Source organism: Yersinia artesiana (genome assembly GCF_902726545.1).
Taxonomy (GTDB): domain Bacteria; phylum Pseudomonadota; class Gammaproteobacteria; order Enterobacterales; family Enterobacteriaceae; genus Yersinia; species Yersinia artesiana.
The window spans coordinates 1-57,671 of the sequence record NZ_CACVAD010000027.1; the positions used below are offsets into that span (position 1 = coordinate 1).

The following is a 57,671-nucleotide window of genomic DNA, read 5'->3' on the forward strand; positions in this document are numbered from 1 at the left end:
GCTAAAAACATTGACTATACAGAAACCATTAATTCAATAATAAACGACTCAACTACAATTGATATTCCGATGAGCGATATATTCCTGAAAAGTTTTTGTCTAAAAAATTCTGAAGCACATTCTTTAGTGCTAAATGATACTAATGATAGTTTGAGTGATATAGAGGTATTTGAGCCAATCGGGGATACATTAATAAGCGCTGGGATATTAACTGGTAATAAATTACTGAGAGAATCAGACAGTACAAATAATAATAAACTAATGGTTATTTTATCTGATGGTAAGGATAGTGTTTCTCAATATGACGTAACAAAAACACTTATAGTAAAAGGAATGTGCAATAAAATAAAACTAAATAATATCAGAATGACATTTATTGCTATTGGATACTCAGCAGATGATTCAGGTAGCATTGATTGGAAAAAGTGTGTTGGAGAAGGCAATTATTATGAGGCATACAATGCCCATGAGTTAGAAGCCGACCTTCGTCAGGCATTAGGTGCAACAGAAGTTCGTGAAGTCGGCCGTAATACGCCAAAAGATTAATGTCAGACGCGGCGACATTCACCGCGCCTGTTTTGATTATTTCGCGCCGCCCGCTTCCATGCCAACTAACCCAACCTTGAGATAACCTGATTTACGCAGTGCATCCATCACACTCATCAGCGTTTCGTAATCCACCACTTTATCCGCTTGGAAGAAGATGGTGGTTTCTTTGTTTGATTGGGTCACTTTATCCAGCGCAGCCGCCAGTGTATCGCGGTCTACCTGTTGATCGCCGACATAAAGCTGATTATCAGCCTTAACAGTCAGAAATACCGGTTTCTCTGGCCGCGGCTGTGGTACCGCTGAAGATGCTGGCAAATCAACTTTGATATCAACTGTTGCCAATGGCGCTGCCACCATAAAGATAATCAGCAATACCAGCATGACATCGATGAAAGGTGTCACGTTAATTTCGTGCAGTTCACCGCTTTCATCAAGGTTATCGTTCATCCGCATGGCCATAAATCACCCCGCACGCAATTGATGAGGTTGCTTAGGAGACTTTGCTTCAGCGCTGCTGCTCAAATCAAGATCACGGCTCAGTAGTAATAATACCTGTGCAGCGACATCCCCAACCTGAGCACGGTAAGACCCAATCAAGCGAGCGAAAATATTATAGATAACCACCGCTGGAATTGCGGCAACCAGGCCGAGTGCTGTCGCCAACAATGCTTCTGCAATACCTGGAGCAACAACTGCCAGATTGGTTGTTTGTGAGTGGGCAATACCGATAAAGCTGTTCATGATGCCCCAAACCGTACCAAACAAGCCGACAAACGGAGAAATAGCACCGATGGTTGCCAGGAAACCGTTGCCTTTACCCATTTGGCGGCTGATGGCAGCCACACGGCGCTCCAAACGGAAAGCGGTACGTTCTTTAATACCGTTGTTATCGTTCGATTCTGCCGATAGCAGACGCTCATTTTGCGCCTCACGCAGCAATAGGCCGCTGATGCTATCAGGAGAAAAAGCCTCTGCCCGCTCTGACGCAGTATCAAGGTCAGTGACCGCGCCGATAACCTCATGCTCTTGCTGCAAACGGCGACGTGCACGGAATAACTCGGTGCCTTTGGAGAACAAAATAGTCCAGGTCACGATGGACGCCAGTACCAGACCGATCATTACGCCTTTAACCACCACGTCGGCATGTTGATACATGCCCCAGACTGAGAGGTCCATTGCCAGCCCTTGTGGTGCAGGTGCCGTTAGTGGCTGAACCACTGGTGCTGATGCGGCAGGGGCAACAGCATCTGCATTAGCAGGAGTTGCCGCGACTGGGGTGATTTCTGGCGCAGGTAATGGCGTCGATGTTGCCGTTGTTGATGTTGTAACAGATGCAGCAACTGCACCACTGTTGCCTGGCGCGGCGAATGCATGACTGGTTAAACCTGCCACCAGCAATAATGCCATCGCGCCTTTCATCATTCGGCCTTGCACGAATGATTTATCTTTAATCTTTTTGCCAGCTGTTTTCACGCTGTGCCTCCACCCAATATACAGATCAATTTAAGGACGAAATCAGCTGCCGATCATATCAAACAAATGGGGGATTGATAGTAATTATCATTAGTATTTGCGCCTATTTTTTGAGAAAAAATAAGAATTGCCCTGATATCAGGAGCTACGCAGTAGGATAAACGGGTAACTGTTCCTGGCTGTAAAGACTGAATGACACGCGATGTAAAGATAAAAAAGGATTAATTGCATAAAGTACACTCACATCAATAAGGCATCACTTCGCAACAACACCTTAATAAATCCCCTATTTCGCCACTTACACAACATTTTTCCATCGCAAACCACCAGAAAACAGCGAGTCGCCCTATTGAGTTTTTTTCATGGTAAAAGCTGCTCTCACACCACAATCATCATGCTAACGTAAGGAATAAATACATCCATATAATGAATGCTGACCATAGAATAATGGACACGCTGATAAGAAGGTGGCAACGCAACATGTCTGCAAATAAACCTACGACAGAAAAACTGGAAACAACCTTAGTGAGCGCGGGCAGGAGTAAGAGATTCACCCAAGGCTCGGTCAATACCGTTATTCAGCGCGCCTCTTCTCTGGTATTCGACTCGGTGAAAGCGAAAAAGCATGCCACGATTAATCGCGGCAATGGCGAGTTATTCTATGGCCGCAGAGGCACGTTAACCCACTTCTCCTTGCAAGAAGCGATGACCGAACTCGAAGGTGGCGCAGGTTGTGTGCTTTATCCTTGTGGTGCCGCGGCTATCAGCAATGCCATTTTGTCCTTTGTTTCCAGCGGCGATCACGTGTTGATGACTGGTTCGGCCTATGAACCGGCGCAAAGTTTTTGCGATAAAATCTTATCGCGCATGAATATCACCACCACTTATTTTGATCCTATGATAGGCGCAGAGATAGCCTCATTAATCACACCGGAAACCAAAGTAGTTTTCCTTGAATCACCTGGCTCCATCACCATGGAAGTACAAGATATCCCCGCCATTGTGAAAGCTATCCGTGCGGTTGCTCCTGAGATGATTATCATGATGGACAATACATGGGCGGCTGGGGTGCTGTTTAAAGCATTGGATTTTGATATTGATATCTCCATCCAATCAGGTACTAAATACATTATTGGTCATTCCGATGCCATGCTGGGGATTGCGGTTGCCAATGAGCGTTGTTGGGAGCAACTGCGGGAAGACTCATACCTGATGGGGCAAATGGTGGATGCCGATACCGCTTATCTTGCCAGCCGAGGCCTACGTACGCTGGGTGTGCGCTTAAAACAGCACGAAAAAAACAGTATCGAAATCGCCAACTGGCTGGCACAGCGACCGGAAGTTGCGGCGGTTTATCACCCTGCACTGCCTGGCTGTAAAGGACATGAATTCTATAAACGCGATTTCACCGGCTGTAATGGTTTGTTTTCTTTTGAATTAAAAGAAGAGTTAACTCAGCAGCAGTTAGAGGCCTATCTCGACCACTTTACCCATTTCAGTATGGCTTTCTCATGGGGTGGATTTGAATCCTTGATTCTGGGTTATCAGCCCAAAGATATCCGGGCAATCCGCAGATACGAATGTGAGGGAATCAAAGGTACACTGTTCCGTCTGCACATTGGACTGGAAAATGTGCAGGATTTGCAGGACGATTTAACCGCTGGGTTTGAACGCATCAAAGCTACGCAGTAATCATTTCTGAACAATATGGTTTGTTAATGCGCGGTGACAATACCCGCGCATTAATCCTCTCTTACACAAATAGTATCAACAGCACGTATATATACCCGCAAAAATTTGGTTATTGAGGATAAGATCAATGTGGTTCAGCGCCATTACGGATACACTAGACAACAATATCCTCACACGATAGGCAAACAGGAACAGAAATGGATGTATTACGCGAAATCCTTCATGCCTTATGGCAGCAGGATTTTAGTAAACTTGCCGACCCGAATGTGATTTGGGTTATTTACGGCATACTCTTTACCACCCTCTTTTTAGAAAATGGTTTGCTACCGGCTTCTTTCCTCCCCGGTGATAGCTTGTTGCTATTGGCGGGTGCATTAATTGCCAAGGGTGTCATGGGGTTCTTACCCACCATGATAATTCTCACCGCCGCGGCCAGCCTGGGTTGTTGGCTCAGTTACTTGCAAGGGTTGTGGTTGGGAGATACCAAAGTGGTGAAAAGGTGGCTGTTACAACTGCCGGTTCACTATCGCCAGCGTGCCCATAACCTGTTTGTGCGCCACGGTTTGGCGGCGCTGATTATTGGCCGATTCCTGGCTTTTGTGCGGACTTTATTACCGACTCTGGCAGGCATTTCCGGCTTAAACAGCACACGTTTTCAGTTCTTTAACTGGCTCAGCGGGCTGCTATGGGTGGGGAGTGTTGTGGGGCTGGGTTTTGCACTTAGCCATATTCCGCTGGTTAAGCACTATGAAAATCAAGTCATGACCGCATTGATGATTTTGCCGATTGTCTTGTTACTGGTAGGGCTGGTTGGCACGCTGGTGTTGGTTTGGTGTAAACGTAAAAGTGTGACTGAGTAATCTTTTCCGCTCGAACAGCTAAACGGCGCTCAGTGCGCCGTTTTGTGTAGATATCACCTCAGTTAGTACGCAGTTTGGCAACTTCCTCACTCGGCGTAAGGCCAAAATAGCGTTTAAACTCACGGCTAAACTGTGAAGCGCTCTCATATCCCACCTTATTTGCAGCGGTGCTGGCCTTCAGTCCATCGTGCAATATCATCATGCGCGCGCGGTGCAAGCGGTAAGATTTCAAGTATTGCAGCGGAGAGGTATTGGTCACCGCTTTGAAATTATGATGAAACGCCGAGATGCTCATATTCACATCAGCAGCCAATTGCTCGACATTCAGGTTATCTGCAAACTGATTTTCAATACGCCGTAATGTCTTGGTAATTTGATTGAAATGTCCGTGGCGATGAACTAATGCCTGCAATGCCCCACCACACTGACCACATAGCACGTAGTAGATAATTTCTCGCACAATTTGCGGGCCAAGCACCCTGGCATCACGGGGATTAGACATCACATCCAGCAGCCGCTCGGTGGCGCATAGCATCTCTTCAGTCAGCATCGATGAGTTAACGCCAGAGGCATTGCCGAAAGGTTTGTCTAACTCGTCATCCCCAATATCTATAATCAAATCCTGTAACATCTGACTGTCTATATGAATAGAGATACCGGCTAGTGGTACTTCCGGACTGGCGAAAGTCTCACATTCAAACGGCAACGGTACTGTCAAAATCAGGTAGTTCTTCGGATCGTACTGAAACACCTTGCTACCCAGATAACCCACTTTATGGCCCTGAAAAATAATAACCACACTCGGGGTATACATCACTGGCGTGCGCGGTTGATGCACGGTGGAGTACAGAATTTTTACTTTTGGCACCGCACTGGGGGTTAAACCATTGCCTTGAGCCAGACCTGCAATCATCCCTGCCATCTGTGCCTGGATATCAGTAACCTCAACCATTGCGCCCTCGCCTGCTTCTGCCATCTGAAACGATCCGACATAAATTGTGCAGTATTTTGCGTGTTTTCTACAGCGGTTTGTAGAAATAGGCAAGAGCAAGGCAGGAATGTGCATTGAGGTATGGCACTAAGTTGCCGACAATGGCTATCACTGACACGGCGGCAAATAACGCTTGCGCCATAAGCTAATCTTTTAGTTCTTATTGTTCATTACCCAACGCTGGAAGACAAATCATGCAAAATTTCACCCTTCATACCCCAACTAAAGTGCTGTTCGGAACTGGTCAAATCGCGCAACTGAATAAAGAAATTCCTGCTAATGCACGTATTTTGATTACCTATGGCGGCGGTAGCATTAAGCAAAATGGTGTGCTCGATCAGGTTCACCAAGCGCTGAAAGGCTTTGATTTCCTGGAGTTTGGTGGCATTGAGCCGAACCCTACCTATGAAACCCTGATGAAAGCGGTTGAGGTTTGCCGGAAAGAAAAAATTACTTTCCTGCTGGCCGTTGGTGGCGGTTCTGTATTAGATGGCACTAAATTTATCGCTGCAGCCGTCAATTATCCACAATACCCGTGGCATATTCTGGAAACTACTGGCAGCGATATCAAAGAAGCTCTGCCGATGGGGTCAGTGTTGACCTTACCTGCTACCGGCTCTGAAGCTAACAATGGCGCGGTTATCAGCCGCCGTAGCACCGGTGATAAACAGCATTTCTTCTCTGCTCATGTACAGCCGCTATTTGCCGTGCTGGACCCAGAGGTGACTTATACTTTACCACCGCGTCAGGTCGCCAATGGCGTGGTCGATGCTTTTGTTCACACTATCGAACAATATCTGACTTACCCAGTTGATGCCAAAGTACAAGATCGCTTTGCTGAGGGCTTGTTGCTAACCCTGATTGAAGACGGCCCGAAAGCCTTAAGCGACCCTAAAAATTACAATGTACGTGCCAACATTATGTGGAGCGCGACCATGGCATTAAACGGTCTGATTGGTGCAGGTGTCCCACAGGACTGGGCGACACATATGCTGGGCCATGAACTGACCGCACGTCACGGGCTGGATCATGCACAAACATTAGCGGTGGTATTACCGGCTTTGTTGGTGGCGAAGAAGCAGCAAAAACGCGCCAAATTACTGCAATACGCAGAACGTGTTTGGGGGCTGCACGGCGGTAGTGAAGAACAACGCATTAATGCTGCCATTGACGCGACCCGTGATTTCTTTGAAAGCATGGGTGTCGCCACTCGTTTGTCCGCTTACAAGCTGGATGGTAGCACCATTCCTGATCTCATTAAAAAGCTAGAAGAGCACGGTATGACTGCGCTTGGTGAGCACGGTGATATCACTTTAGCCGATAGCAAACGTATCTACGAAGCTGCGGTCTAAAAGATAGCTTGGTGAAATGTGGCGAGGCAAAGCATATCGTTATTTACAGTTTGGCTTTGAGCGATTTCTGCTGAAACTAATAAGCAGAGCAATCACGACTAAACTTACATCATCGGCTTCAGGCTGATACAGCCCAATCACTACCCTAAGACATCACAGTTGCAGACCTCCCTGCAACTGTGAATCCGAAGGGTATGCATGCTAAGGAGATAAATATGGCGACGCAACCCATTATCAAATTGCACGATGGAAATCTGATGCCACAACTCGGCCTTGGCGTTTGGCAAGCAAGTATTGAAGAAACACAACTTGCTGTCAGCAAGGCGCTGGAAGTCGGCTATCGATCAATCGATACTGCGGCTATTTATAAAAATGAAGAGGGTGTTGGTGAGGCACTGAAAGCAGCACATGTCGCCCGTGATGAGCTATTTATCACCACTAAGCTGTGGAATAGCGACCAGGATAATCCGCAACAAGCACTGGAAGAGAGTCTGAAAAAACTTCAGCTCGATTATGTGGATCTCTATCTGATCCACTGGCCAGATCCAACACAAGATCGTTATGTCAGTGCCTGGCGCGAGCTGATCGCATTGAAAGAGCAAGGGTTGATCCGCAGCATCGGCGTTTGTAACTTTAATATCCCCCATCTACAGCGCTTAATTGATGAAACTGGCGTTGCGCCTACCGTCAATCAGATTGAGCTTCACCCCTTACTACAGCAACGGCAAATCCATGCCTGGAATGCCACACATCATATTGCGACAGAATCCTGGAGTCCGCTGGCCCAAGGCGGCGATGGTGTTTTTGATCAGGCAGTTATCCGTCAATTAGCGCAGAAATACAGCAAAACGCCAGCACAGATAGTGATCCGTTGGCATCTGGACAGCGGGTTAATTGTGATTCCAAAATCGGTGACACCGGCGCGTATCAGAGAGAACTTTGAAGTGTTTGATTTTAAATTGCACAAAGATGAACTGACGGCAATTTCGAAATTGGATAGCGGCAAACGGCTGGGGCCAGACCCGGATGTCTTCGGATCTGACCGCTAGTTTAATGCCTGGCTTTCCCTCTGCCTGCACCACCGGAAGGTTTATTCACCGGCGCTCTGTTTGCGCCGGTTTTGTTGCCTGTCGTCTTCGGCGCTGAACTGCCTGTCGTTGTCTGCGCCGCTTTGCCCGAAGGTGCTTTACTCGCAGGAGCCTTACCTGCTGGAGCACCATTTGTTCGGTTACCCGGCTGTCGCTGACGCGTGATCGAGGTGTGCTTGGTCAGCGCTGGCGTATGCTGACGATACGCCCGACGTGCTTCGCGTTGTTCTTCCAGCGTCGGAGCCGGAACCAAACATTCACGGCGGCTACCAATCAAATGTTGTAACCCCATATCTTCTAATGCTGTGCGGATCATCGGCCAGTTGGCAGGATCATGATAACGCAGCAATGCCTTATGCAACCGACGCTGACGATCCCCTTTCGGTACCACCACATCCTCACTCTTGTAGTCCACTTTGCTCAACGGGTTCTTGCCGGTGTAATACATGGTGGTGGAGTTAGCCAACGGTGATGGATAGAAGTTCTGCACTTGATCCAAACGGAAGCGGTTTTTCTTCAACCAAAGCGCCAAATTGACCATATCTTTATCTTCGGTTCCCGGATGAGCCGAGATGAAATACGGAATCAAATATTGCTCTTTACCCGCCTGCCTGGAATAGGTATCAAACAGCTCTTTAAAGCGCTGATAGCTGCCCATTCCCGGTTTCATCATTTTTGAAAGAGGCCCTTCTTCAGTGTGCTCTGGGGCTATTTTCAAGTAACCGCCCACATGGTGGCTGGCTAATTCTTTGATATAACGAGGATCTTCTACTGCCAAGTCATAGCGGACACCGGAGGCAATCAGGATTTTTTTAATCCCTTTCAAATCACGCGCTCGCCGATACAGCGAAATGGTCGGCTCATGGTTTGTGTCCATGTGCTGGCAGATTTCAGGATAAACACAAGATGCGCGGCGGCAAGTTTGTTCGGCGCGCGGCGACTGGCAACGCAGCATATACATGTTGGCTGTCGGGCCACCCAGATCAGAGATAATGCCGGTAAAACCAGGAACTTTATCGCGAATTTCTTCTATTTCACGAATGATGGAATCTTCAGAACGGCTCTGGATAATGCGCCCTTCATGTTCGGTAATTGAACAGAACGAGCAACCGCCATAGCAACCGCGCATGATATTAATCGAGAAACGAATCATATCGTAAGCCGGGATCGGCGATTTCCCATAAGAGGGATGCGGCACACGTTGATAAGGCAGGGCAAAAACGCTGTCCATTTCTTCGGTGCTGAGCGGGATTGCCGGCGGGTTAATCCAGATATAGCGGTCGCCGTGTTTTTGCATCAAAGCCCGCGCACAACCGGGGTTGGTTTCATGATGTAAAATCCGCGAGGTGTGGGCATACAGCACTTTGTCTGCTTTCACTTTTTCATAAGAGGGCAGCAAGACATAGGTCTTTTCCCAAGGCTTAGGTTTGGCAGCCCGCACAGTAATAGGTTTGGCTTCCGGCTCTGGAATACTGTCTGTCGCACAGGGTAAATCATCGCCATAAGGGTTAGGAATCGCTTCGATACGGCCCGGTTTATCCAGCCGGGTAGAATCCACACCACTCCAGCCCGGCAGTGCGGTTTTGCGCATCACAACAGTGTTACGAACGTCCTGAATATCCGCAATCTTCTCACCCGCCGCCAAGCGGTGTGCGACTTCAACCAGAGGCCGTTCACCATTGCCGTACACCAGCATATCGGCTTTGGCATCGACGATAACCGAGCGGCGCACAGTATCCGACCAATAATCATAATGAGCAATACGGCGCAAGCTGGCTTCAATACCACCAAGCAAAACCGGCACATGGCTGTAGGCTTCTTTACAGCGCTGGCTATACACCAACGTGGCACGGTCTGGCCGCTTACCACTTTGATTATCCGGCGTATAAGCATCGTCATGGCGTAACTTGCGATCAGCGGTATAGCGGTTGATCATCGAATCCATATTGCCCGCAGTAACCCCGAAGAACAGATTCGGCTCTCCCAATCGCATGAAATCGTTTTTATTGGTCCAATCAGGCTGAGCAATGATTCCCACCCGGAAGCCCTGAGCTTCCAGCATGCGGCCAATAATAGCCATACCAAAGCTGGGGTGGTCAACGTAAGCATCACCGGTGATAACAATAATGTCGCAGCTATCCCAACCTAATATGTCCATTTCTGCGCGAGACATCGGTAAAAATGGCGCAGTGCCATAGCATTCAGCCCAATATGGCTGATAAGAAAACAGGTCACGCTCTGGCTGGATCAGGCTGGTACTCATGGCAACACTCTTTGAATTGGGGAAAGTTGAGGTGGTTCGGGTTAAGAAATCATCACCGGGCGGCGATTATACGCATTTATCCATGAAAAGAGGAAGGATATATCTTTTGATCATGTGATTAACACTATCAGTTAAAACAGGATCACCGGACGATTATTCACCGAAACAATGATCCCATTCTTATTAACCGAGCGTCGGTGCCGCTTGAGTCACCAATTGCCCCGCAGAGCCACGATCGGCCATCTCAAGGCTCTGGCTGTAGAACAGGAATGGGAAATGCTCGGAAGAAACCTGATTGAGGTACACCAGCAACTCCACACTCCCATCAACCCAGACAGTGTCTTTCCAGCCGCGATCTTCAGCCATCGCCGGTGCGCCATTCACATTTTTCACCAGGAACGAGACGCCCTGTATATGGAATGCTTGCGGCATATCTGCGTGTATGGTCCAGCGCTCCCAAGTCCCTTGCTGTGCTTGAGCATCGACCCGACTCATATCCCAGATAGCACCATTGATTCCCGGCAGGTCATCCCCCAGGCGGAACTCACGGCTACGCACCACACTGCCATCCAGAATCTGATCAGAGAGCAAACGCATTGGCAGATTATCAGTGACCAACGGCAGCAAACCGGTCGGTTTTAATGTCAGCACCAAAGTGGAAATTAAAATACTCGATGGCTCAAATAGCCCACGCAGCCGGTCCATAATCCCGGCTGACTCACCCGCCGTAATTGATACTTCGCTACCCTGCGACATATCGATAACCACTTCACGCCGCTCACCGGGAGCCAGTGAAAGCTGTTGTACCGCGACTGGCGCAGGCAGGAAACCTTGATCACTGGCCACCACATGCAGTGGGCGGCCGTCACTCAACTGCAAGGTATAGCGGCGGGCATTGGACGCATTGAGTAAACGTAAGCGCACCCAACCACGGGAAACTTCGACAAACGGGCTTTGTACCCCGTTAACCAGCAAGGTATCGCCGATAAAGCCACCTTTGGCTGGCGGGTCATATTCCGGCACACCAAAGTTATCAAGCCGCTTGTCCTGAATAATAATTGGAAAATCATCAACGCCGTAATGACTTGGCAATGGCAGCGCTTTGCTGACTTCATCTTCCACCAGCCACATACCCGCCAGCCCATTATAAACATGGGGTGCCATGCGGTTAGGCGTATTGGCATGATACCAGCAGGTTGCAGCAGGCTGACGTACAGGCAAAACCGGTGACCAATCGACGCCAGGGGAAATCATGCGAGCAGCCCCCCCCATTAACGTGCCCGGCACCTGTAACCCACTGATCGTCATGGATACCGGCTCAGTCAGGCGGTTGCTGTAAATGAGCTTAACATCATCACCGCTGTACACCCGAACGGTCGGCCCCAAATACATCCCGTTGATACCCCATACCGCAGCTTTCTGCCTGCCACTGAATGCCCAATGCGCCCGCTGTAGCGTCAAAAACAGCGGTTGGCCACGACGAGATTCCAGTAAAGGTGGAATAGGTAACGAGGGTTGCTGAGTACTATTAGCCTGTGCCCTCAATGGCAACGAACCCGCGCCTAGCGCTAAGCCCGTAGCCTGAATGAACTGGCGACGACTGAGTGACATATCTTCTCCGTGAAAACCACAATCAAACCTACTGCAAAATTTTGCCTGACTGCGAATAACGCTGAAGGACGGCAAAACGCTCACGACCAGAGTCGTTTAAATAAAAATAAAAAATAGATTCAGGCAAAATAATCAATGCAGAATCAACCTACGGCAAACAACGAATAGATTATTTTTCAGTTGCTGCCTGTTGGGCAATTTCTGCATCGAGTTGCTCAATTTTAGCCAGCATTAAATTGCGGCAATGCTCTGACAACTCGCGCACACGTTCTTTGCCATAACCAGTGGTGTCAACGGGTGGCATTATTTCTACAATAACTTTGCCATTTGACCAACGGTTTAACTTGATATTATTGGTGCTGGATACGCAGATTGGCACAATGGGCACCCCAGCGGCGATAGCGGCATGGAAGGCTCCGGTCTTAAACGGCAGCAAGCCACGGCCACGGCTACGCGTCCCTTCAGGGAACATCCAGATAGAAACGTTCTTTTTTTTCACTTGCTCAACCACTTGAGCAATAGTGCCATGTGCTTTGGCGCGATTATCGCGGTCAATAAGCAGGTTGCCCGTCAGCCAATACAATGGGCCAAATAACGGTATCCACAACAAGCTCTTTTTACCCACGGTAACGGTGCCGGATTGAACCACATTAGACATCGTGACCATATCGTAGTTATTTTGATGGTTAGCGATGTAAATGCAGGTCCCGTAGTTCGCTGCTTCCGCCGGAATCCGCTGTTCAACGGTAATCCCAAATAACACTGACATCCGGCCAAAGAGATGGGCGAACGTGGCGAGATTACGCGGGTTTCGTGGGCGAAACAGGCAATAAATCGAACCAAACACACACACCAGAACACAATATAAAACTGCCAGCACCGTGCGTAAAATTAATAACATAACAACCTCTTAAACACTTATTTTTATGAAACACTCACTTCTATTAAACACCGGCTCTTAGATTTGTAATCGGCGCTAGTATAGCGGCTTCCTGATAAAACACCGCGCAGATTCCTTACCTAATGATGTTACGTGACAGCGCGCGAATGGCGCGCTCCCTGTAACATTAACTGGCTACCACCTCATGACTCTTCATTCTCTGTTGGTATCGCCCGTTCAGGCGCATCAACATCAACGCGATCAATACGTTGTAGCCCACGAGGCAGTGGTGAACCTTTGCGGCCACGTTCGGCACGGAATTTCTGCAAATCTTCCGGCCGTAAGGTTAGCTTACGTTTACCGAAGTGAAGTGTAATTGACGTTTGCGGAGGCAAGACAAATAGCCATACCAAACGGTCTTTGCCTGCGGCTGCATCTGCTGCTGGGATCGAGACGATTTTATTACCTTTACCTTTTGATAATTCAGGTAAATCTGCCACCGGGAACATCAACATACGGCCAGCCGCAGTGATGGATAACAACATGTCATCCGGCCCATGAATCTCTAATGGTGGCAGCGCTTTGGCATTTTCCGGCAAGGTAATCATGGTTTTGCCTGCACGGTTTTTGGCAACCAAATCATTGAAAGTACAAACAAAGCCATAACCGGCATCTGAAGCCATTAATAACTTCTGGTCATCTGCGGCCATGAGTACGTGTTCAATATTGGCTCCTGGCGGCAGCGTCAGTTTGCCAGTCAACGGCTCCCCTTGCCCACGCGCAGATGGCAGAGTCAGTGGATCTAATGCGTAGCTGCGACCGGTGGAGTCCATAAACACCACCGGCTGGTTACTCTTACCGCGAGCTGCTGCACGGAAACTGTCCCCCGCTTTGTAATTCAGTCCACTCGGGTCAATATCATGGCCTTTGGCACTGCGCACCCAACCCATTTCAGACAGCACGATGGTCACCGGCTCTGACGGCACAATGTCATGCTCACTCATGGCTTTGGCTTCTTCACGTTCCGTCAGCGGCGAACGGCGATCATCGCCATAAGCGGCTGCATCGGCCTGAATCTCTTTCTTAATCAGGGTATTAAGTTTGCGTTCTGAGGCTAACAAAGCTTGTAACTGATCACGTTCTTTGGCTAACTCATCTTGTTCACCACGGATCTTCATCTCTTCCAATTTGGCTAAATGGCGGAGTTTCAGTTCGAGGATCGCTTCAGCCTGAGTTTCAGAAATCGCGAAACGCTGCATCAGCAGCGGTTTTGGCTCATCTTCAGTACGGATGATATGAATAACTTCGTCAATATTCAGGAAGGCAATCAATAAGCCTTCTAAAATATGCAGCCGCTTCAGTACTTTTTCCAGGCGATAATTCAACCGGTTACGTACGGTTTGACGACGGAATACCAACCACTCGGTTAGGATCTCCAACAACCCTTTCACTGACGGACGATGATCCAGTCCGATCATATTCATATTGATACGATAGCTTCTTTCCAGATCCGTGGTGGCGAACAGATGGTTCATCACTTGATCCAGATCGACGCGATTGGTACGTGGAACTATTACCAGACGAGTAGGGTTTTCATGGTCAGATTCATCACGTAAATCTTCAACCATTGGCAATTTCTTGGCGCGCATCTGGCTGGCAATCTGTTCGAGCACTTTCGCCCCAGAAACCTGATGCGGCAGTGCTGTGATAACCGCACTACCGTCTTCTTTTTTCCACAAGGCGCGCATCCGCACTGAGCCACGGCCACTCTGGTAAATCTTACGGATCTCATTACGTGGAGTGATAATTTCCGCTTCAGTTGGGAAATCAGGTCCTTGCACAAACTCCAGTAACTCTTCGAGGGAGGTCGTCGGTTTATCGATAAGTGCAATGACCGCCTGTGCAATTTCACGCACGTTGTGTGGCGGAATATCGGTCGCCATACCCACAGCAATACCGGTAGTGCCATTGAGCAGAATATTGGGCAGGCGCGCAGGTAGCATTTTCGGCTCTTGCATGGTGCCGTCAAAGTTCGGCACCCAATCGACAGTTCCCTGCCCCAACTCACCCAATAGCACTTCTGCATATTTGGATAAGCGAGATTCGGTGTAACGCATTGCCGCAAAGGATTTAGGGTCATCCGGTGCCCCCCAGTTCCCCTGCCCATCAACCAATGGATAACGGTAAGAGAATGGCTGTGCCATCAGCACCATTGCTTCATAACACGCGCTGTCACCGTGTGGGTGATATTTACCCAGCACGTCACCCACGGTACGGGCTGATTTTTTGAATTTAGCGCTATTGTTCAGCCCCAGTTCGGACATCGCGTAGACAATGCGCCGTTGCACCGGTTTCAAACCATCGCCGATAAACGGCAACGCCCGATCCATGATGACGTACATGGAATAGTTCAGATAGGCGTTTTCAGTAAAGGTGTGCAGCGGTAAGCGTTCTGCACCGTCATGAGTCAAATCACTCATTACTCAATTATCCTCAGACTCTGGAGGCGATCACTGTCAGTCAGCAGATCGGCACCGCAAGTTCATTGTCAATTTCTGCCCGCGATAGTAACTCATCTGCGGGGTTACTGTCACAACCCACAGAATCAATGTCGTGTCGGCTGATGCACAATTTTGCAGCTAAAACGCTTCAATCCAGGCGCTTTATTGCTTATTAAGCAACAGTGTTATGCATTGTTGTCTATTTTTCTCTGGTAAAGAAACCATTAGCATACTCAGTATTCCGGGTTAGGCAGTTTCAAAACCCTATTATTTAAATGAGTTATAGCTTTAAAAAGGTATATCAATGAGTAACGTACTAATTATTAACGCAATGAAAGAATTTGCGCACTCCGAAGGGAAGCTCAATCTGACTCTCACTGATGTTGCTGCCGGGTTTCTTCAGGAAAATGGCCATGAGGTGAGAATTACCACGGTTGACCAAGGCTATGATATTGAAAGTGAAATTCAAAGTTATCTGTGGGCCGACACCGTCATTTATCAAATGCCCGGTTGGTGGATGGGCGAACCCTGGATTTTGAAAAAATACATCGATGAAGTTTTCACCTATGGTCATGGCCGCTTGTACCAAAGTGATGGTCGCACTCGTTCAGATGCCACTAAGAACTATGGTTCTGGCGGTTTGATTCAGGGAAAAACCTATATGCTTTCAGTGACCTGGAATGCACCTCTTGAAGCGTTTACTGATCCGAATCAGTTCTTCGAAGGGGTCGGTGTTGACGGTGTTTACTTGCATTTCCATAAAGCAAACCAGTTCCTTGGCATGAAACCATTGCCGACATTTATGTGTAACGATGTGATTAAACAACCCGATATTGAAGGTGATATTAGCCGTTATCGTCAGCATTTGGCCGAAAACTTTAAGTGTCAGGCTATTTGATATCACAGCATTACACCTAAGCTGGAGTCGCTATGATTACCGTTTTTGCAGAAATAAAGGTCAAACCGGGCCGTCGCCAGGCGGTGTTGAACGCCATTGAAAAACTGATACCTGCCGTGCTGGCAGAGGAAGGTTGTGGCGGCTACGTGCCGATGATTGACGTACCAACCCAGCTTGACTGGCAAAAGAATTCGCCGGACTCAATTTTCATGCTGGAAAAGTGGCAAAGTGTTCACCATCTGGAATTGCATTTACAGATGGAACACATGCATCAACATCGTGAAGTGATTAAAGACGATGTACTGGATGTGAATATTCATATCCTTGATAACGCTTAATCAACCGATCCCCAAAGTAATTGAAGTTGCAGGTAGGCGGCAAGCAAACGCATCCCGATGAGCTTACTCAAGTAAGTGATTCGGGTAAGTGAGAGTGGCCAACACCCCTGCGGCTTTAAGAACGAAGGGGATCTTTTAACCAATTACTACCCTGCAACTTGATCTGCTCACTCACATAATCCAGAAAACAGGTAATCCGCGCTGCAAGCTGAGTATTGCGATAATAAACCGCGTTAATCGGCTGCCAGGTTTCCAGAATTTGATCTGCCATGACCTCAACTAAACGCCCCGCCAACTGATCTTCTCGGGTCATAAAATCAGAGAGTTCGACGATCCCTTCGCCCTGTAAAGCCAACAAACGCAGTGTTTCACCACTGGAAGCGGCCAGATTAGGGGCGATTGATGTGCGCCCACCGGGCAAATGAGGTAGCGACCACTGATTAAGGAATTCCGGCTGAGTGAAGCCGAGCAAGCTGTGATTTGCCAGGTCATCAATGGTGTGGGGGGTGCCGTGGCGTTGCAGATAATCAGGGCTGGCGAGGATACGCACCCGACTGGCCCCCAGCAGGCGTGCATGGATGGTCGAATCGCGCAATGCACCAATACGAATCGCAATATCAGTGCGTTGTTCCAGTAAATCGATATTCAGGTCATCAGTATTCAGTTCAAGAATGATTTGCGGATATAGCGCGCGAAAACCGCTGATCATCGGCACAATCACATGCTGCATAAAAGGCGCTGCCGCATTCACCCGCAACCGCCCGGCAGGTTTTAGCCGCCGTAGCGCAATCTGCTCTTCAGCATCATCAACCGCACCGAGGATCTGCCGTGCATGAGTGAGAAATAACTCCCCCTCTTCCGTCAATTCCAACCGCCGAGTGGTGCGGCGCAGCAAGGTGGTCGCCAGCTTCTGTTCCAGCCGACTTAATGCCCGGCTGATGCCCGATGTGGTTTGGCTGCGCTGTTCCGCAGCCGCCGTAATAGAGCCACAATCAACGACCGAGGTAAACGCCTGCAACTCCTCTAAGGTGACCTTCATCAATCAGACCTCAATCTCGGCGGTATCCCCTTTCTCTTGTAGCCAATTGCGGCGATCTTCTGAGCGCTTCTTCGCCAATAGCATATCCATCATCGCCATTGTCTTATCAATATCGTCATCACCAATGGTCAATTGCACCAAACGGCGGGTATTGGGATCAAGAGTGGTTTCACGTAACTGCAACGGGTTCATTTCACCCAGCCCTTTAAAGCGCTGCACATTCGGCTTGCCGCGTTTACGTTTTAGCTGCTCCAGCACACCGGCTTTCTCTTCTTCATCCAGCGCATAAAACACTTCTTTGCCTAAATCGATGCGGTATAACGGCGGCATGGCCACATACACATGCCCATTACGCACCAGGGCACGGAAGTGGCGCACAAACAGCGCGCACAGCAAAGTAGCGATATGCAAACCATCGGAATCCGCATCCGCGAGGATACAGATTTTGCCGTAGCGCAGTTGGCTCAGATCTTCGCTGTCGGGATCAATACCAATCGCAACTGAGATATCATGGACTTCTTGCGAGGCCAGGACTTCATCTGAAGAGACTTCCCAGGTATTCAGGATTTTCCCTTTCAGCGGCATGATCGCCTGATATTCGCGGTCACGTGCTTGCTTGGCAGAACCCCCCGCGGAATCCCCTTCCACCAGAAACAGTTCGGTCATGCTTAAATCTTGCGAAGTACAGTCGGCCAGTTTGCCGGGCAGTGCCGGGCCGCTGGTCAGTTTCTTACGTACCACTTTCTTGGCCGCACGCATACGACGCTGGGCGCTGGAAATAGCCAGCTCAGCCAACTGTTCCGCCGCTTGCACGTTCTGATTCAGCCATAAGCTGAATGCATCTTTTACTACGCCGGACACAAAGGCCGCGCACTGACGTGAGGAGAGTCGCTCTTTCGTCTGGCCGGCAAATTGTGGGTCCTGCATTTTAACTGACAACACATAGGCGCAGCGTTCCCAGATATCATCTGCCGAGAGTTTGACGCCACGCGGCAGAATATTGCGGTATTCACAAAATTCGCGCATCGCATCAAGTAAACCCTGACGTAAGCCATTAACGTGAGTACCGCCCTGCATGGTTGGGATCAAGTTGACGTAACTTTCAGTCAGCAGCTCGCCGCCTTCCGGTAACCATAACAGCGCCCAATCAATCGCTTCGGTATCCCCGGCAAAAGAGCCGACAAACGGCACTTCTGGCAAGGTAATCAAGCCGTTAACCGCTTCCATAAGGTAATCGGTCAAACCATCGGCATAACACCAGCGCTGCTCGGTATTATTGACCAGATCTTTAAAGACGATTTCCACGCCAGGGCACAGTACCGCCTTCGCTTTAAGCAAATGAGACAAGCGAGATACTGAGAAACGCGGGCTATCGAAGAAAGAAACATCCGGCCAGAAATGTACGCTGGTGCCAGTATTGCGCTTACCGCATGTGCCGATAACCTGTAAATCCTGCACTTTATCGCCATTTTCAAAGGCAATGCTGTAGATTTGGCTATCGCGGCGTACTGTCACTTCTACACGCTTGGATAAGGCATTCACAACTGAAATACCTACACCATGCAAACCACCAGAGAACTGATAGTTTTTATTCGAGAATTTGCCGCCTGCATGTAAACGACACAAAATCAGTTCAACCGCAGGAACGCCTTCTTCAGGATGGATATCAACCGGCATCCCACGGCCATCATCAATCACTTCCAGTGATTGATCGGCATGCAGAATGACATCAATGCGACGGGCATGGCCTGCCAGTGCCTCATCGACGCTGTTATCAATCACCTCTTGACCAAGGTGGTTTGGCCGCGTGGTGTCCGTATACATTCCCGGACGACGACGCACTGGTTCTAAACCGCTGAGTACTTCAATGGCATCAGCGTTATAGCTGGATTCAGTCATGGTTTGATTAATATTCGGCTAATGGTTGGAAGGCTAGCGGCGATATGCCCGCTGTATTGAGTGATGCTTAAACCGCCAGATATCAAGCTGTCGCTAGCCCTAAAAAAGTCACAATCGGGGAGAAATAATGATCAAAACCGACAAAGGCATGATTCCCACCTGATTCTACTGTTTGCCGACAAGGGGTGTAATAGGCAACCGCTTGACGGTAATCGAGGACTTCATCCCCAGTTTGTTGCAATAACCAGAGTAAATCCGGTGATTCCAACTTTTCAATCTGCATGGCTTTCAGATCGTAAATATGCCGAGACTCTAACACATATTTTTGCCCGGTGTAGGGGTTCTGATTTTCCCCCAGGTAATCACTGAGCAGCTCGAATGGACGCACTGCCGGGTTAACCACCACCGCGGGAATACTGAAGCGCTGGGAAAGCCAGGTCGCAAAATAGCCACCAAGGGAAGAGCCAACCAGACCAATGGATTGCCCGGCTTTATCCATCACGATGCTTTCCAGCATTTCTGCGGCCTCCGCCGGATAAGGCGGTAATTGTGGTATCAGCATCTCAATATGAGGGTGGTGTTGCTGCAACCAGCTTTTGAATGTCGTTGCCTTGACCGAGCAGGGTGAGCTATTAAAGCCGTGAATATATAGAAGCGTACTCATCAATAACCATCCGAGTCCATGTCCGGGCAGAACTCATCACTGGCTAACCGACGAACCTCAGTTTCAAGTCTTCCATCAGGCAGTAAGTCGAGGTAGCGCCATCCCGGAGCCACGGTATCAAGTGTGAAATTAGTACAGTGCGGTTTGAACTGCACACAGGTAGAAGGGCTGGCCAGCAGGCGCTTGCCGTACCAATCGAGATCCAAATCCTGATGGATATGGCCGCACAATAAAGTGGTCACGCGCGGGTAACGGGTCAATACTGCCGCCAGCATATGCGCATTACGCAGGCTGTGCTGATCAAGCCAGGTGCAGCCCGATGGCATCGGGTGATGATGCAGTAATACCAGTGTATAGCGTTCTGGATGTGCCAGCAGGCAGCGCTCCATCCACTCCAACTGATACTCACTCAATTCACCGTAAGGAACACCAAAGACCTGGCTGTCCAATAACAGAATTTGCCAGTTATCACCCACCAGAACATGTTTTGAAGGGGCAATACCGGCGCTGGCTAAAGCATCCACCATAGCCGGTTGGAAATCATGATTACCTGGAAGCCAGACACAGGGGGCTGGCAAACGGGAGATGCCCTTTGCAAAATTCTGATAAGCGGCAACAGAATGGTCCTGCGCCAAATCACCCGTAGCAACAATAAGATCAAAGGGGTGCTGCTCAGCAATAATCGCATCCAGCACAGCGCGATAACTGCGAGAAGTATTTACACCCAGCAAGGTCTCATGCTCCCCCGCAAAGAGGTGGGTATCTGTTATTTGTAAAATTCTAACCCTGGCCCCACTCGCCATAGGCAGTTTAAACAGGCTTTCCAAATGGTGTCCTTGTTTTTGCACCTTTCCCAACCAGATTCATTAGGTACCTTCAATCTCTGTAGGTCAGGCTATAAGTCTGTCTAACAAACCGGAACTGCCACCGCTCCATGCGCCAAGCAATAGCGCAACCAGTCAGCAAGAAACTGGTTAATTTGATGCTTTTCGTCCCGCTGATGCAACTTTTTATTCGGATAATCATAACTTGCTTTGAAGCGAAAGATCTGCTGACTGGCACACACTTCCGCGACCATAGCATCATGATAAAGCCGTACCACCATTGAGGGTAGGCTCCAGTATCTGACTGCTGGCTCTATTTGGACAATCTCAACGACAGAAGTGTAGCGGGTCGATTCAATAATTGTCAGTTGATAACTCGCGCCATTAACCTGATAAGCCACGTTTTCGCCCACTTCGTCGACTCGCGGTATCAAACGACGCAATTGCGCGAAGTTAGTTTCGCATACCCGCATCATCTCAGGGAAATCAGGTGTGTAGCGCTTATTCATTATTTTCTCTCTTTCTTATTATCGCCATTCTGCTCTTAGCGATTGATGGTGCAACGCCAGCCATTGTAATGCAATGATTGAGGCTGCGTTATCAATTGCACCTTCGTCAACCCAGCGACAGGCCTGCTCACGGCTGACAACATGCACGCGGATATCTTCATTCTCATCGGCCAGCCCATGGATCCCACTCGCGGTGGTTGCATCGACTTCCCCGACCATGATGGATAGGCGCTCACTGGTGCCACCCGGGCTGGCTAAGTAACTCAGTACCGGTTTACAGCGGCCAATATGAATCCCCGCTTCTTCCTCAGCCTCGCGACGTGCCACTTCCTCGACAGTTTCGCCCTCTTCAATCATCCCTGCGACCATTTCTAATAACCAAGGTGATGGGCTGCTGTCAATGGCAGCAATGCGCAACTGTTCAACCAGCACCACTTCATCACGCACCGGGTCATAAGGTAATAGTACGGCAGCGTGACCACGCTCAAAAATCTCGCGTTTAACTTCCCCGCTCATTTCGCCATTAAACAAACGATGACGAAATCGGTATAAATTCAGTGAAAAAAAGCCCTTATACAGTGATTCTCGTGCAATAATTTCCACATCGTTTTTATCGAAAGTCACCGGTGAGGGTTGTTGTGATGACATATACTTCTCTCCTGATGTCAGTATCAAACCTAAATTGTACTTTTTGATGACAGCCAAACGACACAGGCTACACCCTAAATAACTCGAGTTGCCGGAAGGCGGCAATTGAGCGACAAATCGGTGCAAACCGATTTGAACAGCATTTATGCTAGCCCATCGGGTGGGCCACATAGAGGCTCATTAATCCCCATGAGCTTACATAAGTAAGTGACTGGGGTGAACGAAAGCAGCCAACGCACACGCAGCTCGAAGTATGACGGGTATACAGGATTTTAAAATAGCAGGCATAGAGTTAGCTGATAGAAATGATTTTGATAAAGATTATTTGACAAAGATGGCCGATACAGATTAGTTGTCTGAATACTCATTTAGCTTTGTGTTAGATTTAGGTAAATTTAGGCGAGATGGCACAATCAGCCACCTTATCCCATTGGCAGACTCTGATAGAATCGGCAACAATTCGTCTATCGACAGCTACCATAGTAATATTGCCGCACAACTGCTGCACAACAAGGACTGCAAATGAAGAAACTGCTCCCCCTTCTTATCGGGCTGAGTCTGGCTGGTTTCAGTAGCATGAGCCAGGCAGAGAACTTGCTGCAAGTTTATAAGCAAGCCAGGGATAGTAACCCGGATTTACGCAAATCAGCGGCTGACCGCGATGCTGCATATGAAAAAATTAATGAAGCTCGCAGCCCGCTGTTGCCACAGTTAGGTTTAGGTGCGGGTTACACCCATACCAATGGCTTCCGTGATGCTTCTGATAACCCGGATAGCAATGCCACGTCAGGCTCACTACAACTGACACAAACTATTTTCGACATGTCTAAATGGCGCGCTTTGACTTTGCAAGAGAAAGCTGCCGGTATTCAGGACGTAACGTTTCAGACCAATGAACAAGCGCTGATTCTCAATACGGCAACCGCTTATTTCAATGTCCTCAGAGCCATTGATAGCCTGTCTTATACCGAAGCGCAGAAACAATCTGTTTATCGCCAGTTAGACCAAACAACCCAACGTTTTAATGTGGGTTTAGTGGCCATTACTGATGTGCAAAACGCCCGCGCTAGCTACGATACCGTGTTAGCAGACGAAGTTACGGCGCGTAATAATCTGGATAATGCGCTGGAAAACCTGCGCCAAATTACCGGTGTTTACTACCCAGAGCTGGCGTCGCTCAATGTCTCTCGTTTGAAGACTGAACGCCCACAAGCCGTCACTAACCTGCTGAAAGAAGCTGAAAAACGTAACCTTTCATTGCTTTCTGCCCGTTTGAGTCAAGATTTGGCACGTGAGCAAATTAAGTCAGCAGAAACGGGCTATATGCCAACCATTGATTTGACGGCATCAACTTCAGTCACCAATACTCGTTACAGCGGCGGCACACCAAGCACTCAGCAACTGAATAACGATGCGGGTCAGAACAAAATTGGTGTGCAATTGAGCTTACCGCTGTACAGCGGTGGGGCGACGAATTCTGCCGTGAAACAGGCACAATACAACTTCGTCGGTGCCAGCGAGCAGTTGGAAAGCGCACACCGCAGTGTGGTGCAAACTGTACGCTCCTCATTCAACAATATCTCAGCCTCCATCAGCAGCATCAAGGCTTATGAGCAGGTGGTTATTTCTAACCAAAGCTCATTAGACGCAATGGAAGCGGGTTATCAGGTGGGTACTCGTACTATTCTGGATGTATTGACTGCAACAACTAACTTGTATCAATCCAAACAGCAACTCGCCGATGCGCGTTATAACTATCTGATCAATCAGTTAAATATCAAGTCTGCTCTGGGCACGTTGAATATGAACGACTTGATGGCACTGAATGGTGTACTGGATAAACCTGTCCCAACATCAGCCACCAGCCTGGCACCGGATAACGCCGACCAAAATGCCTATGCTGATGGTACCAGCACACAGGCTGCACCGCGTGTCACCACGGTTAGCCAACCGACGACTCCAGCGCCAGCCGCTGCACGTAACGGCAACCCATTCCGTAACTGATTTTTACGCGTTTGGACTCACCGGGCATAGCATCAAGCCGTGCCCGGTTTATTTTTTCTACCCTCTCTTTCTTATCTCCCCAGCATTTTTCGGCAATGAAAAAAGCGAAGTGACTCGCAGCATTTCGTATAGCTTTGTAAAGTCTGCGTCTCATCAGCCCTCGCGCTTTAATTTCATACACATTTCCCCTATTCTTAGGACACTTACTGGGAAAGGGCATTGAACGCCCGGAAATGAGACAAATAAAGATGAAACGGACTCAAAACATCAATCAAGAGACTTTCCGTAAATCCTGGCGCAGCTATCGCCTGGCGCCAGTAGCTTTAGCTATCAGTGCCGTATTTATGCTGGCTGGCTGCGAAAAAACCGATGAAACCGTCTCTTTGTACCAAAATGCTGATGATTGCTCAGCGGCAAATCCGTCCAAGAGCGCGGAATGTACCACTGCTTACAACACAGCTTTGCAGGAAGCAGCTAAAACTGCGCCCAAGTATGCAACTCGTGAAGATTGCGTGGCTGAATTCGGTGAATCACAGTGTACTCAGGCTCCTGCACAAGCAGGAATGGTGCCCACATCTTCATCTTCTGAAACAACTGCTGCGGCACCACAGCAAAGCGGCAGCATGTGGATGCCACTGATGGCGGGTTATATGATGGGCCGAATGATGGGCGGCGGTGCAAGTCAGCCGTTGTTTACCTCTAAAGCACCGAATAGCCCGGCTAACGGCAAGTTTGTCGATGCAACTGGCAAAAACTTTGGTTCAGCCACCACTGGCCGCACCATGACAGTACCAAGAACGGCGATGGCTCCGAAGCCCGCGGTAACCAATACCATCACCCGCGGCGGTTTTGGTGAGTCAGTAGCTAAACAGTCTTCGATGCAACGCAGTGCGGCAACATCATCCAAAACCAGCACGCGCAGCATGGGTGGCTAAGGTCTGATTAATGAAACGTTTAGCGATTAGCGAACGCCCGGACTGGCGCGAAAAAGCCACTGAATTTGGTTTCCGTTTCCACACCATGTATGGCGAACCGTACTGGTGTGAAGATGCATATTACCAATTCACACTCGCACAAATTGAAGAGTTGGAAGACACCACCGCAGAGTTGCATCAGATGTGTCTGCAAGTGGTTGAGAAAGTAGTTAATAGCGATCAACTGATGGCAAAATTCCGCATTCCAAAACATTGCTGGGATTTTGTTCGTAGCTCATGGAAAACCAATCAGCCTTCACTCTATTCGCGTCTTGATCTGGCCTATGACGGTGTAAATCCAGCTAAATTGCTGGAAAACAATGCTGACACGCCAACTTCATTGTATGAGGCGGCTTTTTTCCAATGGCTGTGGTTGGAAGATCAGATCAATGCGGGCAATCTGGACTCAGAGTCTGATCAGTTCAACAGCATGCAAGAGAAACTGATTGAGCGTTTTGCTGATTTGCGTGATAACCACGGTTTTAGTTTACTGCATCTGGCTTGCTGCCAAGACAGCGAAGAAGATCGTGGGACTGTGCAGTATCTGCAAGATTGCGCATTAGAAGCCGGTTTGCCAACTGAATTCATGTTTATGGAAGAAATTGGCTTAGGGGAAAAAGGGCAATTTACCGATCTGGATAATCAGGTTATCAGTAATTTGTTCAAGCTCTATCCGTGGGAATTTATGTTCCGCGAAATGTTCTCCACCAAGCTGGAAGATGCAGGTGTACGCTGGCTGGAACCGGCCTGGAAGAGCATTATCTCCAATAAAGCCTTGCTGCCACTGCTGTGGGAAATGTTCCCAAATCACCCTAATCTGTTACCTGCGTATTTTGCTGAAGATGATCATCCAGCCATGGATCATTATGTCACCAAGCCGTTATTCTCGCGGGAAGGGGCCAATATCCAGATAGTGGAAAACGGCAAAGAAGTGGCACGAGTTGATGGGCCATATGGTGAGGAGGGTATGATTGTGCAGCAATTCCATCCTTTACCTAAGTTTGGTGACAGCTACACGTTGATTGGTAGCTGGTTGGTTAACGATCAACCATGCGGCATTGGCTTGCGTGAAGACCGCGAATTGATCACCCAAGATCTGTCACGTTTTTACCCACATATCATTTTAGGTTAAGGTTGCGAAAGAATAAGCTGAAAAGCTAACACCTTAAAATTGTTGATAAAGCTAAACCAAGGGGAAACACTCCGTTGGGGCCGTAGCGGCTTATGCCGCCGGAGCGCCCGTAGGAGTGGTCAACCCTTGGCTCGCTGATTTTAGTTTTTATAACGTCAATACTAACCAACCTTAACCGACAACATACTAAGCGACCCCATCTCAATCCCATCAGTCGGAATCGAAATCGACTCTTTACCATCCCAACTCCCCAGCACATACAGTAATGGCAGATAATGCTCTGGTGACGGGTTAGACAATGCCGCCCCTTCATGTTGCATAAAGTTAACTAATGGGTGGTTATCACCTTGATAACTCAAGTTATCCCGCACAAATTGGTTGAAAGACTCCGCCCATGGATATGGGCTACTGTCCCCCTGCCATCTCACCATACGCAGGTTATGCACCACGTTGCCGCTGGCGATAATCATCACGCCCTGCTCACGCAGTACCGCCAGCTTACGGCCTAATTCATAGTGATACTCTGCCGGTTGGGTGCCATCAATGCTCAGTTGCACCACCGGAATATCAGCCTCCGGATACATCTTGATTAGTACACCCCAGCTACCATGATCCAAGCCCCATTCACTGGTATCAGCTTGCACAGCAATCGGTGCCAGTAGTTGCTGAATCTGGGTTGCCAACTCTGGCGAACCGGGAGCCGGATATTGCGTATCAAACAACGCCTGTGGGAAGCCACCAAAATCATGAATCGTACGAGGTTTCTCCATTGCCGTCACCGCGGTACCACGGGTATACCAATGAGCAGAAATAGCCAAAATAGCTTTTGGACGCGGCAATGTCTCACCCAACGCACGCCATGCCTGAGTGTAACTGTTTTCTTCCAGCACGTTCATCGGGCTACCGTGGCCGAGAAACAGTGCAGGCATACGAGAGGTGTTCATAGATAATCCTTACTGTTAAGAAAAAGTGTGGCGCTAAAACCATAAACAGTACATTACGCGCTTTTTTTTCATTACACAGCCGGATAACAGTGATAAAGATATTCAATAAATTTGACGAGGAAAAATCGTGGGGAAATATCAAGGATGGGGGGAAGGCACAAAATAACCGGGCGGCGATCTATTCATTAGAATAATGGCAACCCGGTGTGTAAAAGGCCAGATTGCTGACAAACCCCAACAACTCGATCTTGCAAGGTGAGAACAGGTAGAAGAGTAAAGCGTCCGCGCCGGAGATGGCGCGGCTCGAGCCCCCAGGGAAGGGTTTACGGCGTCTTTACGATCTGCCTGTTTTCACCGTTACGGGCACTTTGCCATTAACCTCAGGCAATATCAGTAGATATTGCCATCAGAAATCAGCTGGCTTTTTTTTCTTGAGACTGGCGGTACTCAGCCAAATCATCAATCGTCACGACTGGCATATCATGCAATTTGGCAAACTCAATCACTTCTGGTGCATGCGCCATGCTACCGTCATCATTGGTCAGTTCACACAAAACGCCCGCGGGTTTGTAGCCTGCCAGGGTAGCCAAATCGATGGAAGCTTCAGTATGACCACGGCGTGATAATACACCACCCGGCTGACCGCGCAGTGGGAATACATGGCCCGGACGATTAAGGTCAGCAGGTTTCGCGTTATCAGCAATTGCTGCGCGGATAGTGGTCAAACGGTCAGCAGCAGAAACCCCAGTTGTCACGCCTTTAGCCGCTTCGATTGTTACGGTAAATGCAGTTTGGAACTGGCTGGAGTTATTGGTCACCATCATTGGTAAATCAAGCTGTTGGCGGCGTTCATCAGTGATACACAGACACACAATGCCACTGCCGTGGCGGATAGTCAGTGCCATTTGCTCTACAGTCATCGCTTCAGCAGCAAAAACCATATCGCCTTCGTTTTCACGACTTTCGTCATCCAACACCATTACGCCACGACCATTACGCAGAGCGTCAATAGCACGTTCTACACGCTCAACAGGCGTGCCGAAATCTGATAGAAGGGTCTGATTCATGGTAAAAAACCTCATTAAAATTATGGATTACCAGAATCAGGGCGGTCTTGAGGAGTAAATGGCCACTTTTATATCAATAACAGTATATATCAATAGAAATAGCCGAAATAACGCAAGCGAGCTATTTAATACAATAAATAGGCTCGGCAGATACCGTTACTCTCTCCCATCCGGACTATAACCGTCGGCCCCGGAATTACACCGGATCTGCTGACCTCTACCCTGCTCTCTTTGATAAGAGAAACAACGTGAGCGCTCGCGGGCTTTTGCACCACGACATGATATGCCGCAACACAATTTACCGCCGGTGGGGACTTGCACCCCGCCCTGAGAATAAGCCCTATGACTATAGCGCTATTGATTCGTCGGAGCAATTACCAAAATGGTGATTGAGGAGGTTTATACATTCGGCATCAAGCATTACACTAGTAGAAGTAACTTCACATCTAATTAGGGAAATACCATGATTGACCCGAAAAAAATTGAACAAATCGCCCGCCAGGTGCATGAGTCTATGCCGAAAGGTATTCGCGAATTCGGGGACGACGTCGAAAAGAAAATTCGGATGGTGCTGCAATCGCAGTTAACCCGCCTGGATTTGGTTAATCGTGAAGAGTTCGACGTGCAAACTCAAGTGCTGCTGCGCACCAGAGAAAAGCTGGCGTTGTTGGAACAACGTATGGGCGAACTGGAAGCCAGGTTCAACAGTACTCCGGCTGCCGTTGAAGCACCTGCCGCTATTGATGATAAAACCGACGAGTAATCTGAGCCGCTTATTATGATTGGGGCGCCATCTGGCGCCCTTTTTAGAGCTGTATTACTGCTCGACGCTGCTTCGACATTAGCATCCACAGTAGCGAAAACATCAGTAATGCATATAGGCTTTTCCAACCTATCATCACCAGCAATACACAACACAGAATACTACCAATCACCGACATCACCCGCGAACGCCCGGTTAACAAGCGAATTCCAGCCAACATGCACAACAAATAAATCAATACAAAAATGCCGTTGGCATACACAATCAGCAGATCTAATGGCAGAGACAGCCAGTAGATCAGCAAAGTAAACAGCAGGCAACTGCCAACCACTGCCGTCAGTGCATTCACCGGTGTTTGCCCAACAGACAGCTGTGCCAGTTTACTTTGTGGACGCACCTGCGCCTGCGACCACACCATGCGAGCGAAACTCTGGGTATAGATATTCACACTGGCAAAACAAGCCAAATAACCAATAATGCAGGCAATCCATAGCGCATGCTCACCGAACAATTGCACCACAATTCCCGGCAAGGAGGCAGCAGCGGCTTGTTGTTCACCATAGGCATGGAAATGCAGCACCGCCACAGTACATCCCCAATAGACTGCCCCGGCGACTAATAGTCCGACCATCAGGGCACGCGGGAAATCACGTTCCGGGTGACGGAATTCTGTCGCCAGATGTGCGAAAGCCTCCAGTCCGACAAAGCACCAGAACATTACAGCAAGCGCATTGAACATATTCGACGGGATAATATCTTGTGGTGCGGGCCAAGGAATCTGTGATGGCTGAATATCACCCTGCCACCAAATAGCCACCACCAGTGCGATGACCAGTAACGCAATCAATGTTTGCACATTAGCACTGGAGCCAGCACTGCGGGTTCCCAGCAACCAAATAACCAGCAAAGTCACCAGTTGCACCATCAATAATCCGCTATCACTCCAACCAAAAGTGGCTTGCCAGAAACCAGCAGCAATTTGGAGCGCGGCGGGTAAACCGACGGGAATGACGGACAAAAATAGCCAACCGGTGACTTTGCCAAGTTTCGGCCCGAATGCCATGGTGACAAAGTGGGCTGCACCTCCGGCACTGGGAAAGTGACGGCCTAAAGCAGCAAAGGCGATAGCAATCGGGAAAACCAGCACAATCAATACCGGCCAGGCCCACAAACTATCTTCACCGGCCAGCATTGCCGCCAGTGCGGGCACCGCAAAGACACCGGTTCCCAACAGTGAAGTGGACAACAACCCGACTCCCTGGGCCAGACTCAACTCCTGTTTTAGTCCATTCATTCTCTTTAATACCCAAAGTCATTGATGTTGCGGGTAGGCGGCAAGCAAACGCGTCCCGATGAGCTTACTCAAGTAAGTGATTCGGGTAAGTGAGCGCAGCTAACACCCCCGCAACCTCAAGGACGAAGGGTATTTAGCCTCGGCCATTCTTGATGGACTGAATAATATTGGTGGTAGAAACCCCATCTTCGAAATTCAGCACCTTAACTTCCCCACCAGCGGCCCATACCTCTGCACTACCGGCAATTTCATCAGGTTTATAATCCCCACCCTTCACCAGCAAATCCGGCAAAATATCAGCAATTAAGCGCTGTGGGGTATCTTCTTCAAATGGCACCACCCAATCCACCGCTTCCAGCGCGGCCAATACAATCATGCGCTGATCCAGTGGATTCACTGGACGTTTCTCTCCTTTCAACCGTTTGGTGGAGGCATCGCTGTTCACTGCCACAATCAGGCGGTCACCCAGCTTGCGGGCATTGGCTAAGTAAGAGACATGACCGGCATGAAGGATGTCAAAGATGCCGTTGGTCATAACGACTTTTTCACCGCGCTGACGGGCCTGAGACACCGCTTTTTTCAGTTGCTGCTCATCCATCACGCCGAAACCGGTTTCAGCGCGACCACGAATCGCATTTTCCAGCTCAATCGGAGAAACAGTAGATGTCCCCAATTTACCGACCACCACACCGGCTGCGGCATTTGCCAGGAAACATGACTCTTCAAGCGTATTCCCCGCCGCTAATGCAGCCGCCAGCACACCAATAACCGTGTCACCGGCACCGGTCACATCAAACACTTCTTGTGCCTGAGTCGGTAAATGTAATGGCGGTTTGCCCGGCTGTAACAAGGTCATCCCTTGCTCAGAGCGGGTTACCAGCAAAGCGGAAAGCTCAAAGTCGGCCACCAGCTTCATGCCACGGCTCACCAACTCTTCTTCATTTTGGCAATGCCCCACTACCGCTTCAAACTCGGATAGGTTTGGCGTCAGTAGCGTTGCGCCACGATATCGTTCGAAATCGCTGCCTTTGGGATCGATAAGCACCGGAACTTTGGCTTTTCGCGCCAGTTGGATCATCGTCTGCACGCTGGTCAATGCACCTTTGGCATAATCGGACAGCACCAGAGCACCAATCTGGGACAGCGCTTGTTGAATGCGCTCAAAGATAGGTTGAGGGTCAACGCCAGCAAAACCTTCTTCGAAATCCAGGCGAATGAGCTGCTGATTACGGGAAAGTACCCGCAACTTGGTGATAGTCGGGTGGGTAGGCACCGAAACAAAATCACAACGTACCTGCACTTCGTTTAGCTTGCTGGTCAGTGCGCGTGCGGCGTCATCAATACCCGTCAACCCGACTAACCGGGAGGTAGCGCCAAGGGAGGCGATGTTCATCGCAACGTTTGCAGCGCCGCCGGGGCGTTCTTCGATAGTATCGACTTTGACAACCGGCACCGGTGCTTCTGGTGAAATGCGGCTGGTTGGGCCATACCAATAACGGTCTAACATGACATCACCAACGACTAGTACCCCGGCGCGGCGAAAATCAGGCAGCGTGACTTTCATACGTTAGCCCCCCAAAGTGAGCTGTTATTAACCCCGAAAACACACATCCCTTCGCTCCAATTTTATGTTTGTTATACTCTAAATAATTCGAGTTGCAGGAAGGCGGCAAGCGAGTAAATCCCGACGAGCTTACTGTAGTTACTGTAGTAAGTGATTCGGGTGATTGAGCGCGGCCAACACACATGCAGCTTGAAGTATGACGAGTATATATGGTGCCAGATAATATCACAGACACCTTATATACCATTAATAACTGGAATCTATACGCCCGAAGGCGCTGCAACCAACCATTTATGCCAACTGGCGGCCACTTGTTCTCTTTCTGCGACAAAACAATCAGCAGAGACCTTGCTTGATTGCTCCTGCAATGCCAAATGATGAATCTCATCACGCATGGTGACATAAGCGCGAGTCAATGCCGCCGCTTCCGCCTCCGGCATAATGTCGTAATTAGCCATTAGCTCGAAAATTCGCACATTATCAGACCAACGGGTCAAGCGCGGTTCGGTAGCGGCATAGCGCAACACCAAATATTGAGCGATAAATTCAATATCGGTGATTCCCCCCTCATCGGCTTTAATATCAAAAATATCACGCTGTTTACTGCCTAAATGATTGCGCATCTTTTCGCGCATTTCACGAACTTCCTGCTGTAATTGCGAGCCTTCTCGCGGGCGACAAAGAATTTGCTGACGAACAGCGTCAAACTTTTGCTGCAATTCGGGGCAACCATAGACAATACGCGCACGCACCAGCGCCTGATGCTCCCACGTCCAGGCTTCATTCTGCTGATAGTCAGCAAAAGCCTCGATAGTGCTCACTAACATACCCGCTTCACCGGATGGCCTTAACCGCGCATCAACCTCATACAAAATACCTGACGAGGTGCGAGTGCTGAACAAGTGCATGATGCGCTGGGCCAAACGCAAATAGAACTGGCGGCCATCAATGCTACGCTCACCGTCAGTCATCACATCCAGCGGGCAATCGAGCAGGAACACCAAATCCAAATCTGAGCTGTAACCCAGCTCCCAGCCCCCCAACTTGCCATAACCAATCACAGCAAAACCACGACCTTCGCGCTGTTGCAAATGACTTGGCTGACCATAGCGGGCCACCATTTGATTCCATGCTTGTTGGATAACCGCATCAATCATGGCTTCTGCCAGATAGGTTAAGTGATCACTCACTTTCATTACCGGCAGCGCCTCAGTGATATCTCCGGCAGCAATACGCAATTGTTGAGCCTGTTTAAACTGGCGTAACGCCTCCAGTTGTTGCTCTTCGTCATCGGGCGGCACCCGTAACAAGTATTGGCGCAATTCATCACGGTAGGCGCTGGGTTCCAGGGGTTGATAAAGCGATTGCGGATCAAGCAGTTCGTCCAATAACAGTGGGTAACGGGCGAGCTGGCTGGCGACCATCGGGGAGGCAGAACATAAGCGAATAACATGTTTCAGTGCCGCGTGGTATTCCACCAGCAATTCCAGATAGGTGGTACGAGTCACAATACTTAACAACAGTTGAATCAGGCGGCTAAGAGCAACATTAGCATCTGGGCGTGGGCAGACTTCAGCGAACAGGCGTGGCATCAGTTGATCCAGCACCTCGCGACCGCGCGGGCCAATGGTGCGTTTATCCACATCATGGCGAAAATCATTAATAGTGGCTAACAACTTGCTGCGTGCCGCTTCGTCTAAATGCGGTGTCAGTGGCGCTAAGTCACTCTCTTCCAATACATCTTGCCACAAACTTTTATACAACCCATGGCTGGGATCTTCGCCAATATCAGGGGTATCGTCGCCGATCAGGTCATCAAAGACCAAACGCACCGCTTGCATATGCTGCTCTAGTGCGGCATTCATCGCCGCCCAATCTGGATAGCCCATGCCGCAAGCTAGCCGGGCTTGGTTCAAGGTATCACTGGGTAAAGTCTGGGTTTGTTCGTCGGCAATGGCTTGCAGTAGGTTTTCCAAACGGCGCAAGAACAGATAGCTACCACTGAGATCCGCCACCTGTTTTTCGGGTAACAAACCCAGCTCGGCCACGGCCTGTAAGGTCGGCAGCAAAGCACGATCTTGCAGACGCGGTTCACGACCACCGCGAATCAACTGAAATACCTGAGTAATGAACTCGATTTCACGAATTCCACCCGCGCCCAGTTTGATATTGTCTTTCAGGCCGCGCCGACGCACTTCACGGGCGATCATCCCTTTCATATTACGTAGCGACTGGATCACACTGAAATCGATATAACGGCGGAAAACAAAGGGGCGTAAAGTTTGGCGCAGTTCCTTGCTGTAATGGTCTTCTGCTCCGCCCATCAGGCGAGCTTTCACCATAGCGTAGCGCTCCCAGTCGCGCCCTTGCTCTTGGTAATAATCTTCCAGTGCAGCAAAGCTCAATACCAGCGGGCCACTATCGCCAAACGGGCGCAGGCGCATATCTACCCGATAGACAAAGCCATCTATCGTTTGCTGGTCTAATGCCTTAATCAGCCGCTGCCCCAAACGGGTAAAGAACTGGGCATTATCCAACTGACGCCGCCCCCCCTGGGTCTGGCCGTTTTCTGGATAAGCAAAGATCAAGTCGATATCCGACGAAAAATTCAGCTCACCGCCACCTAATTTCCCCATACCTAAAATGAGCAAAGGCTGCGGCACGCCTTCACTGTTACAGGGCGTACCGAACTCGCGACAGCACGCCTGATATAACCAGTCGCGTGCGGCAATAATCAGGCTTTCTGCCAACCAACTTAGCTGTTGCAAGGTATCCGTCGTGGCGCTGGTTTCCAGTGCTTGTGACCAGGCAATGCGCACCATAATCCGGCGGCGAAATAGTCGCAATGCTGCCAGCAGCGCGGCTTCATCTTGCACCTCGGCCAGTGCCTGACTGAGCCATTGTTGATAAAATTGCCACTCCTGCGGCTGTGGCGGCTGCTGATGCAGCTCATCCAGCCAATCAGGGTGAATCAGTAACATGTCACTGACAAAATCACTCAATACCAATACTGCGATATCTTCTTCATGCAAGCTCAGTGGAGCCGGTAACTCATAAAAGCGCTGCTGTATATTCTGCGCCTGAATCTGTAATTCTGAAGGGAGTGGCAACATATCATTCCTTATATACCCTTAGTATTTGAAGCCGCAGCGGTGTTGGCCGCAACTCCAACGACTTTAGGTATCAGCTCTATTAACGCACAGCCCCATTCAACCAGAACGCGGGCTGAGACAGCGCTTCTTTACGGGCGGTGTCACGCCAGTGACCCTGCCGCTCCATAATGGCCTGCTGCAAACCAAACCAGCCATCAATGTATGGATGCCATTCACTTTGTGGATAGAAACCGGAGAGCAACTGGAAAGACATAATCTGCCGGTTTAAACGCGGAAGTTGTGCCAGATAACCATCATCATCCAGATTGTGACCAAAAGCCTCTTTTAGGTCCGCAGCACTGCGGCTCAGCATGATGTCGCAGAAGCGTTTGAACGACCCCTCAAACTTGGTTCGCGCTTTGTCATCCATAAATGGCCGCCAGCCAGAAGTGACCAGCCACGATGTGAGCGCTAACTTACATTTCAGATAATCGGTGCTATAACAGATGACCTCCGCCTTGACATTTTTCGGCTCTAACTGGGGTTCCAGCGCAATTAATGCCGCACGTAATTCCGTGCTGGCTTTGCGCGGCACCAACCCACCAAAAATAGCCAATGTCTGGCGAATCATCCCTAAAGCTTCGATAATCATTGGCTTGGCCGCAGGCTCACCACGTAACCATAATTCCTCATGATACTGCCAGTGGTCCAACGCCATTTCCAGCCCGGCAACCATGCCTTGCTCGACGGTAGATTTCGGCGCAGGTTGTAACACTAACAACGGGCGCAATTCACGTGCTGGCTGACCTTGCGCTAAATGATAGCCGCGCGCCGCTTTACTCAAGTTCCCCTGCCGTAAACCACCGATTTGTGCCAGTTCAGCCGCCAGTGCCAGTAAATCGGTCTGATTGCCTTTCTTAAGCTCCAATTCAATTTCACTCAATGGCTCTGACAACTCACCAGCACTAATAGTACCCTGGTCAAGAGCAAGCTCTATCTCGCTCTCACCGTAAGTAATTACCCACTTCTCACGGGTAAAATCGGTACGAAATAATGGCTGTAACTCAGCTTGTAGCGCGTCAACCGCCCACCCTCCCGGCCAGATATCAGCGGGGAAACGTGCCAGGTCTAATTTATCGCTATCAATATCAACGTTATATTCAGGCCGTTGATGCAAACCGCCGACCACTTTACCGCCGGTCTTAACCGTCATTTCATAGCGGCCATCATAGCCACGAATACGTAAGCCAATATCATGTTGGCGCAGACGGTTATCCGCCGTTTCAAAATAGATATTCGTCAGAGTTTGCGGCGCAGAATGCTGGCTTTGCCAAGAGGTGATTCGCTCCGGCAAAGCGGCAATGGCCGCAGGAGTAGCAATAAATTTTAATTCTATTTCAACGGTCATAATTTCATTCACACCGGTATGTTGCGAGATTACGGGCATTATGCCTTTTTCGCGGTGATTTGCCTGTTTTACACAAACTTCCCTGCTTTAAAACAAAAAAACACCACGCGGCAGCCCTGAGTCAAACTCTATTTTAACCTGTTTTCACCGGTCGACCCTAAAGCTTCATAAGACAAATTTTCACCGTCGTTAAAATGAGCAACCAAAGGGCTAAAGCCGCGCTGGCTATGAGAGTAAGATAGTTCTCATTCCGGTTTATGCGTTGCGTCGGCAAACTGAACACACTACTATCGTCCCATAAATTCACTCATAAATGACTCTCTAATGCAGAAATTACGCCTAATTTGCCTCACAGTGCTAAGCCTCACTCTTTCCTTGAGCGCTTACGCTGAAGAAAAACGTTACATCTCTGATGAGCTGGATACCTACGTTCATAGCGGCCCCGGTAATCAATACCGTATTGTCGGCACGCTAAAAGGTGGGGATGAAGTTACCCTGATAAGCGTTAATGACGGCACAAATTACGGCCAAATCCGCGACAGTAAAGGGAAAACTACCTGGATTCCGCTGGATCAATTGAGCGAAACACCCAGCTTACGCGTTCGGGTTCCCGACCTTGAGCAACAGGTCAAAACACTCACCGATAAACTGGCTAATATTGATAATAGCTGGAATCAACGTACCGCTGAAATGCAGCAAAAAGTGGCCGCCAGCGACAGTGTTATTTCCGAATTACAAAAAGAAAATGAGTCATTGAAAAACCAGTTGGTGGTGGCTCAGAAGAAAGTCAGCGCGGTAAATCTGCAATTGGATGACAAGCAGCGCACTATTATTCTGCAATGGTTTATGTACGGCGGCGGTGTTGCGGGGATCGGTTTATTACTGGGCCTGATACTGCCACATCTGATCCCAAGCCGTAAAAAGAATAACCGCTGGATGAACTGAGTTTTCAGTCTAATACGCGTACCCAGTGACGAAATTCGGGCTGCTCGCCAGAGTGGCCCGCTTAATATATTCTCCCCCCCAACTATACTGAACTGATGACTGGTAATTTTAGCGACCAGATATAAAATCGTCTTTTTGCCTCAACGCTACAATGTCAGGAACAAAGGGTTAACATGGACATTTACTTGGTCGGCGGTGCCGTACGCGACAGCTTATTAAACCTACCTGTGACCGAAAAGGACTGGGTGGTAGTAGGTGCTACGCCAGAACAGCTACTCGCGCAGGGTTACCAACAGGTCGGTAAAGATTTCCCGGTATTTCTTCACCCCGTCACCCATGAAGAATACGCGTTGGCCCGTACCGAACGTAAGTCAGGCCAGGGCTATACCGGTTTTACGTGCTACGCCGCCCCGGATGTCACTCTGGAAGAAGATTTACTGCGCCGCGATTTGACTATCAACGCCATTGCGCGTAGCAGCGAAGGTGAGCTATTTGATCCCTACAATGGCCAACAAGATATAGAGAAACGCGTATTGCGCCATATTTCAGATGCATTTGGTGAGGATCCACTGCGGGTTCTGCGGGTGGCTCGTTTCGCTGCCCGTTTTGCGCATTTGGGCTTTACCGTCGCCCCAGAAACCCAATCGTTGATGGCTGCTATGGCTAAAAGTGGCGAACTTTCTGCTTTGACACCAGAACGCGTGTGGAAAGAGACCGAAAAAGCACTTAAAACCCAAAGCCCGCACATCTATTTTCAGGTATTACGCGATTGCGGCGCTCTGGCGGTGCTGTTCCCTGAGATTGAGCGTTTATTTGGTGTTCCTGCCCCAGAAAAATGGCATCCGGAAATCGATACCGGCATTCATACTCTGATGACGCTGGCTATTGCCGCGCAACTCAGCCCTGAAGTTGATGTACGCTTTGCCGCACTTTGCCATGATTTGGGCAAGGGTCTGACACCTAAAGAGTTTTGGCCCCATCACCATGGGCATGGCCCTGCGGGCGTGAAATTGGTCGAACAGCTATGCCAGCGTTTACGGGTGCCAAACCCAGTGCGTGATTTAGCAAAACTGGTCGCTGAATACCATGATCTCATCCATACGGTGAATAAACTCCGACCTGAAACCTTGCTTAAACTGTTCGATGCTATTGATGTATGGCGTAAACCAGAACGCCTTGAGCAAATGATAATGACCAGCGAAGCTGATGCCCGAGGCCGTACTGGATTTGAAGAAAACCCATATCCTCAGGGCGACTATTTACGTGCTGCGTTCCGTATTGCTAACGGAGTCTCAGTGCAGGAAGTGGTTGCCAGCGGGTTGCAAGGTATGGCTATAAGAGATGAATTGAAACGTCGTCGCCAGCAAGCTTTAGCCGAATGGAAACAGACTCAGGAAGTGGTTTCTCCCTAAATTAACCTTCTGGCGATAAAACAAAAAAGCCCTGATAATTCAGGGCTTTTTTTTCATTTACAGATCAGAATACTGTTACATAAAGACCCAGTAGACCGCTGCCGCGACAATAAAGCGATAAATCGCAAAAGGCACGAAAGAGATACGTTTAATCAGTGACAGGAAGGTTTTGATAGCAATTAGCGCGACAACAAATGCAGTGATAAACCCGACGGCAAACATCGGTAAATCGCCCCAGCTCAGGAAATGTAGACTCTTATACAAATCTAATCCGCTGGCTCCGAGCATCATCGGTACTGCCAAAATAAAGGAAAATTCAGAGGCTGCATAGCGGTTCACACCGACCAACATCCCACCTGAAATGGTGGCACCCGAGCGAGAAAAACCCGGCCATAATGCCAAACACTGGAAGCAACCGATGGCAAAAGCCTGTCGATAGGTAATATCATCCAGCCCGATAGCCTTAGGATTTTTAGGTTTAAACCACTCCGCAGCCAGCAAGAGCAAACCGCCGGCGACTAATGCATACATGACACTTTGCGGGTTAAATAACGATTTAATGACATCGTGGAAAACCAATCCCAAACCAACTGCTGGAATCATCGCCAGCAAAATATGGCCCAATGTCAGGTGGCCGCTGGTTTTCCCTTCATGAGGCACTTTACCAAAATGGATACCGATCAGGCCGAATAAGCGCCGCCAGAACACCACCACTACGGCCAAAATCGACCCTAACTGAATAATGACTTCAAAAGTTTTTGCTTTATCGCCGGTAAAACCCAATAGCTCGCCAACAATAATCATATGCCCAGTAGATGAAACCGGCAGGAACTCAGTAAGCCCTTCAACCACGCCCAAAACAAAAGCCACAAACAGCGAATACATATCCGTCATCTACGATACCTGTAATAGAAATCCACAAAAAAACGGCAATGTGAAAAACAGTGCCGTTCAATTTCAGTCTGTAAAAAATATCACGTTAATCAATAATTCAGACCACATTATCAATACAGGGTTGCATTTTTATGTCGTGGCGCAGAAAAAATCAGCCTGGACGTTGACCGCGTTCAATAACCACACCAACATTACGCGCCTGAGCAACCGCCCCCGGTTTGCTCACCTTAATCCGCACCCAAGGCGAATTAAATTGCTGTAACAATAGCTCAGCGACCTCTTCAGCCACTCTCTCAACCAACGCAAAACGTTGCATTTCAACGTGCTTGATGACGGCATCACTGATATCAGCATAGCTCAGGCAATCATTGACATCATCGCTGGCAGCAGCTTTACGGTTATCCCAACCCATTTCGATATCGAACACTAGCTTTTGCTGAATAGTCTGTTCCCAGTCATAAACACCGATGGTGGTTATGACACTGAGTTCCTCAATAAATACGATGTCCATCACGTCATTCTCTGTTTTTGTGCCTGCCGGATACCACTTCCAGCCGAATATGCGTATTATCCACAGATGTTGCGATTAAAACGATCATTTTTCAACAGGGCGGTGTTATGAGTGCTATCGCGCTTGGCATGATTATCTTCGCGTATTTGTGTGGCTCAATTTCCAGTGCTGTCCTGGTATGTCGAGTTGCTAAGCTACCCGATCCGCGTAAACATGGCTCCGGTAATCCTGGGGCAACTAACGTACTACGCATCGGTGGCCGTACCGCCGCTGCCACCGTACTGATTTTCGATGTGCTGAAAGGTATGTTACCGGTTTGGCTAGCTTATCTGCTGCATGTTTCGCCACTGTATCTTGGTCTTACCGCTATTGCAGCCTGTCTGGGCCATATTTATCCGGTATTTTTCCACTTTAAAGGTGGCAAAGGCGTCGCCACTGCCTTTGGTGCCATAGCACCGATTGGCTGGGATCTGACTGGCCTGATGACGGGCACTTGGCTACTGACGGTTTTATTGAGCGGCTATTCATCTTTGGGCGCGATTATCAGCGCGCTGATTGCACCATTTTACGTCTGGTGGTTCAAACCACAATTCACCTTCCCTGTCGCTATGCTCTCTTGCCTGATCTTGATGCGTCATCATGACAATATCCAGCGTTTATGGCGCGGCAAAGAAAGTAAAATCTGGGACAAACTCAGAAAGAAAAAGCAAAAAACTCCCGCTGAAGAAGCCGCAGAGCTGGAAGAGAAAGAAGATTAGCTTACCTCCCCCGCCCAATCCAGAATGACTGAGCGGGAGCGAGGCAAGGCGCTGGGAATTGAGAGAGCGGAGCATACATCAGTATGTGAGCATCAAGAGATGACGCAGCAACACAGCAGCAGCCCCACTCAGACTTTCGGCAACTCAGCCAACGGCCAGCGCGGCCGGACCGACACACTCAATTCGCTATTCACACCACTTTTCAACCTGATCAACCCAGCATAGGCGATCATCGCGCCATTATCGGTACAAAATTCTGGCCGGGCGTAGAACACTTCGCCGCCACGTTTTTGCATCATTTCAGCCAATTTACTACGCAAAGTGCGATTAGCGCTCACGCCGCCAGCAATTACTAAACGTTTAAAACCGGTTTGATCCAGTGCGCGTTTTGATTTGATTGCCAGTGTATCGACCACTGCATCTTCGAATGCTCGCGCAATATCAGCACGCGTTTGGTCATCATCACCATTAGAGCGAATCGTATTTGCGGCGAAAGTTTTCAGGCCAGAAAAACTGAAATCCAGACCGGGGCGATCAGTCATTGGCCGCGGGAAAGTGAATCTCCCAGCCGTTCCAAGTTGCGCCATACGCGACAACATTGGCCCGCCGGGGTAATCCAGACCTAGCAATTTCGCTGTTTTATCAAAAGCTTCACCTGCCGCATCATCGACAGATTCACCCAGCAACAGATATTCACCAATACCAGTCACACTGATTAATTGCGTGTGCCCACCAGAGACAAGGAGCGCGACGAATGGAAATTCTGGTGCATTTTCTTCCAGCATCGGAGCCAATAAGTGGCCTTCCATATGATGAACGGGCACGGCGGGCACACCCCAGGCAAAAGCTAATGCACGCCCTACGGTGGCACCGACCAACAATGCGCCGACCAAGCCGGGGCCTGCGGTATACGCCACACCATCAATATCTTTGGCGCTCAAATTAGCTTCTTTCAATGCAGCCTGAATCAATGGCACAGTCTTGCGCACATGATCACGGGAAGCCAGCTCAGGCACAACGCCGCCATAATCAGCATGCAATTTAACCTGACTGTACAGTTGGTTAGCTAACAGACCGGTTTCATCGTCATACACTGCAATTCCGGTTTCATCGCAGGACGTTTCTATACCCAAAACTCGCATTACATTTCCCATCATTCACGTGCGGCCGATAGTTTAGCATAACCGTGTCGCCCGTCATGATTTCTGATACCAAATTGAACGGAAAAACGGCACTTTGGCTATCCAACACGATGAATGTTGTTGATAGTTGTCACATTTGAAAAGAATGTTGATAAATTCGATCAATGGCCCTGTTTAGTATATAATCAGCGGCCGTCGCACTCCTGGCACCAACTTTCTTGTAAAGAACGGGGGCGACATCACAGGGGCGTGCCTGTTTCAATTTGCTGTGGTGCTTTACAAAGCAGCATCCATTGAAGTAAAATTCCGCACCATTTTGAGAAGGCTGGCGATTGGCCAGCAGCAAACCGATTTCTATTGAGGTGAGAGGCACATGCCGGTAATTAAAGTACGTGAAAACGAGCCATTCGACGTAGCTCTTCGTCGTTTCAAACGCTCTTGCGAAAAAGCAGGTGTATTAGCTGAAGTTCGTCGTCGTGAGTTCTATGAAAAACCGACTACCGAACGTAAACGCGCTAAAGCTTCTGCTGTAAAACGTCACGCGAAGAAATTGGCTCGCGAAAACGCACGCCGCACTCGTCTGTATTAATTCTTCGGGGGTAACCCCATCGCGTAGTTTTTTATGTTCTAAGAACGCGCAGATCGAGTAGTTGCATACGAAGGCCGTGCTTTCCGAAAGGAATGCGCGGCTTGTTCTCGTTTATGGACTGACCGAATAGGGGCTTATGGCTGGACGAATTCCACGCGTATTTATCAATGACTTGCTGGCTCGCACCGATATCGTCGATCTTATCGATGCTCGGGTAAAGCTGAAGAAGCAAGGCAAAAATTATCATGCGTGCTGTCCGTTCCATCATGAGAAAACACCCTCATTCACCGTTAATGGCGAAAAACAGTTTTACCACTGTTTTGGCTGCGGTGCGCATGGCAATGCTGTTGATTTCTTGATGAATTATGACAGGCTAGAGTTTGTCGAAAGTATCGAAGAATTAGCCACCATGCACGGGCTGGAAGTGCCTTACGAGGCAGGAACCGGCACCACTCAGTTAGAACGCCATCAACGCCAAAGTCTTTATCAACTGATGGAAGGCCTGAGTGCGTTCTATCAACAATCACTCAAGGGCCAGAACGCCAATCAGGCACGCGAATATCTTAAACATCGCGGTTTGAGTGAAGAAATCATCCAACATTTCGCTATCGGTTTTGCCCCCCCAGGTTGGGACAACGCCTTAAAACGTTTTGGTCGCGATGGCGAAAGCCGTACCGCGCTGAACGATGCCGGGATGCTGGTGACTAATGATACAGGGCGGGTTTACGATCGTTTTCGTGAGCGCGTTATGTTCCCTATCCGCGATAAACGCGGGCGGGTTATCGCTTTTGGTGGGCGAATTCTGGGTGACGGAGTGCCGAAGTACCTCAACTCCCCAGAAACAGAAATATTTCATAAGGGCCGCCAGTTATACGGCTTGTATGAAGCGCAAGTGAGCCACCCTAACCCAACACGGCTACTCGTCGTGGAAGGTTATATGGATGTAGTGGCACTGGCGCAATTTGGTATTGATTATGCCGTTGCCTCACTGGGTACAGCGACAACTGCTGAACATATCCAATTATTATTCCGCGCAACGGATAACGTAATTTGTTGTTATGACGGCGATCGTGCAGGTAGAGATGCCGCCTGGCGTGCATTAGAGACAGCGTTGCCCTATCTAAATGATGGACGTCAGCTACGCTTTATGTTTTTGCCTGATGGCGAAGATCCAGACACTCTGGTACGTAAAGAAGGGAAAGATGCATTCGAACAGCGGATGGAGGAGGCGCAGCCACTCTCAACCTTCTTGTTCGAAACATTAATGCCACAGGTGGATTTGAGCAGCCCGGATGGGCGAGCCAAGTTAAGCACGCTGGCACTCCCTTTAATCAGCCAGGTGCCCGGTGAAACCTTACGGCTTTACCTGCGCCAGCAACTCGGCAATAAGTTGGGTCTGCTCGATGACAGCCAGCTCGATAAGCTGATGCCAAAGCAGGCTGAAAATGTAAATAGCTACCAGCCGCCCCAGCTAAAACGCACAACCATGCGTATACTTATAGGGCTACTGGTACAAAATCCACAACTGGCTACACTTATTCCCTCACTACAGGGTGTCGAGCAAGCTAAGTTAGCCGGTTTACCGCTATTTATTGAATTGGTTGAGACGTGTTTAGCTCAACCGGGGCTGACAACCGGGCAGTTATTAGAACTGTATCGTGATAATAAATTCAGCCAACAACTTGAAACTCTCGCAACATGGAACCACATGATTGTTGAGGATATGGTCGAACAGACTTTTGTCGACACGCTAACCAGCCTGTATGACTCCATATTGGAGCAACGTCAGGAAACACTTATAGCGCGTGATCGTACTCATGGATTAAACGCCGAAGAACGTAAAGAGCTTTGGTCTTTGAACCTGGCGTTAGCCAGAAAAAAATGAAACACCCAACGGCTTAATTGCCGATAAATGTGGGGGCAAATCCCCACAATATGCCGTCATAGCGGGCAGCGGCGACAAAAAAAAGCCCCAAATGCTATTGTTGGCGGTTTCGCCGACCGACACCAACCCAAATACTCTGAAGTGTGGATACCGTCTTATGGAGCAAAACCCGCAGTCACAGCTGAAGCTACTTGTCACCCGTGGTAAGGAGCAAGGCTATCTGACCTATGCTGAGGTCAATGACCATCTGCCGGAAGATATCGTCGATTCCGATCAGATCGAAGACATCATCCAGATGATTAATGACATGGGCATACAGGTGCTGGAAGAAGCCCCTGATGCCGATGATTTAATGCTGGCCGAGAACACCACTGATACCGACGATGACGCGGCTGAAGCTGCTGCACAGGTGTTGTCCAGTGTTGAATCCGAAATCGGGCGTACTACCGACCCGGTGCGTATGTACATGCGCGAAATGGGTACCGTTGAGCTGTTAACGCGTGAAGGCGAGATTGATATTGCCAAACGTATCGAAGACGGTATCAATCAGGTTCAGTGCTCAGTAGCTGAGTACCCTGAAGCTATTACTTACCTGTTGGAACAATATGATCGCGTTGAAGCGGGTGAAGCCCGTCTATCTGACCTGATCACCGGCTTTGTGGATCCAAACGCCGAAGAAGATATTGCGCCGACTGCAACTCACGTTGGTTCTGAATTATCCACTGAAGAAATGGATGATGACGACGACGAAGATGAAGACGACGAAGAAGAAGAAGACGACAACAGCATCGATCCAGAGCTGGCACGCCAGAAATTCAGCGAATTGCGTGAGCAGTACGAAAACGCACGTTTGGAAATCAAGAAAAATGGTCGTAGCCACGCCAACGCTGCTGCTGAGATTCTGAAGCTTTCTGAAGTGTTCAAACAGTTCCGCCTGGTGCCGAAGCAGTTCGACTATCTGGTCAATAACATGCGTGCCATGATGGACCGCGTTCGTACTCAAGAACGTATCATCATGAAACTGTGTGTTGAACAGTGCAAAATGCCGAAGAAGAACTTCGTTACCCTGTTTGCCAGCAATGAAACCAGCGATACCTGGTTTGCAGCGGCAATTGCTATGGGTAAACCATGGTCTGAAAAACTGAAAGATGTTTCGGACGATGTGCAACGTAGCTTGCAAAAACTGCGTCAGATCGAAGAAGAAACCGGCCTGACCATTGAGCAAGTGAAAGACATCAACCGCCGTATGTCTATCGGTGAAGCGAAAGCGCGCCGCGCCAAGAAAGAAATGGTTGAGGCTAACCTGCGTTTGGTTATCTCTATTGCGAAAAAATACACTAACCGTGGTTTGCAATTCCTTGATTTAATTCAGGAAGGTAACATCGGTTTGATGAAAGCAGTAGATAAATTCGAATACCGCCGTGGTTATAAGTTCTCAACCTATGCAACCTGGTGGATTCGTCAGGCCATCACCCGTTCTATCGCGGACCAGGCACGTACCATCCGTATTCCGGTGCATATGATTGAGACCATTAACAAACTCAATCGTATTTCGCGCCAGATGCTGCAAGAGATGGGCCGCGAACCAACGCCGGAAGAGCTGGCTGAACGCATGCTGATGCCGGAAGACAAGATCCGTAAGGTATTGAAGATTGCGAAAGAGCCAATCTCAATGGAAACCCCAATCGGTGATGATGAAGATTCACATCTGGGTGATTTCATTGAAGATACCACTCTGGAGCTGCCGCTGGACTCTGCTACTTCTGAGAGCCTGCGTTCTGCCACTCACGACGTGTTAGCTGGCCTAACAGCGCGTGAAGCGAAAGTTCTGCGGATGCGTTTCGGTATCGATATGAACACTGACCACACTTTGGAAGAAGTGGGTAAACAGTTCGACGTCACCCGTGAGCGTATCCGTCAGATCGAAGCTAAGGCACTGCGTAAACTGCGTCACCCAAGCCGCTCTGAAGTGCTGCGCAGCTTCCTGGACGATTAATCGTCGGTTGCAGTGACAAGCACACAAAAACCCCGGCATGCCGGGGTTTTTCTTTTTGGCTTAAATTCTGATTCCAATATTGGCTTACTATTTTCTACTATATACTTAAAAACACTTAAATTTGCGCAGAAAACACCCATCTGATTTATCAGCTCTAGACCGCAGGACAAAAACTACCGTATAATCAGCGTCCAGGTTTGGCCCCTTAGCTCAGTTGGTTAGAGCACGCGACTCATAATCGCTTGGTCACTGGTTCAAGTCCAGTAGGGGCCACCATATAAAACAAGGAGTTACGTTAATATCGTAACTCCTTTGTTATTTCTGGGATACTTATGGGATACCTCAGAGCGGTATTGTCAGGTATCAAAAGAGTTTTTCCGCTATAACCTGATACCCATTCCAGTATGTAGATCTGCCACTAACGGTTACCTTCTGCCCTAACTGGCAAAGCATTAGCTCCAGCGCCAGAAGATCAAAGGCAATAACCCGCAACGGGTAATCACTGCGCTTATCGCTCGATGCGAGAATTGTCGCTACAGCCATCACCTTACCTGTGCTGCTCTGTACCCGCTTAGGGGCTTTGGTTATATGCCCCATAACGGTCACTGTAGGTTTAGTGCTCACATCTGGTCTTCGGCATGGATACCGGCAGATATTAACGCCCCACCGATCCGGCGTTTACCGTAACCCAACGGTACTGGATTACCCTGAGCAACCGAGTTCACCGGCCCACCAAATGCGTAAGACGGTTTATTGTCAGGCGATTCTCGCATTGCCAGCCCGCCTTGTTGTGGGGATAGCATCTGAACGACACCACCCAGCACCATAGAAGCGCCGGCCATCATCATGCCATTGGCGACACCCGCTGACATTAAAGCTGCTGTTGGGTTCCATAAGGTCGCGGCAATAAGGATCGCTCCCAAGATGGTTTGAAACAGTCCGGCCTTTTTACTGCCAATAATGATCGGGGCAATCCTTATTTCTTCGTTACCAATATTAAACTCCAGCTCGTCTTGAGAGATATTTCGCTTGCCTTTAAAGACAGCAAAAGTAAGACCCTTGTCCTTTGCTTCGTTAAGAAAGCGCTCAAAGCCCGGCAACAGCACACAGCAGGCTTTAATCGCTTCCTGTGTCGTACTGGCCGCAAAACGGAAAACACCGTCTTTATTTTCGGTGAATTGTTTCAGTGGGCCATAAAGCCGAATTGTTTTTACCTGTTCGTTATTCAATGAATTCATGATCACCTCATTCAGTTCATTCAGCAGGTCAAAGGCCGATAAAATGACTTTTAACCTTTTATTTTAGTGAGTTAAGTCCTGTTGATGGTGCTGTCTAAGCAGAAATCACCAGAATTTACCGTTAATGGCCCGTCGCGCTACGGCTGGTAACGGGTAAATAGGATTGCCCCGACGCATTCCCGCAGGCGTAACACCATGATTTCTAATCGACTTAGCGATAGTGGCTCTATCAAGGCCTAAAATTCTTGAGATTTCGCTGATACTGCCGACAACAACGCCTTTTTGCACCTCAAGCGCTATCTCATTGCTATTCAATACTCTTAATCTCATGATTTACCTCAATAAAAATAAATCCATTAGTGGGTGGTGGTGATGTCGAATTAAAATTCAAAAACTAGCCGTTTTCCGCGAGTCCCACTCCCCGTGGTAGGCACCCCCTCGGGGAGTACCTTTGAGAATGGCTCTTATTTGAGGTTAGACTCACGCTTCCCCACTCGATTTCACCAAACCTCGATAGTCCAGAGCGGCAACACCAGCATCGATACGCACCTTCCACGCCACACCATCCACGGTGAAGCCTTGCTGCTCTTCAAGGTAAGGTGTGTCCATACCATCCAGATAAGCCACCTCAATAGTGTCTGAGCCTTTGGCTGATGCCACATACCACGCTTTAATACTCGCCTTATCTAAGCGAGGCTCAACAATGATTTCGCCCATGTTTTGCACTGTGTTGGTAATACCGGCGTTCTGGTTGGGGCTTGAGTCATTACCCTCACCAATCGGGAATAGGGATGAGGTTGATAACACCGCGCGCATTGCTGCACCTTCCAGTTCTGCCGGTACCAGAATATAAGCCGGCGTCACGTTCAATGGGTTTCCTGCAGCATCCTCTTGTAGCCGCATAGCCTTACGAGCTTCGGTCAAGCCTTGCATATCCATACCTCGGGCAATCAAGTTGCTGTGATCTGCATGGAATAGCGCCTTGCCATCATTGAACTTGACGTTATCAATAAGCACGGCATACACGAGGTTACCCACGGTGCGAGAGGCGGCGCGGCCCATCAATTGAGGGACAGTAGTCAGTTGTGACAAATCGTCATTGATGATGGCTTGGCGGGTGATAGAGAATATATTGCCATAGGTAGCCAGCGCGATAGGGACGCCCTTGTCGCTGGTTGTCACATACTTGTACTCAGCTCCTTCCAGAACCTTATCCAGCGAGGTGAAGCCATTTAAGCCTACACGTTGAGCCTCATGGAAGTTTGAGAGTGAACCGGCTTTAGTCCACTGTTGGAAGGTTTCGCCGCTGTCCTGCCAGCCAACCAATACAGATTTCTCAGCACCGCCAGCCAGAATGGAGGAAAAATCACTGTTGCTATGGGTGAAAGCCAGATTCACTATCTGCATACGGTTGCCAAAACTTGACACGCTGATCCCACGATCTACCAGTGAAGCCTTGGCCATATCGAACAGGCTCATCATGGCGTAAGGGTTACCCCGTTCTGCCTTATCATGCCCTAGACGGGCATACAGCCCCTGACGGATCCCGTCACCTGTAATGTTGCCATTACCGGCATAAATATAATCTCCAACTGATGGAGTTTTATTTGATGGCGTGGCACTTGTTCCCATTAAAGCTAGTAACTTTTCTCGGGCTTGTTCCAGTGTGCAACTGGCATCTTCAACACAGGAAGCCTGTAGGTCTTTATAGCGCCCACCGAACATAGCGAATAAATCTTTGATACCGTTAATACGCTGTTGCTCATTGCTGGTGCTCTGTGGTGCATTACCCTGTGGGGGCATAATCATATTTTTTAATGCTTCGGGCATATTCATATCCTCAATACATTTTGATTCAATCCGTGCCATTGCCTGAACTGGGGCTATCAGCTCATCAGCAAAACCATGTTCCAGACATTCACGGCCATTCATCCATGTTTCTGATTCCAACATAGCGGCCAGCTCTTCTGCTGTTTTACCGGTCTTGCTGGCATAGCCGGGGATCAGCGTTTCTTCAACTTTGTCCAGTAAGTCCGCATAACGGCGCATCTCTGACGCATCGCCGCCCTGAATTCCCCAAGGTCGGTGGATCATCATCATGGCGTTTTCTGGCATCCGTACCACATCCCCCACCATGGCGATGAATGACGCCATTGAGGCCGCAACGCCGTCGATAGTGACCGTGATTCGAGCAGGATGATTTTTAAGTAGGTTGTAGATGGCTATTCCTTCAAACACATCACCGCCTGGTGAATGAATATGAAGCTCGATGTGACTTATCCGCCCTAACGCAGTGAGTTCTTCCGCGAACTGCTTAGCACTGACGCCATAAAAGCCTATCTCGTCATAAATAGAGATTGAGGCCGTGCCACCAGCTTTAGCTTGAATAGAAAACCAGCCTTTCATAGCCATGCCCCCAATGAAGCGTTAAACCAGCAATGCACACTATTTCGCACAATCTGCCCTTTGGTCGGGAGTGGCATTTCCGGGTGATTCTTACGGTGCCATTCCTGATACTCATCAATCTTTTTCATCGTCTCGGCATCAATATGTACTGCTATGCCTTTTTTCTTCGTTGCCATACTTACCCCTGATATTTATACAGTGTTGGTGCAAGAATCATATGATCAATAATTTTAATCGTAAAGACAAATAAAACTAATGGTAATAATTTAAGCAATAAAAAAGCGACCGAAGCCGCTACAAATAAAATGCATGAAAAAATAAATTATGCTTTTAGGTCTCCACCTCTCCACCCAAGCCAATTTCACTATATAAATCATAACATTAGTAGGTGGTGACTACTATTTTAGGTCTCCGTAAGTCACCACTCTAAGCCTCCACCTTTTTAGAGATGGGTGGAGAGGTGGAGACTAGGTGGAGACTCTATTTAAAGGTCACCACCCATTAACCCTATGTTTTATAATATCTATTTAACTAAGTGGAGACGGGTGGAGACTTATTCAATAACTTTTACTCTGCCCCCCCTGTTGCAGCCGGTAGCCACTCATCGGCATCATCAGCCAGCCGGATGTTAGAGCGCATATTTCCTTTGGTGCTTTTCTTCCTAATATATTCTTTTCCATACTCAGCCATTGAACCCGGCATATCAGTAGCGAACCGGTTAAGCGAGATCGGCTTGCTCAATCCATTACTCTGCATATAGGCAAGGTAGGCGTGGTACAGGTACTTCCGTGGGCTGAACGGTATAATGCTGGCATTGCCGATAAACAAGCCGTCACACTGCACCGATGCCATTAGGTAGCCGCAGAAGTCCACCAGCGAATCACCTTCACGCTTAATAGCCAACGCCTCTTCTGATTTCTGCTGTTCGAACAAAAGCCGTTTAGCTTCTCCCTGATCTGCAAAGCGTGTCAGTAAGTGGCGAATGATAACCGGCAGCTCTGCCTCTATCTTTTCTGACAACATCGGATCACGCTCATTCTCTGGCACCACCTGCGAGAAGTTGAAAATAACCCGACGCCGGGATATGCCGCCGCTTCGGTCGCTGAATGACATGGCGTTATTATTCACTGCCAAAATAACAGCCGGGATCCGTGTCGAGTAAGGTGCTTTGTGTTTCGGGTCTATCGCGACCTTATCCCCACCTGTGATGGCTTTGATCCCAGCCCCGTCACCAGCATAGCGCGACATATCAGGCATGATGATAAGAGAGTACCCCACTATCAGCGCCCTTTCCCTTGGCTCCTCGAGCGCCTTCATACTGGCCGATACGGTGTTGGCTTTCCCTGCCAGCATGGTGCAGATCTCAGCCAATACACTTTTACCACTACCACCAGCGCCGGTTATCTCAAGAAATAGCTGCCAGTCATACCGGTTCGCCATCACCATATACAACGCCGCCAGCACTCGATCAGCTTTCCGGGCATTACCGGCCGTCGACCAGTTAAGCCACTTCCAGAACGCGGGAGAGTGGGTGGCCAGTGATTCCCCTTCCTCTGCCTGAATGAATTCCACATCACTGGCGATCAATAACCAGTCCTCTTGACGGTGTTCTCTGAATACCCCCTCTCGGGTATCAAATACACCGTTGCTAAAGCCAATCAGATTGCGTGCTGTGGTCCCCATTATTGGCAGACTCAATTTCATGGTATCAACGGCGTTCTTCATGGCTGGCATGGAGTAAGGAACCCTAGATTCCATAAATATTGCCGCCATTTCTCGCGACAGCGCCTTATCTGAAACAGGTTGCCAGATTATGCCGTTGTAATGATGTACAGTGTCCGAATCGCCATGCACGGCTAAATCACCGTCATAACGAGCCAGAAGTACCTCACCGCGCTGGCTTGGCCCCATTTGATTAAGTGCTGGGATTACGGCAGGTTCATCAGCGGGAACAACATTAAATAGGGAGTTAATGCGATCGGCATTAGCTAATACAGCCACCAGATCAGGACGGCTGATAAACTCCAGTACCACCGCTTCGCGTTTCTCCCGTGCGTATTCCGGTGATTTGGCTGAATGGAAGCCATTGTCGGCTAACCACTCCGGCGTAACTGTCCCAATCGCGAAAGATCCCAGCCTTACGGCCAGACAATTGAGAGGTGTCCCTGTAGTGGTTTGTAGTATGGCCTTTGCTACCACTGCTTTCTCAATCGGGCGACCATTAACCCAACGATAGACGCAGGAAAACAGTTCATTGGGCCATTGGTTAACACTAGTCTTCTGTGGCTTACTCATAGCTGTGGCCTCGCTGACATGGTGAATTTACCGATCAGCGGGTGATACCAGTATTTGCTACCGTATTTACGCTTGGCACCCTTGATAATTATCAGCGCCGCTTCACGGAATTTAGCCTCATGCACTGCGTGACCATTCCCATGACGAACTATCATCACACCACAATTTCTCGCCAGTTCTTCCGCTTTGCTGGTGGATAGCCCCATTTCAGCCGCCAGAGTGGTAAGAGGTGCCATACCTTCCGGTACTGAGCCTTTACGGTGCATAGCGGCTAAAGCCAGCTCGAGGGCCACAACGCGCTTTTCCAGCTCGTTAAATTTCAATGTGCTAATCATTTTTTGGCCCCCTTGCGCTTCTCTTGCTCGAATGTGATAGAACTACCGTTTTGCTCCAGTGCTTGAGCCATACGGGGAAGGTGTCTGAGTGCAGATCCAACTAATTGCAGGTCATGCATAGCTTCTTCCCCTGAATATCCTTCGCTCTCTGAAACTTCCAGCAACAGATTGCCAATAACCTGTATCGCAGAATTAATAGCCATGCTGGCACCACAGTAGATATTGTTGTGCTCATCTAACTTCTCGTCAGATACCTTGCTAAAATCATGATTTACCAGAACATGATAAATATCATTCATGGTCAGCCCCTCCAATCTTGTACTTTTTCGCAGCTACAAGGCGGCGCTGACGCTCATGATCTATATATTCACAGCCCACCGACTCCGCTTCACGACCGACGTTATCAATAGTTTCCTGTGCTCTGTAGGAGATGAGATTTAGCGCATCTGCCACCATGTGCATACGTTGATAGCATTCTGGGGACTCCATCCAGTGCAGCAACATGTCGGTAATGGCTACGATCTCCAATAATGCTTGCTGTGACAGGCAATCCATATCTGTGACGGCAGCACTCAGTCTGCTTATCTGCTCATTGGGTTTTAGCTCACGCATGGCGCACCTCACTAACTGGCAGACGAGCAGCAAGGGAAAGGATGAAGTGAGCAGACAAAACCTGACGGGCTTCTTTCTCAGTAAAAGCCTCGACCGATAAGCGACAGGGTGCAGCACTGCGATCTGAACGATGCAGGGCCAGAAAACGATACTGATATTTGGGGCGAGTTTGGGTATGATTTAACATAGCTACCTCGATACGTAATCTATCGTTGGTGGTAAGAGGCCCGGTTAGTGCTCCAACACTTCTGGGCCTCGCCATTTCAAGGTGTATTTCACCTATGGTTTTAACGCTACACATAAGTGAAATACACTTCAAGCCTTTTTTTATTATTATTTTTGCGTATACTGACATACACCTAATATACGGAGATCCAGTAATGGCAACAGGTGCAAAGAACGCAAAATCACAAATGACAACGGTTCGAATTCCACATGATGTAATGGAAGATATCGAGCAGCTAAAGGTCGAAGGAGAAAGCACTGCTGGGTTTCTCGTAACTGCCGCCAAAGGCGAGATCAAACGCCGCCAGCGCAAGAAGGCCAAGGAGGCGCCAGAGGAGTGAGCCGCTAAGCTGGATTTCCTGCTTAGGGTATCAGCCATTGGCGTAGACTCCCTGCATTGCAGTATTTCGCATAAATCAATAGGTTGGGGTCTATCCAGATTTGGATACACCCACCAGGTAGCGAGTGATTTTAAATATGTGGAATTTCCGGTGTGAGCAGACTTGCGCGTATCTCGAATTAACTGCGCCAATGGCGCGGTTAACTTATAACCACAGTTCATTTCTTGACCGAGTTGCATATCTGCAACTCTCGTAATGGTGCCAGCAGATATGCTAATCTGGTTGTGGTTTATATAAGTGTTTTGACATTGGCGGCCTTGCAGGGCCGCTTTTGTTTTATTCATCATCCTGTCCCCCCAGCTTTAATTCAGGCTGATACCGATCTAGCAGTAGCCTTTCTTCACTCTCTAACTGATGCTTTTCAACCTTCCGTATCGCCAGCGCCTTACCAGCTTGACTACCACGCCCTATTGAATCGTCAGAACGGCGGGTAAAGTCATGCAGTAATGCCCACGGCACGCCATAAGCGCCAAATTTGCGGATCGATGGGATAACTTCGCGGAATACCCAGTTGCTAAATCGGTGGGCGAAAGTGTTGGGAGTGCTAGCTTTACGGCTCCGGGCAATCAATTTGTAAAATCCGGACTCAGACACGGTGCGCATTAACTGCTGTCCACCGGGGGTGTAAGTTAAATTTACCCCCTTTTCATCGTCATCCAGAGCCTTAAGCGCCATTCGGTGATTAACTACCTCAAGAGCCTGGCAGACATCCTTAGCGATAAACCAAGGTTCATCACCCAACTGCAAGACTCGGACCGTATGCCTTTCAAAGCAGAGTACAGATACGCCATTTTTATTTGTCATGCCGCACCTCACACCGTTTGAGTCTGACGAACAGAAGCAAGATAAGCGTCAAGGTCTGACTTGTGGTAAATGACCTTCTTTTTCCCTACCTTATAGAACGGGATCGACACGCAGCCGGTACAAGCCCAGTTAGCGAGAGTTTGAGGGCTAACACCTAATTCAGCAGCAGCCTCTTTGCGGGTAAGCTTAATTTCTGTTGTTTCAATTAATTGCATAAGTATCACCGTATAGTTTTTGTTATCAACGGGGATAAATATGAATGCAGGAGTAACTACCGGATAGATTCACAGCGCGTAATGATCTGATCATAACGCGCTTTTATATGATCAAAGCGCGTTATGAGGGTATAACTAATTTGAAAGGTGGGCATGGACGAACTTTCTGCTTGGGGCCAAATCCCTCTTCTTTAATCCACCGCCCAATTGATTGCTCACTTACTGCACCGTTGAAATATCCATACACTCTTTTAATCATTGAGTTTTTTGTAGTGTTCGGATATTCGTTCCATGTTGCAGTTAAGATAGATATAGTCTGCTCGTAATTTTTATTTTTTGGCCCTGAGGCGTTATCACTATTCTTTTTAGAAATCTTCCCCTTAAACTTTATATCTTCTATTGTTTCACTTAATTGAGCATGCATTAACGCTGAATGTGTTAAAAACTCTAACCGTGCCGCAGTGTTATTTAATCCAAGAAGTCTCAATAGTAAAACTGTGGTAATCATCGACCCACCAACAGTTCCTTTATCTGATATTAAAACCTCGGCCATATCTTTCGCATCAATTCTATGAGCCATTGAAATTCTATCGGAATAAGTCATTCCCTCCCAAATAGAAAGCAACTCTTGTATATCTCCATTAGTTCTTACATTTGCATAGTTATAAATATAATCATCAATTTCGGATAGAATTTTTATAGAGGCATCGCTAACTTTCATTTTTTACCTTCTGATTATTCATGACATCAAATAATAAACGGCGTTTATCTTCATCACTCATATTCGCCAATGCAGACAACAAGTGAGCATTAATACCCTCAGCTTTTTCCACCAGCCCTGCATACTCCAGAATAGCCCGTTCAACTTTCATTGATGGCTCCATTAACTCATCAGCCCCAAAGTGCAAATATCCCTGCGTCACATCAGCACTTCGCAATGTACGGTGGTTCATTAAACGCTTGAGGATATACGGGCCAACGCCGGCTAATTCAGCTACTGTGCCATATGTGCGGCGAGCATCATGGCATTTGAACTCTATAGCAGCTAATTCATCTGGATTCGATTCTGGTACGGTAGCGGCCACAATGCGCCGTATCACCCGGCGAGGCTCTTTAACCATGCCTTTTTTCCCATTGAATACGATAGCTTGCTCACCATTCTTCAGGTGGAGACGCCTTCGAAATATCGCCAGTAAAGTATCGGTGATTGGTAGCTCCAGCGGATCACCATTCTTGGTGGTATCAATCCAGAAATAGCGGCCACCAATATTAACCCGGTTCCACTCTAGCCCGAATACCTCAGTACGGCGTAAACCAGTAAATAAGGCCATATCCAAGGCATCACATATTGAAACGGATACATCATCCCTAACCACCATTGACTCCTGCCTAACCTGCTCTACGGCTTTTAGCCAGCGTCCAAGGTCACTTGTCCTGATGCGCTCCGTCTTTCTTACCGTTCCGTGCCACTGGCGTTTAGTGCTGAGAACCATCGTTGGCGGGTCTGGTAAGAGGGTTTTACCTTCCTCATCGCGATAGTGGTCGTAGGAAAAGCGATAAACCGCCCTAAGTGCCCTAGCCCATAAATCAGCTTGTGCCTTGCTCCCTGAGCCTACGCCAGCACGCAAAAGCGATTTATCCTTACCAAACCACACACCCCCTTGAGTAATCGCCTTATGACGCATCTCAACGCGATCCCGGCTAATATTTGCCATAGGTTGCTTCATCCAGTCGCCTGAGAAGTTACCCAAAATAGAGCGATATTGTTTAGCAGTAACTGCCTTGAGCCGGTGAGCGCGGTTATCAATGTAGGTTTGTAGTGCATCCTCCAGGCTGATCAGGCTCATTGCATGAACACGACGGATATCATTGGGATTCTTGCCATTGGTAGCCACTTCACCAAGCAACTCTAATGCTTTGGCTCTAGCGTTCTCAATGCTGAGATCAGGAAAGCGGCCAAGAGTTGCCCGGATAAACTTTCCATTCCGTTTACGGGAGATGCAGAAACTCTTCACGCCAGAAGCGCCAACGCGCAGGATAAGACCATTAACGGCGGTATCCCTGTACTCCAGTCGTCCACCAGCAGGATCTGGAGGCAGGGCCGCTATGCTGGCTTTGGTAAACTTAAAATGATTCACAATACGGTATCCCTAAATAATCGCTTGGTCGCTCTGGGATACTTATGGGATACCTCAGAGCGGTATTAACCAGTATTTATGGGTATTTATACAGTGTCAAGGATGTTGTTAAATAGTTGAAATATAACGAAAGGTAATTATCGGTAACTCATTAATTTGAGACTCATAATCGCTTGGTCACTGGTTCAAGTCCAGTAGGGGCCACCATATAAAACAAGGAGTTAGATGAGGAATCGTCTGACTCCTTTTTCGTTTTATACGAATTGGGTCAGGTAACGGGTCAGGTAAGGAATTACCTCCCCTCCTTCTTCATCCCGCTGCCAGCATCTCCGGATAGTGCGTCGCCACGATATCATTCATTTTTTCTGTCAGGTCGCACCGCTTAAACGTGATGTGCCCGGTTCCTTTCTGGAAATAACGTATACTGAATAAATTATCTTCGTAAACATCCTTCGAAGGGTTATCCCGGATATGATCCATCAGTCGGGTAGTAATATCACCACGATTATCAGGGATCGGTTTACCATCCAGCAGAAACAGCATTCGTTC

At 48.7% G+C, this 57,671-nt stretch carries 54 protein-coding genes, 2 tRNA genes, 1 pseudogene and 1 riboswitch (1 of these 58 running past the window's edge); of the genes and pseudogenes, 20 read left to right on the top strand and 37 right to left on the bottom strand.

Annotation, left to right across the window (positions count from 1 at the left end; genetic code table 11):
* Window positions 1–546 (top strand): annotated as a pseudogene (locus HU019_RS10910) (VWA domain-containing protein); the annotation flags it as partial.
* 36 nt (window positions 547–582) lie between these two features.
* Here HU019_RS10910 and exbD read toward each other — a convergent pair.
* A complete protein-coding gene (gene exbD / locus HU019_RS10915) occupies window positions 583–1,008 on the bottom strand; it encodes a TonB system transport protein ExbD (protein WP_004390102.1) in 426 nt (141 codons plus the stop codon).
* 3 nt (window positions 1,009–1,011) lie between these two features.
* Window positions 1,012–2,022, bottom strand: a complete 1,011-nt coding sequence (exbB, locus tag HU019_RS10920) for a tol-pal system-associated acyl-CoA thioesterase (protein WP_174848834.1) — start codon at window positions 2,020–2,022, stop codon at window positions 1,012–1,014.
* A 480-nt stretch (window positions 2,023–2,502) separates the two neighbouring features.
* Between exbB and metC the strand changes: the two genes are divergently transcribed.
* Both metC and HU019_RS10930 read left to right on the top strand, forming a co-directional pair.
* Complete coding sequence (gene metC, locus HU019_RS10925; protein ID WP_174848833.1) at window positions 2,503–3,714, top strand: cystathionine beta-lyase; 1,212 nt, start codon at window positions 2,503–2,505, stop codon at window positions 3,712–3,714.
* Window positions 3,715–3,911: 197 nt separating this feature from the next.
* Window positions 3,912–4,574 carry a DedA family protein gene (locus tag HU019_RS10930; protein ID WP_005160739.1) on the top strand — a complete coding sequence of 221 codons (663 nt, stop codon included), beginning with the start codon at window positions 3,912–3,914 and terminating at the stop codon, window positions 4,572–4,574.
* Window positions 4,575–4,632: 58 nt separating this feature from the next.
* Here HU019_RS10930 and HU019_RS10935 read toward each other — a convergent pair whose 3' ends face one another.
* On the bottom strand, window positions 4,633–5,526 hold the full coding sequence (locus HU019_RS10935) for an AraC family transcriptional regulator (protein ID WP_174848894.1): 894 nt from the start codon (window positions 5,524–5,526) through the stop codon (window positions 4,633–4,635).
* A 233-nt stretch (window positions 5,527–5,759) separates the two neighbouring features.
* Between HU019_RS10935 and yqhD the strand changes: the two genes are divergently transcribed.
* Window positions 5,760–6,917, top strand: a complete 1,158-nt coding sequence (gene yqhD / locus HU019_RS10940; protein ID WP_174848831.1) for an alcohol dehydrogenase — start codon at window positions 5,760–5,762, stop codon at window positions 6,915–6,917.
* Window positions 6,918–7,132: 215 nt separating this feature from the next.
* On the top strand, window positions 7,133–7,966 hold the full coding sequence (gene dkgA, locus HU019_RS10945; RefSeq protein WP_174848829.1) for a 2,5-didehydrogluconate reductase DkgA: 834 nt from the start codon (window positions 7,133–7,135) through the stop codon (window positions 7,964–7,966).
* A gap of 1 nt (window position 7,967) precedes the next feature.
* Here the strand turns inward: dkgA and HU019_RS10950 are convergent, their stop codons facing one another.
* From HU019_RS10950 to parC, 4 genes are all read right to left on the bottom strand, one after another.
* Window positions 7,968–10,268, bottom strand: coding sequence for a YgiQ family radical SAM protein (locus HU019_RS10950; RefSeq protein WP_174848827.1), 2,301 nt, complete (start codon window positions 10,266–10,268; stop codon window positions 7,968–7,970).
* A 183-nt stretch (window positions 10,269–10,451) separates the two neighbouring features.
* A complete protein-coding gene (gene ftsP / locus HU019_RS10955) occupies window positions 10,452–11,879 on the bottom strand; it encodes a cell division protein FtsP (protein ID WP_174848825.1) in 1,428 nt (475 codons plus the stop codon).
* A 169-nt stretch (window positions 11,880–12,048) separates the two neighbouring features.
* A complete protein-coding gene (locus HU019_RS10960) occupies window positions 12,049–12,780 on the bottom strand; it encodes a 1-acylglycerol-3-phosphate O-acyltransferase (protein WP_005174094.1) in 732 nt (243 codons plus the stop codon).
* Window positions 12,781–12,962: 182 nt separating this feature from the next.
* A complete protein-coding gene (gene parC, locus HU019_RS10965) occupies window positions 12,963–15,239 on the bottom strand; it encodes a DNA topoisomerase IV subunit A (RefSeq protein WP_174848823.1) in 2,277 nt (758 codons plus the stop codon).
* A gap of 325 nt (window positions 15,240–15,564) precedes the next feature.
* On the opposite strand from parC, the gene HU019_RS10970 reads away from it, so the two are divergent.
* Together HU019_RS10970 and HU019_RS10975 are read left to right on the top strand one after the other, a co-directional pair.
* Window positions 15,565–16,158 (top strand): NAD(P)H-dependent oxidoreductase, encoded by a 594-nt coding sequence (locus tag HU019_RS10970; protein ID WP_174848821.1) that lies wholly within the window; start codon window positions 15,565–15,567, stop codon window positions 16,156–16,158.
* 32 nt (window positions 16,159–16,190) lie between these two features.
* The gene (locus HU019_RS10975) at window positions 16,191–16,496 is read left to right on the top strand and encodes a putative quinol monooxygenase (RefSeq protein WP_005160770.1); all 306 of its coding nucleotides are present in this window, start codon (window positions 16,191–16,193) and stop codon (window positions 16,494–16,496) included.
* Window positions 16,497–16,611: 115 nt separating this feature from the next.
* Here HU019_RS10975 and HU019_RS10980 read toward each other — a convergent pair whose 3' ends face one another.
* The 6 genes from HU019_RS10980 to nudF form a co-directional block, all read right to left on the bottom strand.
* On the bottom strand, window positions 16,612–17,535 hold the full coding sequence (locus tag HU019_RS10980; protein ID WP_174848819.1) for a LysR family transcriptional regulator: 924 nt from the start codon (window positions 17,533–17,535) through the stop codon (window positions 16,612–16,614).
* Between the two features lie 3 nt (window positions 17,536–17,538).
* Entirely contained in the window at window positions 17,539–19,434 is a 1,896-nt protein-coding gene (gene parE, locus HU019_RS10985; RefSeq protein ID WP_174848816.1) for a DNA topoisomerase IV subunit B, read from the bottom strand.
* An 82-nt stretch (window positions 19,435–19,516) separates the two neighbouring features.
* Entirely contained in the window at window positions 19,517–20,098 is a 582-nt protein-coding gene (gene yqiA, locus HU019_RS10990; protein ID WP_174848814.1) for an esterase YqiA, read from the bottom strand.
* The gene (gene cpdA / locus HU019_RS10995) at window positions 20,098–20,925 is read right to left on the bottom strand and encodes a 3',5'-cyclic-AMP phosphodiesterase (RefSeq protein ID WP_174848892.1); all 828 of its coding nucleotides are present in this window, start codon (window positions 20,923–20,925) and stop codon (window positions 20,098–20,100) included. The genes yqiA and cpdA overlap by 1 nt, the downstream gene beginning before the upstream one ends.
* 80 nt (window positions 20,926–21,005) lie before the next feature.
* The gene (locus tag HU019_RS11000; RefSeq protein WP_174848812.1) at window positions 21,006–21,431 is read right to left on the bottom strand and encodes a DUF1249 family protein; all 426 of its coding nucleotides are present in this window, start codon (window positions 21,429–21,431) and stop codon (window positions 21,006–21,008) included.
* A gap of 18 nt (window positions 21,432–21,449) precedes the next feature.
* Window positions 21,450–22,079 (bottom strand): ADP-ribose diphosphatase, encoded by a 630-nt coding sequence (gene nudF, locus HU019_RS11005; RefSeq protein ID WP_174848810.1) that lies wholly within the window; start codon window positions 22,077–22,079, stop codon window positions 21,450–21,452.
* A 522-nt stretch (window positions 22,080–22,601) separates the two neighbouring features.
* On the opposite strand from nudF, the gene tolC reads away from it, so the two are divergent.
* From tolC to HU019_RS11020, 3 genes are all read left to right on the top strand, one after another.
* Entirely contained in the window at window positions 22,602–24,083 is a 1,482-nt protein-coding gene (gene tolC / locus HU019_RS11010) for an outer membrane channel protein TolC (RefSeq protein WP_174848808.1), read from the top strand.
* A gap of 248 nt (window positions 24,084–24,331) precedes the next feature.
* Window positions 24,332–25,018 carry a DUF1190 family protein gene (locus HU019_RS11015; protein WP_174848806.1) on the top strand — a complete coding sequence of 229 codons (687 nt, stop codon included), beginning with the start codon at window positions 24,332–24,334 and terminating at the stop codon, window positions 25,016–25,018.
* Window positions 25,019–25,028: 10 nt separating this feature from the next.
* Complete coding sequence (locus tag HU019_RS11020; RefSeq protein ID WP_005160795.1) at window positions 25,029–26,189, top strand: glutathionylspermidine synthase family protein; 1,161 nt, start codon at window positions 25,029–25,031, stop codon at window positions 26,187–26,189.
* Between the two features lie 161 nt (window positions 26,190–26,350).
* Here HU019_RS11020 and ygiD read toward each other — a convergent pair whose 3' ends face one another.
* Both ygiD and ribB read right to left on the bottom strand, forming a co-directional pair.
* A complete protein-coding gene (gene ygiD / locus HU019_RS11025; protein ID WP_174848804.1) occupies window positions 26,351–27,133 on the bottom strand; it encodes a 4,5-DOPA-extradiol-dioxygenase in 783 nt (260 codons plus the stop codon).
* 413 nt (window positions 27,134–27,546) lie between these two features.
* Complete coding sequence (gene ribB / locus HU019_RS11030) at window positions 27,547–28,200, bottom strand: 3,4-dihydroxy-2-butanone-4-phosphate synthase (protein WP_174848802.1); 654 nt, start codon at window positions 28,198–28,200, stop codon at window positions 27,547–27,549.
* Between the two features lie 154 nt (window positions 28,201–28,354).
* Window positions 28,355–28,539, bottom strand: a riboswitch (FMN riboswitch).
* Window positions 28,540–28,663: 124 nt separating this feature from the next.
* On the opposite strand from ribB, the gene ubiK reads away from it, so the two are divergent.
* Entirely contained in the window at window positions 28,664–28,963 is a 300-nt protein-coding gene (gene ubiK, locus HU019_RS11035; RefSeq protein ID WP_174848800.1) for a ubiquinone biosynthesis accessory factor UbiK, read from the top strand.
* Window positions 28,964–29,006: 43 nt separating this feature from the next.
* Here the strand turns inward: ubiK and yjeH are convergent, their stop codons facing one another.
* The 4 genes from yjeH to HU019_RS11055 all read right to left on the bottom strand — a co-directional run bounded on the left by yjeH (window position 29,007) and on the right by HU019_RS11055 (window position 36,321).
* Window positions 29,007–30,257 (bottom strand): L-methionine/branched-chain amino acid transporter, encoded by a 1,251-nt coding sequence (yjeH, locus tag HU019_RS11040; protein WP_174848798.1) that lies wholly within the window; start codon window positions 30,255–30,257, stop codon window positions 29,007–29,009.
* Between the two features lie 133 nt (window positions 30,258–30,390).
* Window positions 30,391–31,821 carry a bifunctional D-glycero-beta-D-manno-heptose-7-phosphate kinase/D-glycero-beta-D-manno-heptose 1-phosphate adenylyltransferase HldE gene (hldE, locus tag HU019_RS11045; RefSeq protein ID WP_174848796.1) on the bottom strand — a complete coding sequence of 477 codons (1,431 nt, stop codon included), beginning with the start codon at window positions 31,819–31,821 and terminating at the stop codon, window positions 30,391–30,393.
* Between the two features lie 260 nt (window positions 31,822–32,081).
* The gene (glnE, locus tag HU019_RS11050; protein WP_174848794.1) at window positions 32,082–34,934 is read right to left on the bottom strand and encodes a bifunctional [glutamate--ammonia ligase]-adenylyl-L-tyrosine phosphorylase/[glutamate--ammonia-ligase] adenylyltransferase; all 2,853 of its coding nucleotides are present in this window, start codon (window positions 34,932–34,934) and stop codon (window positions 32,082–32,084) included.
* Window positions 34,935–35,013: 79 nt separating this feature from the next.
* A complete protein-coding gene (locus HU019_RS11055; protein ID WP_174848792.1) occupies window positions 35,014–36,321 on the bottom strand; it encodes a CYTH domain-containing protein in 1,308 nt (435 codons plus the stop codon).
* A gap of 324 nt (window positions 36,322–36,645) precedes the next feature.
* Between HU019_RS11055 and HU019_RS11060 the strand changes: the two genes are divergently transcribed.
* Both HU019_RS11060 and HU019_RS11065 read left to right on the top strand, forming a co-directional pair.
* Window positions 36,646–37,266 (top strand): TIGR04211 family SH3 domain-containing protein, encoded by a 621-nt coding sequence (locus HU019_RS11060; protein ID WP_174848790.1) that lies wholly within the window; start codon window positions 36,646–36,648, stop codon window positions 37,264–37,266.
* A 173-nt stretch (window positions 37,267–37,439) separates the two neighbouring features.
* Window positions 37,440–38,678, top strand: coding sequence for a multifunctional CCA addition/repair protein (locus HU019_RS11065; protein WP_174848788.1), 1,239 nt, complete (start codon window positions 37,440–37,442; stop codon window positions 38,676–38,678).
* 75 nt (window positions 38,679–38,753) lie between these two features.
* Here HU019_RS11065 and bacA read toward each other — a convergent pair whose 3' ends face one another.
* Window positions 38,754–39,572 carry an undecaprenyl-diphosphate phosphatase gene (gene bacA / locus HU019_RS11070; RefSeq protein ID WP_050077071.1) on the bottom strand — a complete coding sequence of 273 codons (819 nt, stop codon included), beginning with the start codon at window positions 39,570–39,572 and terminating at the stop codon, window positions 38,754–38,756.
* A gap of 151 nt (window positions 39,573–39,723) precedes the next feature.
* Window positions 39,724–40,083, bottom strand: a complete 360-nt coding sequence (gene folB, locus HU019_RS11075) for a bifunctional dihydroneopterin aldolase/7,8-dihydroneopterin epimerase (RefSeq protein WP_077175197.1) — start codon at window positions 40,081–40,083, stop codon at window positions 39,724–39,726.
* Window positions 40,084–40,190: 107 nt separating this feature from the next.
* Between folB and plsY the strand changes: the two genes are divergently transcribed.
* Window positions 40,191–40,841: a glycerol-3-phosphate 1-O-acyltransferase PlsY gene (gene plsY, locus HU019_RS11080; protein WP_174848786.1), complete on the top strand. Its 651-nt coding sequence runs from the start codon at window positions 40,191–40,193 to the stop codon at window positions 40,839–40,841.
* 128 nt (window positions 40,842–40,969) lie between these two features.
* On the opposite strand, the gene tsaD is transcribed toward plsY, so the two are convergent.
* Window positions 40,970–41,983: a tRNA (adenosine(37)-N6)-threonylcarbamoyltransferase complex transferase subunit TsaD gene (gene tsaD / locus HU019_RS11085; protein ID WP_050077069.1), complete on the bottom strand. Its 1,014-nt coding sequence runs from the start codon at window positions 41,981–41,983 to the stop codon at window positions 40,970–40,972.
* 373 nt (window positions 41,984–42,356) lie between these two features.
* Here tsaD and rpsU point away from each other — a divergent pair, with 373 nt between their 5' ends.
* The 4 genes from rpsU to HU019_RS11105 all read left to right on the top strand — a co-directional run bounded on the left by rpsU (window position 42,357) and on the right by HU019_RS11105 (window position 46,729).
* Window positions 42,357–42,572, top strand: a complete 216-nt coding sequence (rpsU, locus tag HU019_RS11090) for a 30S ribosomal protein S21 (protein WP_001144069.1) — start codon at window positions 42,357–42,359, stop codon at window positions 42,570–42,572.
* A gap of 136 nt (window positions 42,573–42,708) precedes the next feature.
* Window positions 42,709–44,457: a DNA primase gene (dnaG, locus tag HU019_RS11095; protein WP_174848784.1), complete on the top strand. Its 1,749-nt coding sequence runs from the start codon at window positions 42,709–42,711 to the stop codon at window positions 44,455–44,457.
* A gap of 157 nt (window positions 44,458–44,614) precedes the next feature.
* On the top strand, window positions 44,615–46,453 hold the full coding sequence (rpoD, locus tag HU019_RS11100; RefSeq protein ID WP_005160832.1) for an RNA polymerase sigma factor RpoD: 1,839 nt from the start codon (window positions 44,615–44,617) through the stop codon (window positions 46,451–46,453).
* A 199-nt stretch (window positions 46,454–46,652) separates the two neighbouring features.
* Window positions 46,653–46,729: transfer RNA gene (locus HU019_RS11105), tRNA-Ile, on the top strand.
* An 87-nt stretch (window positions 46,730–46,816) separates the two neighbouring features.
* Here the strand turns inward: HU019_RS11105 and HU019_RS11110 are convergent.
* From HU019_RS11110 to HU019_RS20275, 10 genes are all read right to left on the bottom strand, one after another.
* Entirely contained in the window at window positions 46,817–47,077 is a 261-nt protein-coding gene (locus HU019_RS11110) for a hypothetical protein (protein WP_227739344.1), read from the bottom strand.
* The gene (locus HU019_RS11115) at window positions 47,074–47,691 is read right to left on the bottom strand and encodes a tail assembly protein (protein ID WP_025376821.1); all 618 of its coding nucleotides are present in this window, start codon (window positions 47,689–47,691) and stop codon (window positions 47,074–47,076) included. The genes HU019_RS11110 and HU019_RS11115 overlap by 4 nt, the downstream gene beginning before the upstream one ends.
* A gap of 105 nt (window positions 47,692–47,796) precedes the next feature.
* Window positions 47,797–48,021, bottom strand: a complete 225-nt coding sequence (locus HU019_RS11120; RefSeq protein WP_174848782.1) for a hypothetical protein — start codon at window positions 48,019–48,021, stop codon at window positions 47,797–47,799.
* A 150-nt stretch (window positions 48,022–48,171) separates the two neighbouring features.
* Window positions 48,172–50,097: a ClpP-like prohead protease/major capsid protein fusion protein gene (locus HU019_RS11125; RefSeq protein WP_174848780.1), complete on the bottom strand. Its 1,926-nt coding sequence runs from the start codon at window positions 50,095–50,097 to the stop codon at window positions 48,172–48,174.
* Window positions 50,094–50,273, bottom strand: a complete 180-nt coding sequence (locus HU019_RS11130; RefSeq protein WP_174848778.1) for a hypothetical protein — start codon at window positions 50,271–50,273, stop codon at window positions 50,094–50,096. The genes HU019_RS11125 and HU019_RS11130 overlap by 4 nt, the downstream gene beginning before the upstream one ends.
* A gap of 391 nt (window positions 50,274–50,664) precedes the next feature.
* On the bottom strand, window positions 50,665–52,392 hold the full coding sequence (locus HU019_RS11135; protein WP_174848776.1) for a DNA primase family protein: 1,728 nt from the start codon (window positions 52,390–52,392) through the stop codon (window positions 50,665–50,667).
* Entirely contained in the window at window positions 52,389–52,727 is a 339-nt protein-coding gene (locus HU019_RS11140) for a hypothetical protein (protein WP_025376810.1), read from the bottom strand. The genes HU019_RS11135 and HU019_RS11140 overlap by 4 nt, the downstream gene beginning before the upstream one ends.
* A complete protein-coding gene (locus HU019_RS11145) occupies window positions 52,724–53,026 on the bottom strand; it encodes a hypothetical protein (protein ID WP_174848775.1) in 303 nt (100 codons plus the stop codon). The genes HU019_RS11140 and HU019_RS11145 overlap by 4 nt, the downstream gene beginning before the upstream one ends.
* Window positions 53,019–53,339 (bottom strand): hypothetical protein, encoded by a 321-nt coding sequence (locus HU019_RS11150; protein ID WP_174848773.1) that lies wholly within the window; start codon window positions 53,337–53,339, stop codon window positions 53,019–53,021. The genes HU019_RS11145 and HU019_RS11150 overlap by 8 nt, the downstream gene beginning before the upstream one ends.
* Window positions 53,332–53,526, bottom strand: a complete 195-nt coding sequence (locus tag HU019_RS20275; protein WP_050093278.1) for a host cell division inhibitor Icd-like protein — start codon at window positions 53,524–53,526, stop codon at window positions 53,332–53,334. The genes HU019_RS11150 and HU019_RS20275 overlap by 8 nt, the downstream gene beginning before the upstream one ends.
* A gap of 193 nt (window positions 53,527–53,719) precedes the next feature.
* Between HU019_RS20275 and HU019_RS20280 the strand changes: the two genes are divergently transcribed.
* Entirely contained in the window at window positions 53,720–53,905 is a 186-nt protein-coding gene (locus tag HU019_RS20280; RefSeq protein WP_050163167.1) for a YlcI/YnfO family protein, read from the top strand.
* A gap of 336 nt (window positions 53,906–54,241) precedes the next feature.
* On the opposite strand, the gene HU019_RS11160 is transcribed toward HU019_RS20280, so the two are convergent.
* The 4 genes from HU019_RS11160 to HU019_RS11175 form a co-directional block, all read right to left on the bottom strand.
* On the bottom strand, window positions 54,242–54,769 hold the full coding sequence (locus HU019_RS11160; RefSeq protein ID WP_174848771.1) for a BRO-N domain-containing protein: 528 nt from the start codon (window positions 54,767–54,769) through the stop codon (window positions 54,242–54,244).
* Window positions 54,770–54,777: 8 nt separating this feature from the next.
* A complete protein-coding gene (locus HU019_RS11165; protein WP_174848769.1) occupies window positions 54,778–54,984 on the bottom strand; it encodes a helix-turn-helix domain-containing protein in 207 nt (68 codons plus the stop codon).
* Between the two features lie 121 nt (window positions 54,985–55,105).
* A complete protein-coding gene (locus HU019_RS11170; protein ID WP_174848768.1) occupies window positions 55,106–55,705 on the bottom strand; it encodes a hypothetical protein in 600 nt (199 codons plus the stop codon).
* A complete protein-coding gene (locus tag HU019_RS11175) occupies window positions 55,695–57,122 on the bottom strand; it encodes an integrase family protein (protein ID WP_174848766.1) in 1,428 nt (475 codons plus the stop codon). Before HU019_RS11175 ends, HU019_RS11170 begins: the two co-directional genes overlap by 11 nt.
* A gap of 132 nt (window positions 57,123–57,254) precedes the next feature.
* On the opposite strand from HU019_RS11175, the gene HU019_RS11180 reads away from it, so the two are divergent.
* A tRNA-Met gene (locus HU019_RS11180) sits at window positions 57,255–57,329 on the top strand.
* Between the two features lie 102 nt (window positions 57,330–57,431).
* Here the strand turns inward: HU019_RS11180 and HU019_RS11185 are convergent.
* On the bottom strand, window positions 57,432–57,671 hold the 3' portion of the coding sequence (locus HU019_RS11185) for a DUF4942 domain-containing protein (protein WP_008814956.1). The gene runs 594 nt beyond the window's last position; 240 of the gene's 834 nt are visible here — the last part of the coding sequence; its start codon lies beyond the right edge, outside the window — the gene reads right to left on this strand; it ends in the stop codon at window positions 57,432–57,434.

Bases quoted from the DNA above. Each gene is read 5' to 3' on its own strand.
- HU019_RS11160 (WP_174848771.1), bottom strand. From the start codon at position 54,769: ATGACAAATAAAAATGGCGTATCTGTACTCTGCTTTGAAAGGCATACG.
- HU019_RS11055 (WP_174848792.1), bottom strand. From the start codon at position 36,321: ATGACCGTTGAAATAGAATTAAAATTTATTGCTACTCCTGCGGCCATT.
- HU019_RS11170 (WP_174848768.1), bottom strand. From the start codon at position 55,705: ATGAAAGTTAGCGATGCCTCTATAAAAATTCTATCCGAAATTGATGAT.
- dkgA (WP_174848829.1), top strand. From the start codon at position 7,133: ATGGCGACGCAACCCATTATCAAATTGCACGATGGAAATCTGATGCCA.
- rpoD (WP_005160832.1), top strand. From the start codon at position 44,615: ATGGAGCAAAACCCGCAGTCACAGCTGAAGCTACTTGTCACCCGTGGT.
- HU019_RS11000 (WP_174848812.1), bottom strand. From the start codon at position 21,431: ATGAATAAGCGCTACACACCTGATTTCCCTGAGATGATGCGGGTATGC.
- plsY (WP_174848786.1), top strand. From the start codon at position 40,191: ATGAGTGCTATCGCGCTTGGCATGATTATCTTCGCGTATTTGTGTGGC.
- HU019_RS11150 (WP_174848773.1), bottom strand. From the start codon at position 53,339: ATGCGTGAGCTAAAACCCAATGAGCAGATAAGCAGACTGAGTGCTGCC.
- parE (WP_174848816.1), bottom strand. From the start codon at position 19,434: ATGACTGAATCCAGCTATAACGCTGATGCCATTGAAGTACTCAGCGGT.
- glnE (WP_174848794.1), bottom strand. From the start codon at position 34,934: ATGTTGCCACTCCCTTCAGAATTACAGATTCAGGCGCAGAATATACAG.
- HU019_RS10930 (WP_005160739.1), top strand. From the start codon at position 3,912: ATGGATGTATTACGCGAAATCCTTCATGCCTTATGGCAGCAGGATTTT.
- ygiD (WP_174848804.1), bottom strand. From the start codon at position 27,133: ATGAACACCTCTCGTATGCCTGCACTGTTTCTCGGCCACGGTAGCCCG.
- HU019_RS11115 (WP_025376821.1), bottom strand. From the start codon at position 47,691: ATGAATTCATTGAATAACGAACAGGTAAAAACAATTCGGCTTTATGGC.
- rpsU (WP_001144069.1), top strand. From the start codon at position 42,357: ATGCCGGTAATTAAAGTACGTGAAAACGAGCCATTCGACGTAGCTCTT.
- parC (WP_174848823.1), bottom strand. From the start codon at position 15,239: ATGAGTGATTTGACTCATGACGGTGCAGAACGCTTACCGCTGCACACC.
- HU019_RS11125 (WP_174848780.1), bottom strand. From the start codon at position 50,097: ATGAAAGGCTGGTTTTCTATTCAAGCTAAAGCTGGTGGCACGGCCTCA.
- HU019_RS11060 (WP_174848790.1), top strand. From the start codon at position 36,646: ATGCAGAAATTACGCCTAATTTGCCTCACAGTGCTAAGCCTCACTCTT.
- hldE (WP_174848796.1), bottom strand. From the start codon at position 31,821: ATGAAAGTCACGCTGCCTGATTTTCGCCGCGCCGGGGTACTAGTCGTT.
- HU019_RS11120 (WP_174848782.1), bottom strand. From the start codon at position 48,021: ATGAGATTAAGAGTATTGAATAGCAATGAGATAGCGCTTGAGGTGCAA.
- HU019_RS10975 (WP_005160770.1), top strand. From the start codon at position 16,191: ATGATTACCGTTTTTGCAGAAATAAAGGTCAAACCGGGCCGTCGCCAG.
- tsaD (WP_050077069.1), bottom strand. From the start codon at position 41,983: ATGCGAGTTTTGGGTATAGAAACGTCCTGCGATGAAACCGGAATTGCA.
- HU019_RS10960 (WP_005174094.1), bottom strand. From the start codon at position 12,780: ATGTTATTAATTTTACGCACGGTGCTGGCAGTTTTATATTGTGTTCTG.
- HU019_RS20275 (WP_050093278.1), bottom strand. From the start codon at position 53,526: ATGTTAAATCATACCCAAACTCGCCCCAAATATCAGTATCGTTTTCTG.
- HU019_RS10950 (WP_174848827.1), bottom strand. From the start codon at position 10,268: ATGAGTACCAGCCTGATCCAGCCAGAGCGTGACCTGTTTTCTTATCAG.
- HU019_RS11020 (WP_005160795.1), top strand. From the start codon at position 25,029: ATGAAACGTTTAGCGATTAGCGAACGCCCGGACTGGCGCGAAAAAGCC.
- HU019_RS11140 (WP_025376810.1), bottom strand. From the start codon at position 52,727: ATGATTAGCACATTGAAATTTAACGAGCTGGAAAAGCGCGTTGTGGCC.
- HU019_RS10970 (WP_174848821.1), top strand. From the start codon at position 15,565: ATGAGTAACGTACTAATTATTAACGCAATGAAAGAATTTGCGCACTCC.
- HU019_RS20280 (WP_050163167.1), top strand. From the start codon at position 53,720: ATGGCAACAGGTGCAAAGAACGCAAAATCACAAATGACAACGGTTCGA.
- HU019_RS11015 (WP_174848806.1), top strand. From the start codon at position 24,332: ATGAAACGGACTCAAAACATCAATCAAGAGACTTTCCGTAAATCCTGG.
- bacA (WP_050077071.1), bottom strand. From the start codon at position 39,572: ATGACGGATATGTATTCGCTGTTTGTGGCTTTTGTTTTGGGCGTGGTT.
- ubiK (WP_174848800.1), top strand. From the start codon at position 28,664: ATGATTGACCCGAAAAAAATTGAACAAATCGCCCGCCAGGTGCATGAG.
- HU019_RS11065 (WP_174848788.1), top strand. From the start codon at position 37,440: ATGGACATTTACTTGGTCGGCGGTGCCGTACGCGACAGCTTATTAAAC.
- HU019_RS11165 (WP_174848769.1), bottom strand. From the start codon at position 54,984: ATGCAATTAATTGAAACAACAGAAATTAAGCTTACCCGCAAAGAGGCT.
- folB (WP_077175197.1), bottom strand. From the start codon at position 40,083: ATGGACATCGTATTTATTGAGGAACTCAGTGTCATAACCACCATCGGT.
- exbD (WP_004390102.1), bottom strand. From the start codon at position 1,008: ATGGCCATGCGGATGAACGATAACCTTGATGAAAGCGGTGAACTGCAC.
- nudF (WP_174848810.1), bottom strand. From the start codon at position 22,079: ATGTCATCACAACAACCCTCACCGGTGACTTTCGATAAAAACGATGTG.
- HU019_RS11130 (WP_174848778.1), bottom strand. From the start codon at position 50,273: ATGGCAACGAAGAAAAAAGGCATAGCAGTACATATTGATGCCGAGACG.
- yjeH (WP_174848798.1), bottom strand. From the start codon at position 30,257: ATGAATGGACTAAAACAGGAGTTGAGTCTGGCCCAGGGAGTCGGGTTG.
- ribB (WP_174848802.1), bottom strand. From the start codon at position 28,200: ATGAATCAGACCCTTCTATCAGATTTCGGCACGCCTGTTGAGCGTGTA.
- HU019_RS10935 (WP_174848894.1), bottom strand. From the start codon at position 5,526: ATGGTTGAGGTTACTGATATCCAGGCACAGATGGCAGGGATGATTGCA.
- HU019_RS10980 (WP_174848819.1), bottom strand. From the start codon at position 17,535: ATGAAGGTCACCTTAGAGGAGTTGCAGGCGTTTACCTCGGTCGTTGAT.
- dnaG (WP_174848784.1), top strand. From the start codon at position 42,709: ATGGCTGGACGAATTCCACGCGTATTTATCAATGACTTGCTGGCTCGC.
- yqiA (WP_174848814.1), bottom strand. From the start codon at position 20,098: ATGAGTACGCTTCTATATATTCACGGCTTTAATAGCTCACCCTGCTCG.
- tolC (WP_174848808.1), top strand. From the start codon at position 22,602: ATGAAGAAACTGCTCCCCCTTCTTATCGGGCTGAGTCTGGCTGGTTTC.
- HU019_RS11135 (WP_174848776.1), bottom strand. From the start codon at position 52,392: ATGAGTAAGCCACAGAAGACTAGTGTTAACCAATGGCCCAATGAACTG.
- metC (WP_174848833.1), top strand. From the start codon at position 2,503: ATGTCTGCAAATAAACCTACGACAGAAAAACTGGAAACAACCTTAGTG.
- HU019_RS11145 (WP_174848775.1), bottom strand. From the start codon at position 53,026: ATGAATGATATTTATCATGTTCTGGTAAATCATGATTTTAGCAAGGTA.
- ftsP (WP_174848825.1), bottom strand. From the start codon at position 11,879: ATGTCACTCAGTCGTCGCCAGTTCATTCAGGCTACGGGCTTAGCGCTA.
- yqhD (WP_174848831.1), top strand. From the start codon at position 5,760: ATGCAAAATTTCACCCTTCATACCCCAACTAAAGTGCTGTTCGGAACT.